This window comes from Mucilaginibacter sp. P4_A11, from assembly GCF_056402535.1.
Map to the genome: position 1 here is coordinate 1 of NZ_JBFUHE010000007.1, position 57,671 is coordinate 57,671.

Annotated in this window: 55 protein-coding genes and 2 tRNA genes (1 of these 57 running past the window's edge); 30 read left to right on the forward strand and 27 right to left on the reverse strand. The window is 41.7% G+C overall.

The genetic code is table 11. The features are described from left to right. Positions 1–464: 464 nt before the first annotated feature. The gene (locus tag AC1DUD_RS14875; protein ID WP_477375620.1) at positions 465–1,835 is read left to right on the forward strand and encodes a DNA recombination protein RmuC; all 1,371 of its coding nucleotides are present in this window, start codon (positions 465–467) and stop codon (positions 1,833–1,835) included. 187 nt (positions 1,836–2,022) lie between these two features. Here AC1DUD_RS14875 and AC1DUD_RS14880 read toward each other — a convergent pair whose 3' ends face one another. The 3 genes from AC1DUD_RS14880 to nadA form a co-directional block, all read right to left on the reverse strand. Then, positions 2,023–2,463, reverse strand: coding sequence for a hypothetical protein (locus AC1DUD_RS14880; protein WP_477375622.1), 441 nt, complete (start codon positions 2,461–2,463; stop codon positions 2,023–2,025). Next, positions 2,463–3,509, reverse strand: coding sequence for a thiamine-phosphate kinase (gene thiL / locus AC1DUD_RS14885; RefSeq protein WP_477375624.1), 1,047 nt, complete (start codon positions 3,507–3,509; stop codon positions 2,463–2,465). The genes AC1DUD_RS14880 and thiL overlap by 1 nt, the downstream gene beginning before the upstream one ends. A 450-nt stretch (positions 3,510–3,959) precedes the next feature. Continuing rightward, positions 3,960–4,952: a quinolinate synthase NadA gene (gene nadA / locus AC1DUD_RS14890; RefSeq protein WP_477375626.1), complete on the reverse strand. Its 993-nt coding sequence runs from the start codon at positions 4,950–4,952 to the stop codon at positions 3,960–3,962. Between the two features lie 407 nt (positions 4,953–5,359). Here nadA and nadB point away from each other — a divergent pair, with 407 nt between their 5' ends. Then, positions 5,360–6,952: an L-aspartate oxidase gene (gene nadB, locus AC1DUD_RS14895; RefSeq protein WP_330861083.1), complete on the forward strand. Its 1,593-nt coding sequence runs from the start codon at positions 5,360–5,362 to the stop codon at positions 6,950–6,952. 128 nt (positions 6,953–7,080) lie between these two features. On the opposite strand, the gene AC1DUD_RS14900 is transcribed toward nadB, so the two are convergent. Further along, positions 7,081–7,153: transfer RNA gene (locus AC1DUD_RS14900), tRNA-Gly, on the reverse strand. A 78-nt stretch (positions 7,154–7,231) separates the two neighbouring features. Here AC1DUD_RS14900 and AC1DUD_RS14905 point away from each other — a divergent pair. Beyond that, entirely contained in the window at positions 7,232–7,744 is a 513-nt protein-coding gene (locus tag AC1DUD_RS14905) for a gamma carbonic anhydrase family protein (RefSeq protein ID WP_477375628.1), read from the forward strand. Here the strand turns inward: AC1DUD_RS14905 and AC1DUD_RS14910 are convergent. From AC1DUD_RS14910 to AC1DUD_RS14930, 5 genes are all read right to left on the reverse strand, one after another. Beyond that, positions 7,734–9,374, reverse strand: coding sequence for an Ig-like domain-containing domain (locus AC1DUD_RS14910; protein ID WP_477375630.1), 1,641 nt, complete (start codon positions 9,372–9,374; stop codon positions 7,734–7,736). The genes AC1DUD_RS14905 and AC1DUD_RS14910 overlap by 11 nt on opposite strands. 115 nt (positions 9,375–9,489) lie before the next feature. Then, positions 9,490–11,352 carry a tRNA uridine-5-carboxymethylaminomethyl(34) synthesis enzyme MnmG gene (gene mnmG, locus AC1DUD_RS14915; protein WP_477375632.1) on the reverse strand — a complete coding sequence of 621 codons (1,863 nt, stop codon included), beginning with the start codon at positions 11,350–11,352 and terminating at the stop codon, positions 9,490–9,492. Positions 11,353–11,646: 294 nt separating this feature from the next. Next, positions 11,647–11,892: a CBU_0592 family membrane protein gene (locus AC1DUD_RS14920; RefSeq protein ID WP_477375634.1), complete on the reverse strand. Its 246-nt coding sequence runs from the start codon at positions 11,890–11,892 to the stop codon at positions 11,647–11,649. Beyond that, positions 11,892–13,757 (reverse strand): ABC-F family ATP-binding cassette domain-containing protein, encoded by a 1,866-nt coding sequence (locus AC1DUD_RS14925; protein WP_477375636.1) that lies wholly within the window; start codon positions 13,755–13,757, stop codon positions 11,892–11,894. The genes AC1DUD_RS14920 and AC1DUD_RS14925 overlap by 1 nt, the downstream gene beginning before the upstream one ends. Continuing rightward, on the reverse strand, positions 13,754–14,410 hold the full coding sequence (locus AC1DUD_RS14930) for an oxidoreductase (protein ID WP_477375638.1): 657 nt from the start codon (positions 14,408–14,410) through the stop codon (positions 13,754–13,756). Before AC1DUD_RS14930 ends, AC1DUD_RS14925 begins: the two co-directional genes overlap by 4 nt. 84 nt (positions 14,411–14,494) lie before the next feature. Between AC1DUD_RS14930 and AC1DUD_RS14935 the strand changes: the two genes are divergently transcribed. The 5 genes from AC1DUD_RS14935 (at position 14,495) to AC1DUD_RS14955 (ending at position 19,780) form a co-directional block, all read left to right on the forward strand. After that, a complete protein-coding gene (locus AC1DUD_RS14935; RefSeq protein WP_477375640.1) occupies positions 14,495–15,205 on the forward strand; it encodes a pirin family protein in 711 nt (236 codons plus the stop codon). 98 nt (positions 15,206–15,303) lie between these two features. After that, positions 15,304–16,083 (forward strand): MlaE family ABC transporter permease, encoded by a 780-nt coding sequence (locus tag AC1DUD_RS14940; protein WP_477375642.1) that lies wholly within the window; start codon positions 15,304–15,306, stop codon positions 16,081–16,083. A gap of 1 nt (position 16,084) precedes the next feature. Next, on the forward strand, positions 16,085–16,876 hold the full coding sequence (locus AC1DUD_RS14945; protein ID WP_477375644.1) for an ABC transporter ATP-binding protein: 792 nt from the start codon (positions 16,085–16,087) through the stop codon (positions 16,874–16,876). Continuing rightward, positions 16,873–17,703 carry an MlaD family protein gene (locus AC1DUD_RS14950; RefSeq protein WP_477375647.1) on the forward strand — a complete coding sequence of 277 codons (831 nt, stop codon included), beginning with the start codon at positions 16,873–16,875 and terminating at the stop codon, positions 17,701–17,703. The genes AC1DUD_RS14945 and AC1DUD_RS14950 overlap by 4 nt, the downstream gene beginning before the upstream one ends. 151 nt (positions 17,704–17,854) lie before the next feature. Then, positions 17,855–19,780: an ArnT family glycosyltransferase gene (locus tag AC1DUD_RS14955; RefSeq protein WP_477375649.1), complete on the forward strand. Its 1,926-nt coding sequence runs from the start codon at positions 17,855–17,857 to the stop codon at positions 19,778–19,780. Between the two features lie 94 nt (positions 19,781–19,874). Here the strand turns inward: AC1DUD_RS14955 and AC1DUD_RS14960 are convergent, their stop codons facing one another. From AC1DUD_RS14960 to AC1DUD_RS14980, 5 genes are all read right to left on the reverse strand, one after another. Further along, entirely contained in the window at positions 19,875–20,762 is an 888-nt protein-coding gene (locus AC1DUD_RS14960) for a hypothetical protein (protein ID WP_477375651.1), read from the reverse strand. Between the two features lie 65 nt (positions 20,763–20,827). Further along, entirely contained in the window at positions 20,828–22,057 is a 1,230-nt protein-coding gene (locus tag AC1DUD_RS14965) for a family 16 glycosylhydrolase (RefSeq protein WP_477375653.1), read from the reverse strand. A 41-nt stretch (positions 22,058–22,098) separates the two neighbouring features. Next, positions 22,099–23,982 (reverse strand): glycoside hydrolase family 30 beta sandwich domain-containing protein, encoded by a 1,884-nt coding sequence (locus tag AC1DUD_RS14970; protein WP_477375655.1) that lies wholly within the window; start codon positions 23,980–23,982, stop codon positions 22,099–22,101. Positions 23,983–24,667: 685 nt separating this feature from the next. Further along, positions 24,668–26,578 carry a 7TM diverse intracellular signaling domain-containing protein gene (locus AC1DUD_RS14975; protein ID WP_477375657.1) on the reverse strand — a complete coding sequence of 637 codons (1,911 nt, stop codon included), beginning with the start codon at positions 26,576–26,578 and terminating at the stop codon, positions 24,668–24,670. A gap of 189 nt (positions 26,579–26,767) precedes the next feature. Continuing rightward, a complete protein-coding gene (locus tag AC1DUD_RS14980; protein ID WP_477375659.1) occupies positions 26,768–28,252 on the reverse strand; it encodes a glycoside hydrolase family 30 protein in 1,485 nt (494 codons plus the stop codon). Between the two features lie 101 nt (positions 28,253–28,353). Here AC1DUD_RS14980 and modA point away from each other — a divergent pair, with 101 nt between their 5' ends. From modA to AC1DUD_RS15000, 4 genes are all read left to right on the forward strand, one after another. Next, on the forward strand, positions 28,354–29,250 hold the full coding sequence (gene modA, locus AC1DUD_RS14985; protein WP_477375661.1) for a molybdate ABC transporter substrate-binding protein: 897 nt from the start codon (positions 28,354–28,356) through the stop codon (positions 29,248–29,250). A gap of 16 nt (positions 29,251–29,266) precedes the next feature. After that, the gene (modB, locus tag AC1DUD_RS14990) at positions 29,267–29,938 is read left to right on the forward strand and encodes a molybdate ABC transporter permease subunit (protein WP_477375663.1); all 672 of its coding nucleotides are present in this window, start codon (positions 29,267–29,269) and stop codon (positions 29,936–29,938) included. Continuing rightward, positions 29,935–30,558, forward strand: a complete 624-nt coding sequence (locus AC1DUD_RS14995; RefSeq protein WP_477375665.1) for a sulfate/molybdate ABC transporter ATP-binding protein — start codon at positions 29,935–29,937, stop codon at positions 30,556–30,558. The genes modB and AC1DUD_RS14995 overlap by 4 nt, the downstream gene beginning before the upstream one ends. Before the next feature lie 293 nt (positions 30,559–30,851). Next, positions 30,852–31,346 carry a hypothetical protein gene (locus AC1DUD_RS15000; protein WP_477375667.1) on the forward strand — a complete coding sequence of 165 codons (495 nt, stop codon included), beginning with the start codon at positions 30,852–30,854 and terminating at the stop codon, positions 31,344–31,346. A gap of 185 nt (positions 31,347–31,531) precedes the next feature. Here AC1DUD_RS15000 and AC1DUD_RS15005 read toward each other — a convergent pair whose 3' ends face one another. From AC1DUD_RS15005 to AC1DUD_RS15015, 3 genes are all read right to left on the reverse strand, one after another. Continuing rightward, positions 31,532–32,161, reverse strand: a complete 630-nt coding sequence (locus tag AC1DUD_RS15005) for a hypothetical protein (RefSeq protein WP_477375669.1) — start codon at positions 32,159–32,161, stop codon at positions 31,532–31,534. Between the two features lie 119 nt (positions 32,162–32,280). Next, on the reverse strand, positions 32,281–32,559 hold the full coding sequence (locus AC1DUD_RS15010) for a NifU family protein (protein WP_112568188.1): 279 nt from the start codon (positions 32,557–32,559) through the stop codon (positions 32,281–32,283). 31 nt (positions 32,560–32,590) lie between these two features. Then, a complete protein-coding gene (locus tag AC1DUD_RS15015) occupies positions 32,591–33,679 on the reverse strand; it encodes an Mrp/NBP35 family ATP-binding protein (RefSeq protein ID WP_477375671.1) in 1,089 nt (362 codons plus the stop codon). 115 nt (positions 33,680–33,794) lie between these two features. On the opposite strand from AC1DUD_RS15015, the gene AC1DUD_RS15020 reads away from it, so the two are divergent. Both AC1DUD_RS15020 and AC1DUD_RS15025 read left to right on the forward strand, forming a co-directional pair. Further along, complete coding sequence (locus AC1DUD_RS15020) at positions 33,795–36,050, forward strand: transglycosylase domain-containing protein (protein ID WP_477375673.1); 2,256 nt, start codon at positions 33,795–33,797, stop codon at positions 36,048–36,050. Between the two features lie 424 nt (positions 36,051–36,474). Then, positions 36,475–37,104, forward strand: coding sequence for an NAD(P)H-dependent oxidoreductase (locus AC1DUD_RS15025; protein ID WP_477375675.1), 630 nt, complete (start codon positions 36,475–36,477; stop codon positions 37,102–37,104). An 82-nt stretch (positions 37,105–37,186) separates the two neighbouring features. On the opposite strand, the gene AC1DUD_RS15030 is transcribed toward AC1DUD_RS15025, so the two are convergent. Then, entirely contained in the window at positions 37,187–38,197 is a 1,011-nt protein-coding gene (locus AC1DUD_RS15030) for a LacI family DNA-binding transcriptional regulator (RefSeq protein ID WP_477375677.1), read from the reverse strand. 207 nt (positions 38,198–38,404) lie between these two features. Between AC1DUD_RS15030 and AC1DUD_RS15035 the strand changes: the two genes are divergently transcribed. Both AC1DUD_RS15035 and AC1DUD_RS15040 read left to right on the forward strand, forming a co-directional pair. Next, positions 38,405–38,770, forward strand: a complete 366-nt coding sequence (locus AC1DUD_RS15035) for a response regulator (protein WP_477375679.1) — start codon at positions 38,405–38,407, stop codon at positions 38,768–38,770. Between the two features lie 119 nt (positions 38,771–38,889). Next, the gene (locus tag AC1DUD_RS15040) at positions 38,890–39,120 is read left to right on the forward strand and encodes a hypothetical protein (RefSeq protein WP_330859712.1); all 231 of its coding nucleotides are present in this window, start codon (positions 38,890–38,892) and stop codon (positions 39,118–39,120) included. Positions 39,121–39,125: 5 nt separating this feature from the next. On the opposite strand, the gene AC1DUD_RS15045 is transcribed toward AC1DUD_RS15040, so the two are convergent. From AC1DUD_RS15045 to AC1DUD_RS15055, 3 genes are all read right to left on the reverse strand, one after another. Further along, complete coding sequence (locus AC1DUD_RS15045; protein ID WP_477375681.1) at positions 39,126–39,410, reverse strand: hypothetical protein; 285 nt, start codon at positions 39,408–39,410, stop codon at positions 39,126–39,128. Between the two features lie 312 nt (positions 39,411–39,722). After that, positions 39,723–40,454 (reverse strand): heavy-metal-associated domain-containing protein, encoded by a 732-nt coding sequence (locus tag AC1DUD_RS15050; protein WP_477375683.1) that lies wholly within the window; start codon positions 40,452–40,454, stop codon positions 39,723–39,725. Between the two features lie 178 nt (positions 40,455–40,632). Next, positions 40,633–41,193 carry an AraC family transcriptional regulator gene (locus AC1DUD_RS15055; protein WP_477375685.1) on the reverse strand — a complete coding sequence of 187 codons (561 nt, stop codon included), beginning with the start codon at positions 41,191–41,193 and terminating at the stop codon, positions 40,633–40,635. 192 nt (positions 41,194–41,385) lie between these two features. Here AC1DUD_RS15055 and AC1DUD_RS15060 point away from each other — a divergent pair, with 192 nt between their 5' ends. Both AC1DUD_RS15060 and AC1DUD_RS15065 read left to right on the forward strand, forming a co-directional pair. Continuing rightward, entirely contained in the window at positions 41,386–42,348 is a 963-nt protein-coding gene (locus tag AC1DUD_RS15060) for a heme-binding domain-containing protein (protein WP_477375687.1), read from the forward strand. A 4-nt stretch (positions 42,349–42,352) separates the two neighbouring features. Continuing rightward, the gene (locus tag AC1DUD_RS15065) at positions 42,353–42,829 is read left to right on the forward strand and encodes a hypothetical protein (protein WP_477375689.1); all 477 of its coding nucleotides are present in this window, start codon (positions 42,353–42,355) and stop codon (positions 42,827–42,829) included. Positions 42,830–42,970: 141 nt separating this feature from the next. On the opposite strand, the gene AC1DUD_RS15070 is transcribed toward AC1DUD_RS15065, so the two are convergent. After that, positions 42,971–44,464 carry a TonB-dependent receptor gene (locus AC1DUD_RS15070; RefSeq protein ID WP_477375691.1) on the reverse strand — a complete coding sequence of 498 codons (1,494 nt, stop codon included), beginning with the start codon at positions 44,462–44,464 and terminating at the stop codon, positions 42,971–42,973. Positions 44,465–44,787: 323 nt separating this feature from the next. On the opposite strand from AC1DUD_RS15070, the gene AC1DUD_RS15075 reads away from it, so the two are divergent. The 7 genes from AC1DUD_RS15075 to AC1DUD_RS15105 all read left to right on the forward strand — a co-directional run bounded on the left by AC1DUD_RS15075 (position 44,788) and on the right by AC1DUD_RS15105 (position 48,554). Then, the gene (locus AC1DUD_RS15075) at positions 44,788–45,066 is read left to right on the forward strand and encodes a hypothetical protein (protein ID WP_477375693.1); all 279 of its coding nucleotides are present in this window, start codon (positions 44,788–44,790) and stop codon (positions 45,064–45,066) included. A gap of 102 nt (positions 45,067–45,168) precedes the next feature. Beyond that, positions 45,169–45,489, forward strand: a complete 321-nt coding sequence (locus tag AC1DUD_RS15080; protein ID WP_121232792.1) for an ArsR/SmtB family transcription factor — start codon at positions 45,169–45,171, stop codon at positions 45,487–45,489. A 1-nt stretch (position 45,490) separates the two neighbouring features. Further along, complete coding sequence (locus tag AC1DUD_RS15085) at positions 45,491–45,958, forward strand: SRPBCC family protein (RefSeq protein ID WP_477375695.1); 468 nt, start codon at positions 45,491–45,493, stop codon at positions 45,956–45,958. Between the two features lie 7 nt (positions 45,959–45,965). Next, positions 45,966–46,358 (forward strand): DoxX family protein, encoded by a 393-nt coding sequence (locus AC1DUD_RS15090; protein WP_477375697.1) that lies wholly within the window; start codon positions 45,966–45,968, stop codon positions 46,356–46,358. A gap of 5 nt (positions 46,359–46,363) precedes the next feature. Further along, the gene (locus AC1DUD_RS15095; RefSeq protein ID WP_477375699.1) at positions 46,364–46,942 is read left to right on the forward strand and encodes a YdeI/OmpD-associated family protein; all 579 of its coding nucleotides are present in this window, start codon (positions 46,364–46,366) and stop codon (positions 46,940–46,942) included. A 328-nt stretch (positions 46,943–47,270) separates the two neighbouring features. After that, entirely contained in the window at positions 47,271–47,822 is a 552-nt protein-coding gene (locus AC1DUD_RS15100) for a DUF4256 domain-containing protein (protein WP_477375701.1), read from the forward strand. A 126-nt stretch (positions 47,823–47,948) separates the two neighbouring features. Beyond that, complete coding sequence (locus AC1DUD_RS15105) at positions 47,949–48,554, forward strand: hypothetical protein (RefSeq protein ID WP_477375703.1); 606 nt, start codon at positions 47,949–47,951, stop codon at positions 48,552–48,554. A gap of 2 nt (positions 48,555–48,556) precedes the next feature. Here AC1DUD_RS15105 and AC1DUD_RS15110 read toward each other — a convergent pair whose 3' ends face one another. Next, positions 48,557–48,760 carry a hypothetical protein gene (locus AC1DUD_RS15110; RefSeq protein WP_477375705.1) on the reverse strand — a complete coding sequence of 68 codons (204 nt, stop codon included), beginning with the start codon at positions 48,758–48,760 and terminating at the stop codon, positions 48,557–48,559. A gap of 280 nt (positions 48,761–49,040) precedes the next feature. On the opposite strand from AC1DUD_RS15110, the gene AC1DUD_RS15115 reads away from it, so the two are divergent. Further along, on the forward strand, positions 49,041–49,334 hold the full coding sequence (locus AC1DUD_RS15115) for a hypothetical protein (protein WP_477375707.1): 294 nt from the start codon (positions 49,041–49,043) through the stop codon (positions 49,332–49,334). Between the two features lie 386 nt (positions 49,335–49,720). Here AC1DUD_RS15115 and AC1DUD_RS15120 read toward each other — a convergent pair whose 3' ends face one another. The 3 genes from AC1DUD_RS15120 to AC1DUD_RS15130 all read right to left on the reverse strand — a co-directional run bounded on the left by AC1DUD_RS15120 (position 49,721) and on the right by AC1DUD_RS15130 (position 52,137). Next, positions 49,721–50,200 carry an OmpA family protein gene (locus AC1DUD_RS15120; RefSeq protein ID WP_477375709.1) on the reverse strand — a complete coding sequence of 160 codons (480 nt, stop codon included), beginning with the start codon at positions 50,198–50,200 and terminating at the stop codon, positions 49,721–49,723. A 54-nt stretch (positions 50,201–50,254) separates the two neighbouring features. Then, positions 50,255–51,667: a hypothetical protein gene (locus AC1DUD_RS15125; RefSeq protein ID WP_477375711.1), complete on the reverse strand. Its 1,413-nt coding sequence runs from the start codon at positions 51,665–51,667 to the stop codon at positions 50,255–50,257. 396 nt (positions 51,668–52,063) lie between these two features. Continuing rightward, positions 52,064–52,137: transfer RNA gene (locus tag AC1DUD_RS15130), tRNA-Pro, on the reverse strand. Between the two features lie 377 nt (positions 52,138–52,514). On the opposite strand from AC1DUD_RS15130, the gene AC1DUD_RS15135 reads away from it, so the two are divergent. After that, entirely contained in the window at positions 52,515–53,072 is a 558-nt protein-coding gene (locus AC1DUD_RS15135) for a hypothetical protein (RefSeq protein ID WP_477375713.1), read from the forward strand. A gap of 61 nt (positions 53,073–53,133) precedes the next feature. After that, positions 53,134–53,601, forward strand: coding sequence for a lipocalin-like domain-containing protein (locus AC1DUD_RS15140; RefSeq protein ID WP_477375715.1), 468 nt, complete (start codon positions 53,134–53,136; stop codon positions 53,599–53,601). 759 nt (positions 53,602–54,360) lie between these two features. Here the strand turns inward: AC1DUD_RS15140 and AC1DUD_RS15145 are convergent. After that, positions 54,361–55,083 (reverse strand): hypothetical protein, encoded by a 723-nt coding sequence (locus tag AC1DUD_RS15145; RefSeq protein WP_477375717.1) that lies wholly within the window; start codon positions 55,081–55,083, stop codon positions 54,361–54,363. Between the two features lie 375 nt (positions 55,084–55,458). Here AC1DUD_RS15145 and AC1DUD_RS15150 point away from each other — a divergent pair, with 375 nt between their 5' ends. Both AC1DUD_RS15150 and AC1DUD_RS15155 read left to right on the forward strand, forming a co-directional pair. Beyond that, the gene (locus tag AC1DUD_RS15150) at positions 55,459–55,899 is read left to right on the forward strand and encodes a hypothetical protein (protein ID WP_477375719.1); all 441 of its coding nucleotides are present in this window, start codon (positions 55,459–55,461) and stop codon (positions 55,897–55,899) included. A 207-nt stretch (positions 55,900–56,106) separates the two neighbouring features. Then, positions 56,107–57,671: the 5' end (the start) of a DUF4175 family protein gene (locus AC1DUD_RS15155; RefSeq protein WP_477375721.1), read on the forward strand. The gene runs 1,765 nt beyond the window's last position; the window shows 1,565 of its 3,330 coding nt (coding positions 1–1,565); the start codon lies at positions 56,107–56,109; the stop codon falls past the right edge of the window.

A 57,671-nucleotide genomic window follows, 5' to 3' on the forward strand; every position in this document is an offset into this window, starting at 1 on the left:
GGAAGGGGCATAGCAAGTTTTTGCAGAAGCATAGGGAGCGCAGCGGGGCAAAATAATTGCAGCCCGTGGTTCTGTCCGGTTTGCAGGGCAAAGGCCTTGTGCGCAAAGAAGCCTACCTGCTGACTTGACTTTTTGGATACTTTTGTGTCAAGACAAAAGTATCTGGCCCCGCGCGGCCAAGAGCTCGACGATGTAAGTCCATAGAACAAAGATCGTTACCTGCCTGTCGGGGATTGCTTCGTACCTCGCCATGACGTTGTGGAGATGTCATTGCACCTTCAGAGTCCATCGGATTTAAACACTCAGCATGACAAAGGGACAAATATCATTTCTCCTTCAAATTCCATGGGATTTACCCACCCAGCATGACACCCCTTTTTAGAAAGGTTACACTTTCTACTAATTAATTTTATTAGCATTTGTTGTTTTTAATACTTTACTTTGCTAATATTTTTATCAAATAAATGACTGGTATTATATTAGTATTTGTATCACTTATTATCCTGCTGATAGCCGTTTTTTTGTTTCTGAAAAAGCCAAAAGCGGTTGAACTGATCTCGGCTGATGAGTTGAATAAACTCCGCTTTGAGCATGATCAGCTCAAAATTTCATTGGCGAAAGCTGAAGAAAAAGTTAATGGGTTAACCGCTGAAAAAGAAAGTATTACCAACTTTTTAAAGGAGGAAAAGAACCGCCTTATCGATGAGCTTTTATACGAGCGAACCCAGTTGGCGCAAGCCAATCAATCATTGGAAAGCGCCCGGGCCTATTATAAATCACAACAGGAAAAACTACAGGAGCAAAAAGTTGAAATTGAGCAGATCCGCACGCAATTTCAGCGTGAATTTGAAAATGTGGCCGAAAAACTGCTTAAAGAAAAATCGAAGGAGTTTACCGATATCAACCGTAGCAATTTGGATGTTATCCTTAATCCGTTAAAGGAAAACCTGAAGGCCTTTGAGGATAAGGTAGAGAAGGTTTATAACATGGAGGCTGCGGAACGAAATACCCTGAAAGGGGTGATCACCCAGCTCATGGACCTTAACAAACAGATCAGCGATGAGGCCCAAAATTTGACCAAGGCCCTCAAAGGAGATAACAAAAAACAGGGCAACTGGGGCGAGGTGATCCTGGAGCGGGTACTGGAACGTTCAGGTCTTATTAGAGACCAGGAATACCGCATCCAAGCCGCAATGCAGGCTTCGGATGGTACAAGATATCAACCCGATGTGATCATCGATCTGCCGGATGATAAGCACCTTATCATCGACTCCAAGGTATCACTGATAGCCTACGAAAAACTGGTAAATACCGATACAGAAGATGACCGTAAACTCTTCGCCAAAGCCCATGTCGAATCTATCCGCGGACATGTTGCAGGCCTGTCGGCCAAAAAATATCATGACTTGTATAAGATCAATTCGCCCGATTTTGTATTACTTTTTGTGCCGATAGAGTCCTCGTTCAGTATAGCTGTGCAACTGGATGGCGAGCTGTTCAATTATGCCTGGGACAGGAAAGTGGTAATTGTTAGTCCCTCTACACTGCTGGCTACCCTGCGCACTATTGCCAGCATGTGGAAACAGGAACGCCAAAACCGCAACGTATTGGAAATAGCCCGTTTAAGCGGTGATATGTATGATAAATTTGTTGGCTTTTTAGGCGATATGGACAGCATTGGCAAAAACATCAATCAAACACAATCAGCCTATAATAATGCTATCAATAAACTATCGGAGGGTAGGGGCAACCTTACTATTACTGCCGAAAAGATCAAAAAATTAGGTGCCAAAGCTGATAAGCAAATAGATCAGAAGTTTATTGGTGATGAGTAAGTACTGTCTTTTCCATTAAATTTAAACTTCCCGTCATTGCGAGGTACGAAGCAATCCCAAATGAGCAGAGCAGCTATGCAAGTCTCTCTGTAAAGCCGGGGATTGCTTCGTGCAACGACGCGTTCGAGAACAGGGAGCGCGGTATAGCATGAGGTTAGATTGCCACGCTATCGCTCGCGATGAAATTTTAGTTCTTCTTCCTTTCAAACCACCAATCTGCCTGTTTGGTAAACATCAGTGCCCATCCCCACAGCTCAATAATGATCTCTGCAATGGTTAAAATGATGAGATAAACAGGCATTTCAATGCTCTTTTTTGGAGCGGAAGTATCATGCAAAATTCCAAAACTATACAGCAACGATGACCCCAGGAAAAATACATTCAACAGGATCAAAACCGATAGGATGATCCTTGCCCATTTTTTCCCTTCGCCTGTAACAAAGATCAAAAAGCCAACGGCAAATAATATAAACAGGATGGCAGAAAAATTAAAACCATCCAGGTAATTATTGAGCGTTTGAATCAACAAGCCTAAATAAAGCAGTAAAATTCCTTTCACAAAAATCTCCGGTGGTTTACCATCGGGATGATTGTTCAGGTAAAATTTATCAAACGCTCCCTTCAACATTATTCAGCTTTTTTAAACGCGTTCCAGCCCTGGGCTTTCAGTTCGTGTACAGTACCACTTTTGGTAACCAGGTTACAGCCGGCCGATGCTTCGGTGATATAACCGATGATAGTGATATCCATTTTAAATTTGATCTTATCGTAATCAGCCTGCTTAACCGTGAACAATAATTCGTAATCTTCACCCCCGCTTAAAGCGCAAATAGTTGGGTCGAGGTTAAACGCGCGGGCAGTTTCAAACGTCATCGGGTCAAGCGGGATTTTCTCCTCGTAAAGGTTACAACCCTTGTTGCTTTGCTTGCAGATGTGTAATAATTCTGATGCCAAACCATCAGATACATCGATCATAGCGGTTGGTTTTACCTCGATACTTTTCAGCAGTTCCACCACATCCCGGCGGGCTTCGGGTTTCAGCTGGCGCTCAACAATGTAATCTTTCCCTTCCAGGTCAGGTTGGATATTCGGATTTTCCAGGTAAATCAATTTCTCCCGTTCCAACAACTGCAAACCGGTATAAGCACCACCCAAATCGCCGGATACACAAATCAAATCACCTTCTTCGGCACCATTGCGGTATACAATATCCGCTTCATCGGCATAACCGATAGAAGTTACGCTGATCACCAACCCTTGTTTTGACGAGGTAGTATCACCACCAATCAAATCCACGTTATATTTTTCACAGGCGATATAGATCCCCTGGTAAAGCTCCTCTATGGCTTCCAACGGAAATTTGCTCGACACCCCGATAGAAACCGTAACCTGCGACGCTATACCATTCATGGCATAAATATCACTCAGGTTTACCTGTATAGCCTTGTAACCCAAATGTTTAAGCGGCGTATATGCCAAATCAAAATGAATCCCCTCCAAAAGCATATCAGTACTTACCAGCACCTGCTTGCCGGCGAAATCAAGTACGGCCGCATCATCGCCAACACCCTTTTTCGAGCTTTCGTTGGTGAGCTTGATATTCTTGGTTAAATGACCGATAAGGCCAAATTCGCCAAGCTCCTCTAAATTCGTTCTATCCTGATTTTCAAACATAATTTCACCTCTAAATCTCCCCTAAAGGGGCGACTTTCTAATTATTTTTATAAATTTCTCGGGCCGCAACCCGGTTTTACATATTCCGCCAAAGGCGGGAAATTTTTTTTACAATTTTGGTTCACATACCCACCAAAATTTGTTCACCTCCAAAAACGGACGACAAATATATATACTCGAATTTCCGTTTAGCTTTTATACTTCTTAACAACAATGTGGATAACTCCATTTCCCGGGCCGCAGCCTTTATACATTATATCCGCCTTTGGCGGAAAAATTTTTAAGATTTTTGGCTATTTTAGCGCCTCAGAGGCATTTTTTCTTAAAAATACCTTCAATCCAAGCCCGTTCGGTTTTCCACATTTACCAGGTTTATAAGTTTCAAATCAAGGCCATTTTACCAATCAAAAAATCGATGAAATCGTCTTCGTCTCGGTGAAATCCCAAAAACTATAATCCCAGCTGCGCTGAAATCTCCAGCATTCGCTCAATTGGTTTTACCGCTTTTTCAATGATATGCTCAGGTACTGTAATCTCGGGCATTTCATTTTTTAAACACAAATACAACTTTTCCAGTGTATTACGTTTCATGTGCGGGCAGTCGTTGCAAGCACAATTGTTGTTTGGCGGCGCCGGGATAAACATTTTATCCGGGTTTTCCTTTTGCATCTGGTGTAAAATGCCAGCTTCAGTTGCCACGATAAATTCCTTATCTGGCCTGGCGCCTGCATATTTCAAAATCCCGGTTGTTGAACCAACATAATCGGCCATTTCCAGTATAACATCCTCACATTCAGGGTGCGCAAGTAATTTTGCTCCCGGGTACCTTTCCTTCAACTTAGTGATCTTTTCTCTCGAAAATATCTCGTGAACCATGCACGCACCATTCCACAATACCAGGTCGCGACCAGTCTTTTTGGCAACATACGCACCAAGGTTTTTATCCGGCCCAAAGATGATCTTCTGATCCTTTGGCAAACTTTCTACGATCTGTACCGCATTGCTCGATGTGCAAACAATGTCACTTAAAGCTTTCAGTTCGGCTGTGCAGTTTACATAAGTGATCACCAGGTGATCAGGATAGTTTTCCTTAAACTTTTTAAACAAGTGAGGCGGGCAACTATCTGCTAATGAACAACCTGCCTTTGCATCTGGCAGTAAAACCTTCTTTGTTGGCGACAGTATCTTGGCTGTTTCGGCCATGAAATGTACACCCGCAAAAACAATAATGTCGGCATCCGTCTTGGCAGCTTGTTGGGATAATCCCAAACTATCGCCAATGTAATCGGCAATATCCTGGATGTCGCCATCCTGGTAATAGTGCGCCAGGATCACCGCATTTTTTTGCTTTTTTAATTTTTCAATTTCCGCGAAAAGATCAAGCGTCGGATCAATCTTTTCATCTACGTATCCTTTCAGATTTATTTCTTCGAAGGTATTCATTTCCACAATTCAAATAATAACAACTACTTTTTAATTAAAATAAAACTATTGTTTATTAGGGTGTTGGTAATGTGCAAAAGTCGGAGTAATTTTTGTTTTAAAAATTAGTTTTCACAATTTATTAACACTTATAAACACTTTTCCACCATTCAGCCTACTGATTTTTAGATATCTATGACAATCAATTTTTATTTCAGAAAGTTTTATGTTGATATTTTCAGGGTTGACAAAATGTTAGCTTTATGACTAAAGTGTCGTAAAAGTCGCTCAAAAAATATTGATATTCGACACGAGAAAGGGAGTTATACACATTGTAAACTATTTTTCACTTTTTGTTTACATAAACTTAACAGGTTTTACAGCTGTTATTAACATTAGTACTACTTTTACACACATTCATATAAAATATGACCCGAAATGTTGATTTCCTTGTAGTGGGTTCAGGGATAGCCGGATTAAGTTTTGCGCTCAAAGCTGCGAAGCATGGTAAGGTTCTGATAGTTACCAAGTCGAACGAAGACGAATCCAACACCAAATATGCCCAGGGAGGGGTTGCGGTGGTTGTGGATAAAAAAGAAGATTCTTTTGAAAAACATATCCAGGATACCTTAATAAGTGGTGATGGCCTTTGCGACCGCGAAGTTGTTGAAGCCGTTGTTAAAGAAGGCCCGGCCCGCATTAACGAAATAATTGATTACGGAACCAATTTCGATAAGACAAATGAAGGTGTTTATGACCTGGCAAAAGAGGGTGGACATTCCGAGTTTCGCGTATTACATTATAAAGATGTAACTGGCTGGGAGATAGAGCGTTCACTTTTAGAGGAAATTCATAAAAACCCTAATATTGAGATACTTACGCATTATTTTGCAGTTGATTTAATTACGCAGCACCATTTGGGTGAGCTGGTGGGTAAATCAAGTACTGATATCACCTGCTTTGGGATCTATGCCTTTAATACAGAAACAAAAATTGTTGAAAAGATCCTTTCGAAGGTTACGGTAATGGCAGCTGGTGGTGCCGGGCATATTTATGCGGTTACTACAAACCCAACTATTGCAACCGGTGATGGTATAGCCATGGTGTACCGTGCAAAAGGTAAAGTGCGTAATATGGAGTTTATGCAATTTCATCCAACGGCTTTGTATAACCCTGGCGAATATCCTTCGTTCTTGATATCTGAAGCTGTACGTGGCTTTGGTGGCGTGTTGAAACGTACCAATGGCGAAGAATTTATGCATGAGTATGATGAGCGTAAATCATTAGCGCCACGTGATATTACTGCAAGAGCTATTGATGCCGAGATAAAGAAATCAGGTGAGGATTTTGTTTATTTAGATGTAAGGCACCGCAGTAAAAAGGATATCCTGAACCATTTCCCTAACATTTACGCTAAATGCCTGGAAATAGGAATCGATATGACCAAGGATATGATCCCCGTTGCGCCGGCCTGTCATTATATGTGTGGCGGTATTTTGGTTGATCATGTTGGGCAGTCGTCTATATTAAGGTTATATGCCTGCGGCGAATGTTCTTCAACAGGCCTGCATGGTGCTAATCGTTTAGCTTCCAATTCATTACTGGAGGCTTTAGTTTTTGCGCATCGCATTTATGAAGATGCAATAGTTAGATTTGAAAATAACGTGATCCCTGATAATATCCCTGACTGGGATGAGAAAGGTGTACAGCTCTCAAACGAAGATATCCTGGTTACCCACAACGTGCGCGAAATGCAAAAGCTGATGAATGACTATGTGGGCATTGTCCGTTCGGATTTCAGGCTTGACAGGGCTTTACGCAGATTGAAATTATTGTATGAAGAAACAGAGGATTTCTACAAAAAAACAAAGCTTTCTGTTAAATTATGCGAGCTGCGTAATTTGATCCAGGTATCATTTATCGTAGTAAAATCAGCCATGTTGCGTAAAGAGAGCAGGGGGCTGCATTATACTACGGATTATCCCGAACATGCTGAACAGATACAGGATACGGTGTTTTAGTGTGTGGTAATAAATTATAAACCGTCATTGCGAGGTACGAAGCAATCCCCAATTTGCAGGTCCGTCTTGCATAGTTCGCGATTGCTTCGTACCTCGCAATGACGGTTGTTTAAGAAAAGTTATGAATGAGCGAAAAACGGGATTCGAACCCGCGGCCTTCAGTTTGGGAAACTGACGCTCTACCGACTGAGCTATTTTCGCTTATTTGATATCCAAACATAAAGAAAATTATTTAAATCGTTAATTCACTAAATCAATAATTCACTAACTAATTAAGCTATGCCTGTTATACTACCAGTTAAAGGTAAAAGCCCGGTTTGGGGCAATGATTGTTTTATAGCCGAAAATTGTACCATAGTAGGGGATGTGGTCATGGGCGATAATTGCTCGGTGTGGTTTAATGCGGTGATCAGGGGCGATGTACATTACATTAAAATAGGGAGCAACACCAATATCCAGGATGGTGCTGTAATCCACGCTACCTATTTAAAAGCGCCGACTAACATAGGTAACAGCGTTTCTATAGGGCATAACGCGCTTGTACACGGCTGTACTTTGCATGACCATACTTTGATTGGTATGGGCGCCATTGTGATGGATCACGCGGTTGTAAATGAGTTTGTGATCATTGCTGCAGGTGCAGTGGTACTGGAGAATACAATTTGTGAGTCGGGTTATTTATATGCCGGCATTCCTGCAAAAAAAATAAAACCCCTTACCGATGAGCAAAGGGCTATGTTGAAGCAGTTGCCTCAAAATTATATCATGTACTCCGGTTGGTTTAAGGAGTAATCCGCTCTTTGGGAATGGTGACTGGTTCTTCTGCTTCCCAATTTGGCCTTAGCGTAATAAGTTTTTCATTCAGCCAGATATTTTCGGGCTGTCGTTTTAGCCGAACGTTTCCGCTATCCCATTTACCGTTTTTATTTTCGTCGTAAATGATCCTTATATAGTATTTGGCAGCCAGTATCCCTTTGTATACCAACGAGGTATTTTTGGTAATAGGATCGCTTTGAATTAGTTTCTTGTCTTCGCCTAAAAGCTCAACTACATATGCTTTGGCAGTGTCGGGTACAGTGAGCTTTACGGTAAGCTGGCTATAATTATCCAGTTTATTGATCTGGAATTTTTTAGTTAGTCGTTTATTCTTATCACCATAAATATCGGTCAATGCACCTTCGTTGAGTATCAACTCGTATTTACTGGTTTCGCGCCAGCGGTATTTTAAATTGAGCAGTTTATAGTTGCCGGTATCTTTTTGCAGCGTATAATCACTTGTTGCTACCGAATCTTCATTCAATGTAATTTGCGACTGGTCGATATTTTCGATAGGGATGCTTGCGGTAATTACCAGGTTGCTACCTGGTTTTAGCTTGCTGTCGTTGCCAATATTATAACTTGTTGTTACAGTACGTGTAAAGCTTTCATTTTTACGTTTTAACTGATAGATGGTATCAATTGCTTTGCCTTTATCAAATATGGCTACACGTAAAGAATCAAAATTCATATTGCGCAAATAAACAGAGGCCGTATCTTTTGTGCGCGAAAATGATACCTGTTTCTTGTTATCAATATCGGTAGGGTAGATGACTTTGATAGCCGGCTGAGTCAAGCCTTTATTAAATACCAATAATAATTTTCCATCACTGTCAAAACGTTTTTCGGATACCCTGAATTTTTCAGGATCCTGTTTGAAAAGGTTAAGTTGAATGTTCGAGGTATCCGACCGGAGGTGGATTGGTTTTTTAAGGAATGCGATCAGTTCTTCATCGCGGTTGAAAATTTTATCCGGGCTGGCTTCTTTCAACGCATAAATGCGGTAGTCGTCTTCACGCAAATTATTTAATGCGAAATTTCCTGATGAATCGGTTAGGGCAAAGATGGAAGGTTTCTTTTTTCCGAAGAGGGTGTCCTGCTTTACCGGGAAGAGGAAGACCAGCACATCCTTCTCTTTTTCCTGGGTGAGGGTGTTGGTTACTGAACCGGTAATGCTGAGCGAGTCGATATGGTTACCGGTGGAAAAAACATACGTGAAATTTTTAAGGACGTTGCTTTCATTTACGTCTTGTATTGATTTTCCGAAGTTGATAACATAAGTAGTATTTTTTAGAAGGGTATCCTTAAACTCAACTTTTAATTTTCTTTTGTTTGATGAATACTCAGGTTGCTTCTCCATGGCCGGGCTCATGCTGATTTCCTGGTAAGCGTTATTGAGTTTGATGAACTCGTCAAATTCCAGGTCAATTTGTTTGGCGGCAAAATTCCGGGTTTTATTTCCGGGAATTGCCTTCACCAATTTGGGCGGAGTCTGGTCGCGCGGCCCTCCTTGCGGTGGTTGCTGGGCCGCGCAGCCAAAAATGAATAAAACGATAAAAATCAGTAACGAGTTCTTGTAAAAAATAGCCGATTTTGTGTTTAACATGGTTTTTAGGCGATATAAGCGATTTTTATGTTTTTATAACAAGTACTATTAAAAATTAAAAATAATCGATTTTAAAGGGTATTTTATAATTACTTAATTATCAGTTGTTTATATATTATCTTGATACATGAACCATTAAAACAGAGATATCGGACGGTGAAACACCAGAAATTCGTGATGCCTGGCCTAAAGTGCGTGGTTTTATCCTCATTAATTTTTCACGCGCTTCTTTTGAAAGTGATACCAAAGTATGATAATCAAAATTTGGATTGATCTCGCGGTCTTCCATTTTTTTCATCCGGTCTACGATTTCCATCTCCTTGATGAAATAACTCTCATATTTGATTTTTATTTCAGCCTGCTCAATAGTTTCTTTATCATAAGCTGAAAGCAACTCTGCCAGTGCGGTGTCGGCAGTTTTCAGATCATTGAAGGTTACCTGGGGGCGACTCAATAGATTGAACAGTTTGGTACTTTGTGCCAGCGGACTGGTACCCAATTCTTCCATCAGGCTATTTACTGTTGACGGATCGATAGACTTGCTTTTGGTATAGGCTACAATATCGTCAGAGTTTTTTACCTTTTGATTTACTTTTTCCAAACGCTCATCGCTGATCAATCCTAACTCATGGCCCATAGGGGAGAGCCTGATATCGGCGTTATCCTGGCGTAATAACAGGCGGTGCTCGGCCCTTGAAGTGAACATCCGGTATGGCTCTTCGGTACCTTTAGTCACCAGGTCATCTATCAAAACACCTATATATGATTCTGATCTTTTCAGGATCAGCTCATGTTTATCGTTAATTTTTTGGTGCGCATTGATCCCTGCTATGAAGCCTTGTGACGCTGCTTCTTCATAACCGGTAGTACCATTGATCTGCCCTGCGAAGTAAAGGTTGCTGATCTGTTTGGTCTCTAAGGTTAAGCCTAATTGTGTAGGAGGGAAGAAATCATACTCGATAGCATAACCTGGCCTGAACATTTTGGCATTCTCAAATCCTGGTATTTTGGTGAGTGCTTTGTATTGTACATCTTCAGGCAGAGAGGTAGAGAAACCATTTACATAGATTTCTACGGTGTTCAATCCTTCCGGTTCAACGAAGATCTGATGGCGGTCACGCTCTGCAAAACGGTTGATTTTGTCTTCAATTGAAGGGCAGTAACGTGGACCTAAACCTTTAATTCTACCAGTAAACATTGGTGATTTTTCAAAACCTTCCTTCAATGTTTCGTGTACATCGGTATTGGTATAGGTGATCCAGCAGCAGCGTTGTTCTTCTATAAAAGGTACGTCCGTAAAAGAGAATTTGCCTCTTACAGGGTCTCCCCATTGTTCTTCCATCAGGCTATAGTTAAGACTGCGGCCATCCACGCGGGGTGGGGTACCGGTCTTCATACGGCCTGCTTCAAAGCCTAATTCAACCAATTGCTCGGTTAATCCTGTAGCTGCTTTCTCGCCTGTACGACCTCCTCCAAACTTTTTTTCACCTATATGGATCACTCCGTTTAAGAAAGTACCGTTGGTTAATACTACCGCATCTGCTTCAATCTCGATACCTATAGAGGTACGTACACCTGCTATAGTATTGTTTTTTACCAATAGGGAGGTAACAGTATCCTGCCAAAAGTCAACATTAGGAGTTGCTTCTAACGCTAAACGCCACTCTTCAGCAAACCTCATGCGGTCGCTTTGCGCACGTGGGCTCCACATAGCAGGACCTTTTGACTGATTAAGCATCCTGAATTGGATAGATGTTTTATCAGTTATAATGCCCGAATATCCACCCAAAGCATCTACCTCACGCACTATTTGTCCCTTGGCAACACCACCCATTGCGGGATTACAACTCATCTGTGCAATGGTACCCATATTCATGGTTATCAGTAAAACTGAAGAACCTAAGTTAGCAGCAGCAGCAGCAGCTTCACAGCCTGCATGCCCGGCACCTACTACTATTACATTATATTTCTTAAACATTTTATCCTCCTTGTTCCACTTTTGGAAGTCTTAAGCCGGAAGTTTTCAGGACTAAGCCTGCTTGATTTCGACTCGAAACTTTATACTTCCGACTTGTTTGTTCCACGTGGAACGTTTATTTAAAGTACTAAGGCGGGTTCTAAGTTTGATTATGCTGACTTAAAACCCTACCTTTTTTGAGATGTTCTACGTGGAACATCTATATTAAATGTAATTCTGAAGCTTATTGAATTTTAGCTTTCAATCTATAATTTATCGCTCCAGACTTATTAATAAACCACAAAATTACCTCAATTAAGCAGATGTTCCACGTGGAACCCTGAATAATGATATTAAAGCTACAAATGCCCAGATGCTCTCTAATACTACAAAAGGGTAGAAGCTTATCATGTATGAGGCATAGCCGCATGTTCCTGCTCCTATAAAATTCATCAAGCTGTAAAGCTTATTCTGTGCCGATAGTTTACCTGTTAAATTCAATAAAAAGGCTATCAAAAGAATGATAACACCTGTTGTTGCTATAATATCTGATATTTTCATTATCCTTCGTTTAACTCGGTTAATTCCATCCAACGGGCGCTTTTATCGTCCAATTGTTTATTCAGAACCTCAATTTGCTTCAGTATTTCATCCAGCTTTTTAGGGTCGATGCCTACTGTATCTAATTGTGCGGTTTTATCTTTTATACTTACTTCGATGGTGTTTATTTCACCTTCTATATTTTCCAGTTCCTTGGTTTCTTTAAAGCTTAACTTGCTTTTTTTAGCTGCAGGGGCTTGTGCCTGTACCACAGGAGCAGGTTTCTTAGCTTGCTGTTTGGCTTCTTCCAGTTCGAGCCTGTATGACGAATAATTGCCATTAAAGATGCGTACATGACCTTTTTCTTCCATGATGAAGAGCTGGTCGGTAAGTTTATCCAACAAATACCTGTCGTGTGATACCATCATCAATACACCACCGTAGTTGGTTAAAAACTCTTCCAGTACATTCAATGTGTCAATATCCAGATCATTGGTAGGCTCATCCAGGATCAGGAAGTTGGGGTTCTTCATCAGGATGCTCATCAATTGCAGGCGTTTCTTTTCGCCACCGCTCAGTTTTGATATAAAACCATATTGCTTGGCAGGAGGGAAGAGAAACAAAGTAAGCAGCGCAGAAGCCGAAATAGTTTTTCCATCGGCCATGGTAATAAACTCTGCAACGTTCTTTACGATATCAATTACGCGTTCATCTTCTTTAAAAGTGATACCCGACTGGTGAAAATAGCCTATTACAGTAGTTTCTCCTTTTATTACGGTTCCTTTGTCAGGTTGTAAAGCGCCGGTGATGACATTTAACAGGGTTGATTTACCGCTGCCGTTTTTACCGGCTAAACCAATCCTGTCGCCTTTTTTAAATATATAGCTGAAGTTATTGATGTAGGTATTGTCGTTAAATGATTTATAGAGATGATCCATCTCCATGATCTTGTTGCCTTGGCGTGCTGTTTTAACGCTCAGTTCAACTTTATCACGGATACCGCCATTCTTGGTTTTCTCTTCCAGGTCATAGTAGGCATCAATACGCGCTTTTGATTTGGTACCACGGGCCTGAGGCTGGCGGCGCATCCATTCCAGTTCTTTCCTTAATAGGTTTGAGTTTTTTTGGAAAGAAGCTTCATCAGCTGCTTCACGCTCAGCTTTCTTTTCAAGGTAATAACCATAGCTGCCATTATAAGGCTGGATCTTGCCACGGTCTATCTCTAATATCTCGTTACATACGTTATCCAGGAAATACCTGTCGTGCGTAACCATCAGTATGGTTTTGTTTCCTTCGGTCAGTAATTTCTCCAGCCATTCAATGGTATCAATATCCAGATGGTTGGTAGGCTCATCCAAAATGTAAACTTCAGGATCTTCAATAAGCAGCTTAGCTAAGGCTAAACGTTTCTTTTGCCCACCCGATAGGGTAGTGATGTGCTGATTAAGATGGTGGATATCTAAACGGCCTAAAATAGTTTTGATCTTGTACTCATATTCCCAGGCATCAACCTCACTCATCTCTTCCATGATCTTTTCGATGGCCTTGGTATTTTCAGGATCGTTCTCCATCAGTTCCTCATACCTGCGGATCAGTTGCTGTTGCACATCATCGGCATGGAAAATATAATCGCTGATGGTAACCGCGTTTTTAAAGTTAGGATCCTGCTCAAGGTATCCCATATTAAGGTCACGTGCTTGCACTACTTTACCTTCAGTAGGTTTTATAGTACCCCCCAGTATTTTTAAAAGGGTTGATTTGCCGGCACCGTTAACACCCACAAGTGCAACCTTACGGCCGCGGTTAATACCTATGGTTACATTTTTAAATAACCAGTTGTCATGAAATTGATGGCCAAGGTTCTCGGCAGAAAGATAAGTACTCACGATAGTTGTTTTATTTTATCCGACTCGTATACAAATACACCAGTCGCTTTTTTTATTGATTGTTTATACATGGCCATGGCAACTGTTGATGCCGCTATGCTTTGATATTTTTTCCAGCTGCCAAAAAGCAGGGGATTGATCACTTTCATTAAACTGTGAAGAAACTTTTCCATCGGTCTGCTTTCCTGCCTGTCGCCTACTAAGAAGGAGGGCCGATAGATATGTGCTGAAGGCAATCCTACAGCTGTAATATCAGCTTCCGTTTCTCCTTTGGTTTTGGTATAAAAATTTGCCCCGTTTATGTTCGCTCCTATAGAAGACACCAGGTGATATTGTTCAATCCCGTTTTGCTTGGCCAGTTGTGCCAGTAATAACGGATAATCATGATCTATCTTGCGATAAATGCTCAAATCAGGCGTTTTCTTTTTGGTTGATCCTAAACAACAGAACAAGGCATGGCCAGTCAGCTCTTTTTGGTATGTTTCGGGCTGATCAAAGTCAATAACAAGCTGTGTTAATTTTTTATGCTGAAGTGGTATTTTTTTTCTGACCAGGATCAATACTTCATCATAATAAGCTTGTTCTAATAAAATTTGCAGGAGGTGACTGCCAATAAGTCCGCTTGAGCCTGCAACGACAGCTTTTTTGGCCATTACTTATTGATTTTCCGCAAAAATACGCATAATTAAATTGTGGAATAAATATTGTGTGTTTAAACATATAAATTAGAAAATAACATGAAAACAATATTTTATCCCGAAGCAGAACGCGGACATAACGATATAGGCTGGTTAAAAGCAAACTTCTCGTTCAGCTTTGCCTCCTATTACAATCCCGAAAAAATGAACTTTGGTGTGCTGCGTGTATTGAATGATGATATTATAGCAGCCGGCCGTGGTTTTGGCAGTCATCCGCATGATAATATGGAAATTATCACCATCCCTTTAAATGGAGGATTGGAGCATAAAGATAGCATGGGCAATACCGGAGTAATAAATGCGGGGGAGGTGCAGGTAATGTCGGCCGGTACAGGTGTATATCATTCAGAATATAATGCATCACATAAGGAAGCTGCCAATACTTTGCAGATCTGGCTTTATCCTAAAGAAAGGAATATCCAGCCGCGTTACGATCAAATGAATTTTAAAGACCGTTTTAAATTGAACGAGCTAACCACGCTGATCTCGCCTCAAAAAAGCGAAGACACACTTTGGATCAACCAGGATGCTACGTTTTCAATGGGAGAGTTCGAAGCAGGCCAAACTATCAACTATGATATTAAAACCCAGGGCAACGGTGCTTATTTGTTTGTGCTGGATGGAGTGGTTAAAATAAACAGCCAGGTTTTAAACAAAAAAGATGCGCTGGGCGTTTATGATACGAGTTCACTTACAATTATAACCGAAGAGCCATCCCGTTTCCTGATCATTGATGTACCGATGTCATAATCAGTATTTAGCCTGAACCCAGAAAGTGAATATTATTGAAAGTTCAAAAACAATTGAGCGCTGCTTTGTTGTTGTTTACAATTATTTAAGATTCACTGATGGAAGCACAGCAGGAACTAAGCGGATGGCGAAAATGGATGGAAGGCATAGGCGACTATGTGGTATTCTTCACGCGCTTTTTCCGCAACATATTTACCGGCGGCTTTGAATGGTCGGAGTTTGTGAGGCAATGCTACGAAATAGGTTACCGATCCATGATGCTGGTGGGCGTTACCTCCTTTATCATGGGGATGGTGCTTATTTTGCAGCTCAGGCCTTCGCTCATCTCGCTTGGTGCCGAAAGTATGCTGCCTAAAACGCTTGCAGTAGCACTCATCCGCGAGATAGGGCCGGTGATCACTGCTATCATCTGTGCCGGTAAAATAGCGTCAAGCATTGGTGCAGAGCTGGGCAGCATGAAAGTGACGGAGCAAATTGATGCTATGGAGGTATCGGGTGCCAATCCCATTCAATACCTGGTGGTAACACGCGTATTGGCTACCAGTTTCATGATCCCATTGCTGGCTATTATAGGTGATGCCATTGGGTTATTCGGCGGCTTCCTGGCACTTAATTTTACCGATAGTATCAGCTTTTCCCTTTACTTCAATAAATGTATAGCCTCGCTTGATTTTTCGGATCTGCTACCTGCTGTAGCTAAAACCGTGCTTTTTGGCTTTGCTGTTGGTTTTGTGGGATGTTATAAAGGTTACCATTCTGATAAAGGAACAGAGAGCGTTGGGATAGCGGCTAACTCGGCTGTGGTGACTGCTTCCCTGTGGATCTTCATTATTGATGCGATAGCTGTTCAGATAACCAGTTTGTTATTTTATAAATAAGATGAAAAAAGCAAACGAAGGTATCGAACAAAAAAAGGAAGCTCCAGTCCAAAAGGAAGAGATTGTGATCCATGCTAAAGGGATCAAAAAATCATTTGGCAGAAAGCAGGTGCTAAAAAATATCAGTTTCGACCTGAAGAAGGGGGAGAACATCGTGGTATTAGGTAAATCTGGCCAGGGGAAATCTGTTACCATTCAATGTGTTGTAGGTATGTTACAGCCCGATGGGGGCACCCTGAAAGTTTTTGGTGAGGATGTTACCACCATGGGCGATGATGACCTTAAACAGCTCCGGATAAAGATAGGGTTCCTTTTCCAGGGCGGTGCCCTGTATGATTCCATGACAGTAAGGGATAACCTGGAATTTCCATTGACAAGGGTTTTAAAATTAAAAGATCAGCAGGAGATTAATAAAAAGGTTGAAGGGGTACTGGATGCGGTTGGTTTGCTCGACGCGATAGATAAAATGCCGTCCGACTTATCGGGTGGGATGCGGAAAAGGGTAGGGCTGGCCCGTACGCTGATCGTTAATCCCGAAATTATGTTGTACGATGAGCCAACTACCGGCCTTGACCCCATTACATCCCGTGAGATCAGTGAGCTGATCAATCGCCTGCAACGAAAATATAAGATCTCATCTATCATTATTACCCACGATATGGAATGTGCCCGCATCACTGCCGATCGGATCCTGGTAATGAATGAAGGTGAATATATAGCCGAGGGCTCATATAAAGAGCTCGAAAAATCGCAGAACGAAATGGTCAGATCATTTTTTAACGAACCAGCATGAAAACCACATCATCTCAAAAAATAAAAATAGGCCTGTTTACCTTTTTAGGGTTGGCAGTGCTGTTGGTAGCTATATTTTTAATAGGCAATCAAAAAAGTCTGTTCAACTCAACCTTTCATGTATATGGCAGGTTTAAAAATGTGAGCGGTTTGCAGGTAGGCAACAACGTACGTTTTGCGGGGATTAATGTAGGGGTAGTACAATCTATCAATATCGTGACGGATAGCTCTGTACGGGTTGACCTTACACTGAATAAAAGCGTTAAAAAATTTATTAAAAAAGATTCAAAGCTGAGCATTGGTAGTGATGGCTTGATGGGGGATAAGCTGGTGGTGATAGCCCCCGGAGGCATTGTGAGCCACAAAGAAATAGAAGATGGCGGAAAGTTAGGTTCGATAAACCCGGTTGATGTAGACAGGATTATCAATAAACTCACCCGTGTTGCCGATAACGCTGAATCATTAACCGAAAATTTGACCGGAATAGTAGCGAAGATCAACAACGGGCAGGGAAGTATAGGCCGGCTGCTTAACAGCGATAAAATGGCCCGTGACCTGGAAGGCACCGTGAAACAGGCGCAAACCACCATTAAAACCGTTCATACCACAACCAAAACCCTCAATGAGGACTTAACCGCAGCCCAGCATAACTTTTTGTTAAGAGGTTTCTTCAATAAGAAAAAGAAACGCGAGCAACAACGGCAGGATAGCATCCGCAAAGCCCAGGAAAAGGTTCAGGAGGACAAAGAGAAAGCAGCCAAAGAAGCTGAAAAGCAAAAGGAGAAAGCGGCTAAGGAAGCAGCTGATAAGCAGAAGGAGAATAACTGATCTTATAGTTATGCTATAAGTAGAAGTTCTTTACAAAATAAAGAACAGCTTTAGAGCTTAGCTTTTTAACAGGCATTGATTAAATTAAAAACCTATTATTGTTGCAGAAATAATAAGCCGGTAATTACCCGGCGGTTAATATTATAATGCTATGCCTGTGTTATTACTTTTTGCCTGTTTTATATTGATATTTTTTAGCCTGGGTATTTATTATAAACCGGATAACAGCAGAAAAGAAATTTTACTGATCAGTATGATTCTATTTTCTGTGGTAATGGTATTCATCACCGAATTGTTAAGTGGCCTGCATCAGTTAAACTTTTCAGGCATAGTAATTTCGTGGAGCGTGTTTGGAGTTATTAATGCCGCGTACCTGTATTTAAATAAAAGCAGGTGGTTTAGTTTCGTCAATGATTTGGTGTGTGGTGCGGGTAAAACGCTCAAAGCCTTAACTAAAGTTCAACTTACGCTGATAACGGCTATCGCGATTATTCTGACCCTGGTTTTCATCCAGGGCATCTTGTACCCTCCCAACAATTGGGACTCCATGACCTATCACTTGGCCAGGATTACGAGTTGGGTATGTCACCAATCTGTTGACCATTATGCAACTGATATTACACGGCAACTATATCAGCCTCCTTTTGCCGAATATGTGGTAATGCACGTTAACGTGTTAACCGGAGGTGATTATTTGTCTAATTCAGTACAATTCTTTTATTTTTTGTTTGTAGTGTTAGCTATAGTGCTGATCATTGAAAAGCTTGGCCTTAGCGTGGAATATAAAATAGCCGGGATATTATTAACCTGTACCATTCCTGAAGTTATTTTACAAGCCTCAAGCACACAAAATGACGTAGTAATATCGCTATTTGTAATATCGGCCTTTTACTTTGCTATGCAGGCGGCAAAAAGCTGCAAGCTTAAATACTTTATCTTTTTTGGTTTTTCTATAGGCTTAAGTGTTTTTACTAAAGGCACGGGATACTTATATCTTACGCCGATCATCCTTTTCGCATTTGTTACTGTAGTAATCGGTTTTAGTAAAGCATTTAATTACAATTATTTATGGTTTTCGCTTATTGCTGTAGTGGCTTTTTTATCGATAAATGCAGGTCATTACAGCCGCAACTATAAGTTATGGGGTAATGTATTAGGTCTTGATAAGCAGGAATCCAAAGAATATTCGAATCAAAAAATGAATGCGGGCTTCTTTTTATCAAATTGTATAAAAAATGCCGGGTTACACTTATGCCTCATGTATGTTGGTGATGTTGCACAGGCATCAGATAGCGTCATTTATAAATTCCATCGTGTGGCAGGTATCGATATTAATGACCCGGCTGTTAATTATCGTCATAATAAGTTTAGCACAAAAAGCCCGGTTACTAATGAAGATACAGCGCCAAATATGCTCCACTTCATGTTTACGGTTGCTGCCTTTGTAATGCTGGTAGCTTATGGATTTTCACGCAAGGGTAAGAAGATGGATCAGCATGTTATATGGCTCATTGTTATCATATTGCTCCAGGTTTCATTGTTTTGCTTGTATTTAAAATGGCAGCCATGGCATTCAAGGCTACATATTCCGTTTTTCCTGCTCTCGATACCTTTAATTTGTTATGCGCTGAATTTATTCAGGACGTTTAAGAAAGTGTTTTACGTTGCAGTCCCCGTATTTTTAGTATATATATTACTGGTTGTTCTTCATAACAGCCTCAGGCCTTATACAAGTATTATAAATACCCCCCGCTATCAGAAATACTTTGTAAACAAACCCGAAGCATACCAGGAATATAATGCTGTATATGAAGCTATTAAAAAATCAAACTATAGCGATATCGGTATTAGTCTTGGAATAGATGACTGGCAATATCCTTTATTTAAAGATTGCTTTAGCCGGCCAATGAACCCTACCTATATCCGGGTGACCAATTTGTCGAACAAACTTTTTATAACCCCATCAAAGCTTGATTGTATAGTTACTACTATCATTAACAAACCTTATATAGATTTTAATGGAAAGCGTTTCTATAATCAATCGAAAAAAAATAAGATTATTTATATAAATAGTTAAAAATCAATTAATTATGTTTTATTTATAGAGATTGATATTTAATAAACGCCCATCCCAATTGGCAATAGCTCCAATAATGTGCCACGTGGAACAATTATAAATTCAAAGTTATCCCCGCAAATACCCTAAACCCATCCCTGAACGCCCCGTTCATTTGCGTTTTATCAATTTCACCACCATTGAGGTAAAGTTCGTCGGTACCATTACCAGTTTGCCAATGCAGATAGCCCGCCCCGGCTTGTATGCCTATATGATTGGTAATAGCGTAAACCAGTGTCCCATTCATATTTAAGCCATACCCGTTAGCGTGATGCCGATAGCTAACCGGGTGCTGAAAAGTAGTGATCAAATTCCAGTTGCCCTGGGCATTATAGCTTACCTGGTTATAGGTGATATCGGTATTAAATTTCAGTTTTTTAATAAGGTTTATTGATGCTATAGCTTTGATAAACAGGCCTTCCCATTGGGTTTGGTAGCTGCTGTTTAAACCCGGAAAACGGTTATCATATAAATACAAATATTGCCTGTTATCACTATAACCGGCATATGGAGTGAAGCTGAACCATCCATTTTTTACAAGCTGATAACCTGCACCTAAAGCCCAGCCCTGGGTATGGCCTTTGCCTGCATCAAAAGTTTCATTATAAGTATTGCCGCTGCGGTTATCGTTGCTGTAATCCGAATCATTTACCATGCCGGATGTAATGAATTGCCTGGTATAATCTGCATAAACGCTAAATCTTTGATATACATTTAATTGCAAGGAAGCGGCAATGCTTTGGCCGCCAATTTTTGTCCATTTCAGTTCTGAAAAAACATTGGGATTTTGTCCGTTACTGTTACCGGCTATCGACCAGTGAAAATTTTCGCGCTGGTAGCCATCGGTAATATCAAACTGCAGTTTGTTTCCGCCAGATTGAGCATATGAGGAATGAGTGCCTAACATCAGCCACAAAAAGCAAAAGCCGGTAAATTTTTTCATGAGTAGGTTTATAAAAGAGAAGCCTGCCCTCATTTAAAAAGGCAGGCTAAATATATCATTTTAAATTATTGGTTTACACCAAAAGCCTCCCAGCCCGATGCGGTTGCACGGGTACAGGTCATGGCTTGTGTGCCGTTTTCGCTCGAGATAAATTTGCCGTTATTGCCCCTGAAGGTAACTTTTCCATCGGTGGTAGGTGCCCAGTCAAACTTTTCCCAGTCGCCAACGGTAGTACGGTTACAGGTGATGGCTTGTGTGCCGTTTTCAGATGATACATATTTACCCATAGCCTGAAGGGCAACTTTGCCACCACCGGCATCAACTACAGTAAACTGCTCCCAGGCTGATGCCGTTGGGCGGTTACAGTTCATAGCCTGCGTACCGTTTTCACTGCTAACATATTGATTGTTAAATCCTTTTAAGGTAATAGTTTGACCGATTGGAGGCGTTGTGCTGCTACCCGACAGGTCATAAACCCTTACATAATCAACCACCATGTTACAAGGCAACGCACCGTCATTAATGGTATTACCGGGTAAATCGCCGCCGATGGCCAGGTTAAGGATGATAAAGAATGGATTATGGAACGCGCCTGTATTGTTAATGTTACCAGCGATATTACCGGTTACATACAGGGTATTGTCTACATACCAGCGGATAGAGTTGGCGTCCCACTCAACAGCATAGGTATGGAAACCGGTTGGCGTTGTAGTTGTGCTGCCTCCATATTGTACATGGCCGCCGTTGTTGTACCAGTGCATGGTGCCCAAAATGGTATTGGAGGTATTTACCTGCTCCATGATATCAATCTCCCCGCATTGTGGCCAGCCTACGGTGCCGATATTTGCACCCAGCATCCAGAATGCCGGCCAGGTACCCTGCACCCCGGGAAGTTTGATACTTGCCTCAATACGACCGGATGTAGGCTGATATTTACCCGCGGTAGTTAACTTAGCCGATGTATATGGCTGACCGCCAACCGTTTGCTTGCGCGCAGTAATGGTAAGGAAGCCGCCTGATACCGTGGCGTTTGCCGATTGGTAGTACTCCTTTTCATTATTAACGCCCGGGTTACCATTGTCGATATTCCAGTTGTTAGTGTTAACACTGGTGCCGTTAAACTCATCGCTCCAGAGCAGGGTACCAGCCCTTGGTGTGGTGGTTGATCCTGTAGTTTCATCGGCCGTTTTAATGGCAGGCGATGGCTTGTTCAGGTCCTTGCTGCAGGATGAAATTAAAAGCATTAATGCCGATGCGGTAGCGGCACTCTTCGTAAAATTTAAAAGTTGTTTCATAATGATGGTATTAGTGAATAATTAATTGGTTTTGTATTAGATTATTGGTTTACCCCGAACGCTTCCCAGCCTGATGCTGTTGCCCGGGTACAGGTCATGGCTTGTGTACCGTTCTCGCTCGAGATGAATTTGCCGTTGCTTCCCCTGATGGTGACTTTGCCGTCGGTAGTAGGGATCCAGTCAAATTTTTCCCAGTCGCCAAAGGTTGTGCGTTTACAGGTTATGGCCTGTGTGCCGTTTTCTGATGATACATATTTGCCCATAGATTGCAGGGCTATTTTGCCAGCACCGGCGTCGACCACGGTAAATTGTTCCCATGCTGATGGTGTAGCACGGTTACAATTCATGGCCTGTGTGCCGTTTTCGCTGCTTACATACTGGTTATTAAAGCCTTTAAGGGTAATGGTTGAGCCGATAGGTGCACCTGTTGAGGTTCCGTTTGATTGTGTACCTGTCCATTTAAAAGTTGCCACGGCACCCGCAGCTAAAGTGTAAGTAAATGATTCAGCGCCCCATTTAACCTTAAAGTTGCTGCTTGATGAACCGTTGTTAAGGGCAATAAGCACCTTACTGCCATCCGGGTTTTTGAAGGCCACGTTTTGGATACTGCCCGACAGGTTTGAGGAAATGCGAACAGCACCCGGCCTTACAAATTTTGAAGCATGGCCGATAATGTAATAGCCCACGTTGCGGGTAATGGAAGTACCACTAACTGTGATACCACCTAAACAGGTGCTGCAGCCACCCGGCGTATGCGGGTTGTTGTTAGGATCAGCAGCAAGGTTCCACTCTAAAACATTGCGGCTCCAGTTGCGGGTAGCGCCAATAATGAGTGTGTTTACATGCCATGAAAGATCGCCGCCAAAATTGCTTGGTGCACCAACCCATTGCTCCGTGAAGTAAACATTTTTGTTAGGATAGGCATTGTGTACATCGGTTAAAGCAGCTATGCCGCCTGCATACAGGTGAAACGCCGAACCGTCAACATATGGGTTAGCCCCGCCATCGGCCAGTACAGTTTCTGGGTAATCAATCCTATCGGTATTGTGGTCATAAGCGATGATCTTGGTTTGAAAACCAGCAGCCCTGATCTGCGGACCGAGGTTGTTTTTAATAAAATTGGCCTGTTCATTTGGCTGCATCACCATACTGGGGTTATTGTATGGGTTAAGCGGTTCATTTTGCGGGGTAATGGCATCAATGGTAATCCCCTGAGCCTGCATAGCCTGCAGGTATTTTACAAAGTAGCGGGCATAGGCATCATAATAACCTGCTGCGGTGTTCAGGCTGCCGCCGGTATAACCATTATTACCTGTAGTGTTCACCTTCATCCAAGTAGGGGCTGTCCATGGGGCGGCGATGATTTTGATAGATGGATTTATGGCGATGATCTTTTTCAGTATAGGCAGCAGGTCCTGGTTTTCAGCGCTGATGCTGAAATTATTCATATTAAAATCGCCGGCGGTCTGGTTATAGGTAAAATCGCTGGAGCTAAGGTCAGAAGCACCAATGCTGATCCGGATATAGCTGATCCCGATTTGCCCGTTGGCTGTGCCGAAAAGTTCGTTAAGTACATTCGTTTGATTACTGCCGAGGCCATTTAGTAAGCCCGCGCTGCCACCTGTTAAAGTAAAGCCGAAGCCATCGATCCCCTGGTAGGTTTGGTTTTCGTCTACGGTAACTGTTGTGGCATTTGTACCTGCATCCGCAGCGAAATTAAAGCTGGTTTGTGCCTGTAAAAGCTTTGATTGATCGGCAGTAGTAAGCCAGGCGTTTACAACCTCATTGGCTGCACGGGCTACGGTGCCTTTTGCTTGTTGATCAGGCGCATCGGGTGTGTTTACATTTTTTTTACACGAGTAAAAAGTAGCGGCAGAAAGCAGGGTGAGGACTGCAAGCCGCATCAATTTGTAATTGATTTTCATTTAGTTATTATTTAGTTGATTGATTTGATATTCAAAAAAACATCACATAAACTGCTATACAACAGGTCAATATGTATAACAATATTTAACTGTTGCTTAAGAATATCAAAGCATTATTCAAGGCAAAAGCGCATGGACAATACTGTTTTCCATGAAGCAGGGCTATGTGTAGCTTAAAATTGGTTGTAGCAAATCTACAGTAATTTAAACGGATTAATCAAGTAAAATGTTCGTAAATAATTGATTTATAGTATATTATGTAAGTTTTAATACGCTTGCATCACAGTGTTTGAAACGGTAAAAACTACTTTAAATGGACTGTGCAACGTTTTTGTTGCGATGAAATTTTTTTTATGATACGCTTGCTTCACAGTTAATTTTAAAGAAAATAATAGGGCTGTATAGCTATGAGCTATAAGTGTAAATACAGAAGAAATACGAAAAAGATTAAAAGGCGTCATTGCAAGGTACGAAGCAATCCCCAACAGGCAGAGGAGCTATACAGGTTCGCCCTGTAAAGTTGGGGATTATTAATATTTATAATCTGTTTTTTAAAGGTATTAATGAGCTCCCTTCGGTCGGTTGTCTTCGTACCTCGCAACGACGTGAGGGAAGAGGAATCCTGTTTTTATCTTCCGAGCGAGGACCTAATTCGTGAAATTCGTTTAAATTGTTATCCGCATGCTCAGGCATTCGTGCTATTATCAATCACCAACTTACTCCAACCTTTATCACCGGCATTTTTGATCTCTTTTTTACGCAGCTCCATTACTTTTTTAATGCGCGAACTATAAGCCCAGCAAGTGCTTTGGCGGATGGAAAGGATTTCGGATAGTTTATGTGACGAGATCTTGCCTTTGGTTGAGTACATCAGAAAGATCATGTAGAATGCTTTGTTGATAGGGATCCGGGTGTTTTGCAGTATGGTATAGGCTATCACCGATTCTTCATACCCGCATTTTGAACACCGGCGACTGTAGGGGAGGTGCCCGCTACCGTAATGCGTATTGCTGCATTTGCGGCAGGCATAGCCATGCTCCCATTTCAGATCAGACAAAAACTTGAAGCAGGTTTCCCTGTCGGGATAAATACGGCTAAACTCTTCAAAATCTACCTCCGTAAGCATGACCCTGTCGTGGGTTACTTTTTCGATATCGTTATGCAGGATGATATTATCTTTTTCGAGCAGTACGTTCATGCGCGAGATCTCTTCGGCCTGTTGTTGCAGCAATTCATTAACCGATTTAAGTTCTTCGTTTTGCTCGGCTATCATCGATGATTTTTCAACCAGTTCGCGGGTGCGTTCCTGTACCTGGGCTTCCAGGCTGCGGTTCAGCGTGTCTTTTAACTCCTCATTTTGCTTCATCTGGGTTATGATGTTTTGCTGGGCAATGTCTTTTTCCTTTTTCAGGATGCGTACCTTATCACCAATGGCAAAAGAGATGAACAGCATCTCCATAATAAAACAAACGCTGAGGCTGTAATAATCAAATTCGGTAACAGGCAGCCACCAGATGTTTAACGCGATACAGGTTTTTATCACGAAGCCTGTAAGCAGGAAAGTATACCCTATAACAAAGAAACGCGCAGGTTTATAGCCTTTAATCAGCACATAACAACCCGCATAAAAAGAGATACTTAGCGGTAAAAATTCAATGATCTTGTAGTTGAACCATGCCATGTTTATGGTGATACAGGCAAGGAAATAAATACACCTGAAAACGATAACCCCTTTGATCACTTTGTTTAAGCGGGGGGCGTTAACTTTTAAGTTGAGCAGGCTTTGCGCAAAAAGAATAGCAAAAATACTGGCCGAAAACAGGGCTATTCCGTAGGCGTAAGTGTTCCAGCCGGGATAGTTTGGCCATATGTATTGGTAGGCAATGCCATCAACACACATTTCGTAAAGGCCGATGCTTAAGTTATAAATGATGTAGTACAGATATTGCACCTGGCGCATGGCTATGAACATCATGAAATTGTACAGGCCAAAAACCAGGATCATGCCGTAAAAAACGCCGAAGAAAAAATATTCGTCGAGCGCATAGCCTATAAACCGGCTTACCGTGCGCAAAACCATGATCACATTAACCGAGTGGCCCGAACGGATACGGATGTAATAAACATCATCGGGACCGGAGTTGCTGTTTATGTTAACGCTAAAGTTTTTGTGCTTGTAAAAACGGGCAGCAAAAGGGTGGCTGCTGCCAAGTGATGTTACCCGGTAAGTATCTGTAGCCGGCGAATAAACGGTAATACTATCAATAGTTTGATCAAAAAATTCCAGGATCCAATTGTTGTTGGTAGCGTTGGTCCTGCCAATTTTTATGCGGTACCAGTAAGCTGAGTTGTTGTGATGGGTAACGGGAGTGGGCTCTTGGTTTTGGGCGAACTTACCAGCCAGATAAGCAGCATGAATACCATCGAGACCGAGTTTTCCGGTTGTATCCTCAAAATAAATTATCTGCTTATATTCAAAAATGTGCTGGTTTACGCTGTCGTTTATTTGTACGGTAGTTTGAGCTTTTATGCCTGTAGAAAAGCATAAGCAAAACATCATTATACCGAAAAAAGAGCTCAGTAACAGTTTAAACATATGCTCGGCAGATGGATGTTTTTCGCACCTGTAGTGTTGGATTCACTACAGGCGCGAATGAAATGGTTGTTTGGTTAGCGTCAGGCCGGATACAATTATAATATTTTTATTTTTCTAATCCTATTAAAAGTATGTTATACAGTTATTTAAAATGTTAATTTTTAGCTATTTGTTGTTAAAATAGGGGGTTTACCATACATAAGTGGCCACCGAACCATTGGCTAAAGTGCTTGAAGCGGTTTTTCCATCTATCTTAATATTAAAGCTTTGCTGGCTGCCGCTTGAGTTTAGCACGATCAGCACCGTGCTTCCGTCGGTATTTTTGAAAGCTACGTTTGGCAATCCGGCTACGTTATCAGATGAGATCCTGACAGCGCCCGGTCTTACAAATTTTGAAGCGTGAGCAATAATATAATATGATACATTTTTTGTTACTGCCGATGACGAAGTAACAGTTAACGCACCGCGGCAGGTACTGCAACCACCATCGGTATGCGGTCCGTAGTCGGTATCAGTAGCGAGGTTCCACTCCAGCACATTGCGGCACCAGTTGCGGGTTGCGCCAATGATAAGGTTACTTACATGCCATGACAGATCGCCTCCAAAGCCTCCGTTTGAGGGGGTGTATTGTTCTGTAAAATACAGGTTTTTGTTTGGGAAAGCATCATGCAGCGGCCCAAGGGCGTTAATATCGCCGTTATATAAATGGAAAGCGGATCCATCAACAAATGGGTTAGCTGCGGCATCACTGAAAATATCTACAGGGTAACTGGTGTTGTCGGCATTGTGGTCATAAACAATGATTTTGGTGGTGATACCGGCAGTTTTAAATTGCGGGCCAAGGTTGTTCTTGATAAAATTAGCTTGTTCGTTCGACGGCATATACATTGCCGGGTTATTGTATGCATTTAACGGCTCGTTTTGTGGGGTTACGGCATCAATGGTTATACCCTCGGCTTTCATAGCCAGGATGTACTTTACAAAATAGCGTGCATAGGCATCATAGTAAGCGGTATTCAAACTGCCGCCTTTAAAACCATTATTGCCAAGGGTGTTAACCTTCATCCAGGTAGGGGCTGTCCAGGGGCTGCCTAATATTTTGATGTTCGGGTTTATGGCAAGGATCTTTTTCAGTACAGGGATGAGATCGGCTTTTTCAGCATCGATAGAAAAACTTTTTAAATCAACATCTGTAAGACCGGGCGTTACCTCGTCATAAGTATAATCGGTAGCACTCATATCAGATGCGCCAATACTGATGCGCAAATAGCTTACGCCTATGTGGGTATCATCAGTTGAAAACAGATCTTTCAATACTTCGTCCTGCTTCTGGGCGGTTAGTTTATTGAGCACCATGGCGCTGCCGCCGGTAAGGCAATAGCCAAAACCATCAATAGTTTGGTAGGTAGTGGAAGCATTGATATTAATGGTTGAACCGCTGCCCGCCGTTGTTCCGAAATTGATCGTCACATTTTGTTTGGCGAAGGTGGTAGCCTGGTCGGCAGTAGTGAGCCACATAGCAACGTCGCTTTTGGTTGGTGTTACTACCGGTGGGGTAACAACAGGGGGAGTTGGCGTTGGTGTTGCGGTTGTTTTTTTTCCGCAGGCTTCCCCGCTAAAAACACCGATAGTAACGAATGAGGCTAACAGAACGCTTGTAAAATTATTTTTCATCAGGGGACACATTTAAAGCCGGATTGCATAAAGCTCAACAGCTTTTTTTGTTAAAAATTGGTTTATTTGATAGCTTAACATTACTAATATATGAAGCGCTAATGGCTATAACAAGCGTATATTTGTGGTGTTATGGTATCAAAAGACCGTTTTCGGAAAATTATGATACGCTTCAATACCAAACGAAACAATTGCCGGCAAGGCAAAAAACTGTAAAACCGATGCAAAGTGAACAATACAATACCAAGCCAAAAAAAATTATATTTTTTTTATTTGCCCTGCTGTTTACGGTAGGTTTAACAGCAAATGCACAAAACCTGCGGGTTGCGGCGGCCGCCAACCTGCAGCCGGTAATGGAGGTTTTACAAAAAGATTTTAAGCAAAAAACAGGGATCACTATTGACGCTGTTATTGGATCGTCGGGCAAATTGGTAGCGCAGATCAGTAACGGTGCCCCGTTTGATGTTTTTTTATCGGCCGATATGAGCTTTCCTGAAACTTTGTTTAAAAATGGCTTTGCTAAAGAAAAGCCGGTAGTATATGCTTCCGGCAGCCTGGTCATTTGCAGCACGCAAAACATCGGTTTTGAAAATTGGGAGCGACTGCTGCTTACGGCAAGGGTAAAGAAGATAGCCATTGCTAACCCGGCCATCGCCCCTTACGGTAAAGCCGCAGAACAATCGTTACAGGATAAAGGAATTTTGGATGATGTAAAGCCGAAAACAGTTTATGGCGAAAGCATATCGCAGGTAAACACTTATATAACTACCGGGGTGGCCGATGTGGGTTTCACCACGCAATCGCTGGTTAAAGAACTGGGAGATAAAACACCCTTGTATTATAAAGTTATCGATCCTAAAACATACGATCCGATATTACAGGGCATCGTGATCCTCAAGCATGGCGCGGATAACCCTTCGGCCGAAAAATTTTATCGCTACATTTTAAGCCCCGCTGTTAAAAGTATTTTTAAGACATACGGTTACCGGGTTCAATAATTTGTATTTTTAACCAATGGACCTATCGCCCATATGGCTCACATTAAAGTTATCGGGGATCACCACCCTGTTGCTGCTGCTTGTCGGGCTGCCATTTGCCTGGTGGCTTTCAAGAGGAAGGTCATTTATCAAAATCATTATTGAAGCAATTATTACCATGCCTTTGGTGTTACCGCCATCGGTATTGGGCTTTTATTTGCTGCTGGCTTTTAGTCCGCAGCATGGCTTGGGGAAATGGCTGCATGATACTTTTGATGTGCAATTGGTTTTTTCCTTTCCGGGGCTGATCCTGGCTTCGGTAATTTATAGTATGCCATTTATGGTTGGACCTGTAAAATCGGCTTTGCAGCAGTTACCGGGCTCCTTAGCCGAAGCATCGTACACGCTGGGTAAAACCGAGTGGCAAACTTTCAGGTATGTATTACTGCCCAATATTAAACCGTCATTATTGACCGCAGCTGTTTTGACCTTTGCCCATACGCTGGGCGAGTTTGGTGTGGTGCTGATGATAGGAGGGAATATCCCCGGTGTTACAAGGGTAGCGTCTATTGCTGTGTATGATTCGGTAGAAAAAATGGATTATGCATCGGCCAATAACTATTCGCTGATCTTATTTTCTATAACGTTTGCTTTGGTGATAGCCGTTTTTGTGTTCAATAAATACCAGGCGAAAGGTCCCTTAGCATGATCAGCGTAGATATTGAAATAAAGCTAAAGGCCTACAATGGCGGACAATTGCTCCCGATCAAGAAGCAGTTTAATAAAGGAAGCATTACCAAAATTTTAGGGCCTTCGGGATCAGGGAAAACCACGCTGCTGAAAATGATTGCCGGGTTGTCATCGCCGGAAAGCGGTAAGATCATTACCAATGGCGTTACCTGGTTTGATTCAGGATCGAAAATCAATCTATCACCACAAAAAAGGAATGCAGGCTTCGTATTTCAAAACTATGCCCTGTTCCCGAATATGACGGTACAGCAACATTTGGAATATGCCACGAATGATGCCGGCTGGATAAAGCAGCTACTACAGCTGGGCCAGCTTGATAAGTTTACCAATCACAAACCCGATCATCTTTCGGGAGGACAACAACAACGGCTGGCCATATTAAGAGCGTTGGCTATTAAACCCAAACTGCTTTTGATGGATGAACCATTTTCGGCTTTAGATAGTAAGATGAAAACTTTGCTGATAGAGGAGCTTAAACCCTTAGTTAAGCAATTAGATATCACAACTATTATAGTAAGCCATAATTTGCAGGAGCTGGAAATGTTTGATGGTGAGGTGATAGATTTTGAGGAGTTGTGATTGTATCTGAGTAGATTATCAGAGATGCTGAAAAATGTCATTGCGAGCGCAGCGCGGCAATCGCATGCTATAGAGAGTCGCCATGTTTCCTTGCAATTGCTTCGTCGTTCCTCTTCACAATGACATTTTTGCTCTCCCGGCAACGGCAGTAAAACTGATGAATACAAATGAACTTTTTTATTGCAGCAAAACTCAAAACCATTTAAATTACGAGGGTACTGTAACAAAAGCCATTTCAAACTATCCTATATTGCAGAAGGAGTAAATCCTTTTACTTAAACCATATCTACAATATGAAATCCCGTAAAAAAACACTTTTTATAGCAATTGGATTGCTTTTGATCATCGTCGTATTCAAGAATACAGCGCTTAGTTATAATAAAACAGAATCAAGTTACGGTACTATTGCAAGCTGGCCGGAAGAGGTTAAAAAAGATTCGGCAGCGACAACAAAAGATGAAAAAGGGACCCGCGGTGATTTATCTGTGATTGTGTTATTTGAAAAGGATACACTTTACAAAGAAATTAGTAAAACTAAACCAATTGTCATCACCGTAAAATCGTTAGAAACAGGGGCTTTATGGGTGCCATTTTATAAGTCAATTGATTATACCGCGGTGGGGACCCTTAGTGGTTTACAATCAAAAGCTCCGGTGCAGTTTACCACCAAGGGGCATGTTTCTATGACCGGGAATTATTCAAGCAAACAGGCAAAGGCAATGATTGATAAAGCGGTGGCCGAAAGTTTCGTAAATGAAGTAAAGAACCATTTTTATCCGGTTCAATAAAAAAGCCGTGATGGCGTATAAAGTATAATTTAGCGATGGTGCGCGAGGCGCGTTAGTGATAGTAGCGAATACCGGCCTTGTGGCTAATGCCTGTGCAGTATGAGCGGATAGCACGGGCCGCAGGCAACGCCTATATTTATAAATAGATCAATAAATATACTTGATAATCAACAATAAAAGCTTAATTATTTACTACTCTTATCCCCGTCAGATATCGACTTGATAAGGCTGCCCCATGCAAGTGGATTTAGCAGCGGATTGGGGGTAAGTGAATGCGAGTTCAGGATAGTGGTATGCATATTTTGTGCATTGGCCGATTGTATTTCCTGGGCATCGCGGGGTAGGGTATTGTACAAAGCCGAAAGAGTGGCTTTGCTGATATTTTTACGGGCTATCTCCAAATCATCATCGGCAAGTTTTATAGCCAGGAAATCTTTTTTAAACTCATCGGTAGTTGCCCAGGGAAACACGTGGAATGTTGGCAGGTTAATGATCTGCGCCTTGAGAGATACCTGGGTAGTGTAACTTTCATTTGGCAGGTTTGAAGGGATAACTACGATAACCGGCGCATAGCCAACACAGGTAAAGCGAAGGGTATCGCGTTCGTGCACTACAAATGAGAAGTAACCCTTGTAGTTAGATACGTTGATGATGTTATGTGCCGAGGTATTGGTGATGGTAACATAAGGAATAGTGATCTTTAAACTATCGGCATTATGTGTGATACCTGTAAACTGCACAACGGGGCGGTCTTTGCTTTGTGCAAAAGCGCCCATTGAAACAAATAATAGCAGTAAACCAAATAAATACTTCATAAAACATTAACTACTTAGCTCAACATATATTACGCTGCCTCGGCCAAAATAGTTTTTAAACTTCATCAAAAGTAAGTCATATCCCCAAATTGAACAGGGGATTTAACATTACTTAACAACTACCTTAAATTTTCGGGAAGCACGGCGTTGGGATCATCAATGTCTGTAAGGTTTATGGCCTCGATGGCGGTAACTTCGGGTACGGCTTTTTTGATAGCCTGCTCAATACCGGCTTTAAGGGTCATGATGCTCATTGGGCATGATCCGCATGAACCCAGCAGCTTTAATTTAACAACACCTTCAGGAGTTATCTCCTCAACAGAAACATTCCCCCCATCAGCCTCCAAATACGGACGGATAGTATCTAAAGCTGCTTCAACCTGATTTAATAAACTCATTTTTATTAATTTATAACGTTATGTAAAGTTATTAATTATTTACAATATTTTCTGCACTCATTGCTTTGGCATTCGATATAGCCACTTGCTGGGCAACCCGCTCGGCCATCTTCACAAAAGCTGCCGTCATCGGGCCATCTTCTTCAAGCACCGTTGGCTTGCCTGCATCGCCCGAATCACTGATCCCTTTGATCAGCGGGATCTCGCCCAAAAACGGAACATTAAGCTGCGCGGCCAGTTTCTGACCTCCGCCTTTACCAAATATATAATATTTGTTATCCGGCAGTTCGGCTGGTGTAAAGTACGACATATTTTCAACCACACCCAGTATAGGCACATTGATAGCCGGCATCATGAACATGCCAATCCCTTTTTTAGCATCGGCAAGCGCCACATTTTGCGGCGTGGTAACAATTACAGCGCCCGTAACCGGGAAGCTTTGCGTTACCGTGATGTGGATATCGCCTGTACCCGGAGGCAGGTCGATCACCAAATAATCAAGCTCGCCCCAGTCGGCATCATTGAACAATTGTTTTACAGCTGTTGATACCATCGGTCCGCGCCATGGCACCGGCTGATTTGGATCTGTAAAGAAACCTATCGACAGTAATTTGATGCCATATTTTTCGATAGGTTCAATACGGGTTTTACCGTCAACCTGGCTGGCCATAGGGCGTGCGCCTTCCAGTCCAAACATAATAGGTACCGACGGGCCATAAATATCGGCATCAATCATACCTACTTTAGCACCCGATTTTGCCAGGCCTAAAGCAAGGTTTGCCGCAACGGTTGATTTGCCAACGCCACCTTTGCCCGAAGCAACGGCTATGATATTTTTTACACCCGGAACTCCGGTGTTTTTTTGCGAGGTAACACGCGAGGTCATGTTGATATTGATAACGGCCTCTTTGCTCACAAAGTGCAGGATCGCGTTACGGCAGGCATTTTCGATCATGGCCTTCAGCGGGCATGCCGGAGTAGTCAGGATCACCGAGAAGCTAACATTGTTGCCATCAATATGAATATCCTGGATCATGTTGAGTGTAACCAGGTCTTTTTTCAGATCCGGCTCTTCAACATTGCCCAGTGCTTGTAATACTTGTTCTTTAGTAATTGTCATAATATGAGGCAAATTTATGAAAACAGGCCGTTGATTGAGTTTATAAGGAAACAATTTGCAAAAACAACCGTTTGCAGGGGATAAGATTTAGTTTAGTTTTGGATAAAATTAACAAATGAAGCGCCTTAATCCTAAATACATACGCATAGCCGCATATATTCTTGTTCCCTTAATTCTTATTCTGCTTATCGGTGGATATGTTGCCTACTCAAAACGCGGCGCCCTGCTCGAAAAAGCCATTGACAAAGCTAAATTAAAAGCAAAGAGGGATTATAATTTAGATGTAAAAATAGGATCGGCCCAATTTACGGGTTTCAGTACGGTTTCGTTCTCAGATATCAGCATCGTACCTGAAGGGCGCGATAGCTTGCTGAATATCAAAAACTTCGTAGTGAGTGTAAGGGTAATGCCTTTGTTGCTGGGCGAGGTAAAGCTTTCAGACGTAGTATTACAGGATGGTTTTATCAGTCTTGTGAATAAAAACGGGGTTAAAAATTTCGACTTCCTCTTTAAAAAGAAAAAAGACTCGACAGCCACCGACACCAAAGCCGATTTGAGCAATATAGCCCATAACCTGATCAACGAAGTGCTTTATAAGATCCCCGATAACCTGGCGCTCAATAATTTCAGGATCAGTTTTAAGAGTGACAGCGACCAGCTGAAGCTTTTGGCTCAAACGGCGCTGATCAAAGACGGACAGATGAGCTCGACAATAAAAGTTAACGATGGGGAAGCTACCTGGCATTTTGCCGGTAAAATGCACCCCTCGGATAAGGATATCGACGTGATGTTGTATGCCGATAATCACAAAAAAGTGGAGCTGCCTATCATCGAAAAGAAATTTAACCTGAAGCTTAATTTTGATACGCTGCAAACCAAATTAACCAAGGAGGATCATAGCAGCGGCGAAACAACCATTTCGGGTTCGTGGTCGGTTAAAAACCTGCTGATCCATCATCCGGGTATTTCATCTACCGATATTGTATTCCCCGCGGCCGCTATTGATGCCGATGTTAAGGTAGGAACCAATTACGTATCTATCGATAGTACTTCTCTTATCCATGTCAGAAAATTAACGGCGCATCCGTATATTAAATACACGCTTAACCCGGTTAAAATTTATGAGTTGAAGTTTAATACGGGCTGGCTTAATGCTGCTGATATTTTTGATTCGTTCCCTACGGGGATGTTTGACGCGCTTGACGGTATCCAGGTAGCCGGTAAGCTAAATTATCATATGAATTTTTATATGGATTCATCAAAGCCTGACGATCTGATATTTGATTCGGGCATGGATAAGGACAACTTCAGGATCCTGAAATTTGGACGCACCGATTTAACCAAGCTTAACAGCCCCTTTGTATATACACCATATGAAAAGGGCAAGCCAATGGCGCCGCACCTGATAGGGCCCGAAAATCCGGAGTTTACCCCGCTGCAGCAAATTTCGCCAAATTTAAGAAACGCGGTAATGACAGCCGAAGATCCATCGTTTTACACCAATCACGGGTTTGTGATGGAGGCTATCCGCAAATCAATCGCTACCGATTTTAAAACAAAGAAGTACAAACGCGGAGGCAGCGGGATCTCACAACAGCTGGTGAAAAATGCCTACCTGAGCCGGGAAAAAACGCTTTCGCGTAAGATAGAAGAGATCCTGATTGTGTGGCTTATTGAAAATAACCGCATCATGACCAAAGACAGGATGCTGGAAGTTTACTTTAACATTATTGAATGGGGCCGCAATATTTACGGAATAGGCGAGGCTTCGCATTATTACTTTGGTAAAGAGCCGTCGCAACTTAGCATTGGTGAAAGTATTTACCTGGCCAGTATTGTGCCTTATCCTAAAGGGGGCTTGTACGCGTTTCAACCTGATGGTTCCTTACGACCGGGGCTGCACGGCTACTTTAACCTCATCGGTAAGCTGATGGCCATGAAAGGATATACCGCACGTGATACAAACGCTTACGGGTTTTATGAAGTAAGGTTAAGGGAAAGCCTGCGCCGGCAGATTGCTCCTGTTGATACTGCCACTGCCGATAGCCTCATGAAACAAGGTGGGGCTGATGACGACAGCATTTTACCTGTTGTGGACGAACCGGTAAAAAGACCAAACTTCTTCCAGCGTCTTTTCGGTAAAAAAGATACCACCGAAGAAAAGGCCGAAGAAAAACTAAAGCAAAAGGAACAAACAATAAAAGATCAGATCAAAGCCCAAATTGAAGCACTTAAAGCCGAGTACAAGGCCAAGATTGATGCTGTAGATACCACAGGCGGCAAAACACGAAAAGAGGTGCGGCAGGAAAAACGGCGGTTAAGGAATGAAGAGGACGAAAAGGAAAAGGAATTGAAGGATAAGATGCCGTAAAGCGATAGTAATATCTCCACCCGTCATTATAAGGTACGAAGCAATCCCTTATTGGCAGAGCGGCTATGTATATCCCCCTGTAAAGTCGGGGATTGCTTCGTACCTCGCAATAACGAAAGGTTGAAAACGGACATTCTGCCAAGCAGAATGTCCGTTTTGTTTTTATACCCACTACCGCGAGTTTAGCGCAGCGTAACTCATGGTTAGCCTCTTTTAAGCGTTCAACTTACTTAGGTTCGGCTGAAAGCTGAAACCGTGATTAACCACGGGTTGAAAACCCGCGGCAGCTTGAACATTTCAATGAAAATTCGTGTAATTCGATCAAATTGTGAACACCATAATGGTTCGTGTTTATCTCTTTACAATTGCATGGCTAAACTTACATGTTTAAACATCTATATTTGTTTCAGCAATTGAGATAATCATGTCATTAGTAGAAAAATTACAATGGAGATCGGCTGTTAAGAAATTCGATCCCAGCAAAAAAATAAGTGCAGAACAATTAGAGGCTTTAAAAACAGCTATCCAGTTGGCTCCATCATCATTAGGCCTGCAATCATATAAAGTGATTGTTGTACAGGATGCAGAAATCAAACAAAAACTGCGTGCTGTTGGGTACGACCAGGCACAGATCACCGATTCATCGGCTTTGTTTGTATTTGCTTCATTAACCAACCTTGATGAGGATTTTGGTAAAAAATTCATCGATCTTGTTGCATCAACCCGCAGTATCGCCCGCGAAAACCTTGCCGGTTACGAGCAAATGGTATTAGGTACCCTGGCCAGCCGTACAGATGAGCAAAAGGTTGAATGGTCGCACAAGCAGGCTTATATTGCTTTAGGTGTTTTATTGGCCGAAGCTGCTGAGCTTGGTGTTGATGCCGCCCCGATGGAAGGTTTCGATGCTGCAAAATTTGATGAGATCCTTGGCCTAAAGGAAAAAGGATTGACTACAACTGTAATTGCCGCAGTAGGCTTCCGTGCCGAAGACGATGCTTACAGCAAAATGGTAAAAGTACGCAGGCCGCAAAGCGAGCTTTTTATTGAAGCATAATTTAGGTTGATTGGGTGAGTGGTTGATTGGGTTAAGTGGCTTTAGGAATTGAAATTAAACCATTCTCTTAATCAACCATTCACTATTCACCAGAAGAAGACTTCCTGATAAACAGCTTTGATTTTAATACATGCTCTTTTTTAGGGGATGAGCCGTTATTTTCGAGCACATCAAATAATAACGTTGCGGCCTTTACGCCCATTTCATAAGCGGGTTGTGTTATGGTTGAAAGGGGAGGAGAAAGCAAAGGGGCCACCCTGAGGCTTGAAAAGCTGATCACTTTCAGATCGTTTGGTATTGAAATGCCGAGATCATTACAAACATAGTACGTGGCAAAAGCCAGGCGTTCAACCGAACTGAATATGCCATCGGGCTTAATTTCCTGTAAAGCTTTTTTAAGAATTTTATAATTTATTTTTTCATCGTTGCTACAGTCAATCACCAGGTTGTCGTCAAACGCGACCTTATGTTTGGCAAGCGCATCCATATAACCCTGCATCCGCACCTTACCTATCGAAATACTTTTGTTAACCACCAGGTAAGCTATCTTTTTGCAACCGGTTTTAATTAAATGCTCGGTTGCGGCAAAGCTGCTGTCATAATCGTTTGTAGTCACTTTGGCGGCCTCTATGTCCTCATAAACACGGTCGAAGAACACAACAGGCACATGTTTTTTTTCAAGCTGGCCCAGGTAGTTGTGGTCATTAGCCTCGCCGGATACCGACATGATAATCCCGTCGGCTTTGCCGTTGTTAAGGTAATTTACAAACGAAACTTCTTTCTCAAAAACATCATCGGTGCGGTAAAGTAAAATGTAAAACCCTTTTTTACGTGCAACCTCTTCAATGCCATTTATGGCCTGCGAAAAAAAGTCGTTAGCTATTTCGGGAACAATAACGGCCAGCGTGTTGGTTTTTTTATCGCGAAGATTGCTGGCATAATGGTTAGGCAGGTAATTATGCTGTTTGGCGTAAGCCAGAATCCGCTCTTTGGTATCTTTGTTAATATCAGTATTTCCGTTAAAGGCCCTCGATATGGTTGATGTGGATATGTTGAGCTCCTTTGCCAGTTTCTTGATATTAATATTATCCATTTTGCCCGCTAAATCTATTTACTATGAGCCAAATGTAGTAAAACAGATCTATTGTGTTTACTAATCAAGGCCATAATTGTTAAAATAGCATCAGAAAAACAGCAATATCAGGACACTGTTTCGGCGCAGGCCGTAAGGGCTTAACTGTAAGTTAATCAATGGCATGCGCTTTGCATAAACATTAGTACAGAAAGCAGGACATGGTTTATGGCAAAACGAATTTTGATACTTGATGATAACGAGCTGATGATAGAAGTAATGACTTACATTTTGCTTGCCAACGGTTACGAAGTGGCCTCATCAACCCGTGTCCATGAAATTTTCAGGATCATAAAAGCAAGCCATCCTGACCTGGTGATCCTGGATATTGTTAATGATAGTATGGATGGCCGCGAGCTGTGCCGGCTTATTAAAATGAACCGGGCAACTAAGGATCTGCGCGTAATTGTTTGCTCCGAAAATGAAGAAACCGAAGCAGGTGAACCGCAAAAAGGAGCTCCAGATGACGTTTTGCAGAAGCCCTTTGGTATGAATAGCCTGATCCGCAAGGTTCAGTTACAGCTGGCGGCATAATTAGATTTGTAAAATAATTTGCTGTGAATTAGACTATTATGTTGTAATTTTGCATTGCTTACCAACCGTTGTTGCTTTTATAACATGGGATGTGTATGTTTACCGGAGAGAAGATAAAGATGGGATTGCCACTAAGAATAACTTTTAACGATACCGATCACGTGTATCAAATTAATACCTCGCCAATTACCCCAACCACCAGCGAACTTGAAATCCTGTTAAATGGCGAGAAAATAATCCTTCAAAAAGACGACCGCCGCGTATGGATCCAAAAAGGAGAAGGCCCGGTAATAGACCCCGAATTAGCACAAGCTTTAGGACGGTCGGTTGCTTTGCGGTTTAGGATGTAAGCGATTTAATTTACTGTTGTTGCTGTTAATACCAATAAACTTTTCCCCTTTAACTTGTTGAGGGATGGTAATACATCGCTTTGATCTTTTATTCCCAGGATTAGACCAATAAAGAAATCATTAGGTCTTTTGTCGCCGATTTCTACGCTTTTTATTTTGATGGGTTCATCATTTAAACAAACAAAATCCCCGCTTGCAATTTGCCCCCGAATAATCTGACCTGTGATCACCAATCCGCGACCGGTAAGATTAAACCAATCCTGAAGTAAAAATTGCGCAATGTTTTGCATGGAGAGGTAAAGTAACAAAAAGTTGACATTTCAACTAACAGGAGGTAGGAAAACCGGGAAAATTGCGTTTTTAATAATTCGATCTGATTTAACGAATCTTATACTGAAAAATTTCTACACGAATGCTTTGCTGGCTTTCCACAATTAATCGAATTACACGAATCTCAAATTGATTCAAATTTGTGTAACTCGATTAATACGCAAAAATTCGTTTGAAAAATTTTCACTTATTGTTTTTCAATCAGGCTGTGGTTCGATTCACCTAATAGAGAAATCCAGCATCACAGTATTGAAATAACACTAAGGGAAATCTTACATCAATCCCAGCATTACCGCACCCATTAAAATCATCAATCCATCCTCAATAATAGTGACCGTGCTCATCGGTAGGTTAAATACTGCACCAAGACAGGCACAGCGGATCTTCCTTTTGTTAAATACACTCTGCAGTACCCCGATAAGGCTTATTGTCATTACCGCAACCATTGTAATGTTAACTATAAATGGGAAAATGTTAAGTGCAAAGGCAAGCCCTAAGCCCAGCTCAACAAAAACATAAACGTAACCCCATCCACGCCAGCGTTTGGCTATCACATCATACATGCTGTAACTATCGGCAAAGCCACCAAGATCCAGCAGTTTAAAAAAGGAGAATACCAGGAAAAATCCGCTCATGAAAATGCGCATCATGGTCATAATGTTAAAAGCGGTGTTATAACCCGCAATTAATGAAGCCGCCAGCAGATAACCGAATATGAGTAGGATGGGCTTATAAGTTTGGAGCCAGGTGCGGTTTTCAGTGTCATCGGCCAGGCTCATGCTATGTTGATGGGTTTCCGCTTCGGAAAGCTGATATTTTGGGTAAGCGATAAGGGCTTGTTGAAGATCGGCCGTTGATACATGCTTTTTCATGGTAATATCGGCAGTGCCTTCTGCCAATGAAATATCAACTTTTTCAACGTTAGGAACTTGTTGTAATAAGCTTTGAACTTTAGTAAGACAACCGGTGCAGGTCATGCCGGTAACGTTATATGTATGTGTCATGATAATTTGTATTTGCTGATACAAAATTACCATGGGCAGATAGGAGAGCTGTTACAGTATTATGGTTATGATTTATAAGATTTACAGTTTGGCGCTAATGCTCAGCCAAGCCAGCCGAAATTTGATCGAATTACATGATTCATGTAATTCGCTTCAATTCGAAAAAATAGTGCCTTAATTATATATCCTCCAGATTCCTGCGCTTACTCCCCTGTAAGGCTTTAAATGCGGATGGTGTCATCCCGGTTACCTGTTTAAACTGGCTGGATAGATGGGCAACGCTGCTGTAACCTAATTGAAAAGCTATCTCTGAGAGATTAAGTTCATTATAAACCAGCAGCTCTTTTACTTTTTCGATCCGCTGGGCTATGTAATATTTTTCGATGGTAGAACCCTCAACAGCCGAAAACAGGTTACTCAGGTGACCGTAATCATAGTGAAGTTTTGATGTAAGCAAGGCTGAAAGTTTTAAAGGAGATTGCGTTTCGGTATGGTGTACAAGGTCGATAATAATTGTTTTGATCTGTTCTATAAGACGGCTTTTTTGATCATCGATGAGTTCAAACCCCAGATCTTTTAATGAACTTTCTACTTGTTTAAGCTGCTCCGGGGTAGGGAGCTCCTTAACTTCTACCTCTCCAAGATCAACAGAAACAGTCGGCATCCCGGCTTTTTCCAGCTCGGCCTTCACCATCATTTTGCAGCGGCTGCAAACCATATTTTTTATGTACAGCTTCATGGCAGTAAATCTACTGTTTACTTGTTATTAAAGGTAATGTATAGTATGAGGAAGTAACGCGCAGAAAACAGCGTGGTTTGTAAATCCAACTTCCTTTTTTACCTGTTTAACGATTGTTTTGCACCGCTCAACTAATTGCGGTGTGCATTATTGAGGATTGTACTTTTCTTTGTATAGTAAAACCGAAAGGCTATGAAAACCAACAGAAAACCTTTTTATCAACGAAAAGCATTTATCATTATCCTGATCTTATTCGCAGGCTTTGTGAGTATCCAGTTTGTGCGGCCTGATGTGCCCAATCCGGCGGTAACCGGCGACCTGGAAGCTCCAGCTGATGTTAAGGCGATTATTCAACGCGCTTGTTATGATTGCCATTCCAATAATACCAATTTACGCTGGTACGATAAAATTGTTCCAGTTTACTGGGGGGTAGCATCGCATATCAAAGAAGGCAGGGCCGACCTTAATTTTTCGGAATGGAACAAACTTGCCCCGGCCGATCAGAAGGGAAAACTTTGGGAATCTATAAATCAGATCATAGCAGGCGCTATGCCGCTGCCAAGCTATACAGCTGTTCATACTGAAGCGAAAGTATCAGCGGCCGATCTGGCGGTATTGAAAAACTATCTTGCCGGCATGGTTCACAGCAAGCCTGCTGATACCGCGGTTATCAATGCGGCAGACAGGCAATACCAGCACTGGCAAAAAAATGAAACGGCTATCAGCAAATTGCCAACCGCAGCCAACGGCATCTCTTATATCCCCGATTATAAAAACTGGCAGCCTATCAGCACTACAGAGCGTTTTGACAACAATACCCTGCGTGTGATTTTTGGTAATGACATCGCCGTAAAAGCCATCAAAGAAAACAATATCCACCCATGGCCAAATGGCGCCATATTTGCCAAAGTGGCCTGGGCGCAGCTACAGGATAAAGACGGAACCACCCATACAGGCGAATTTAAACAGGTAGAATACATGATAAAAGATGATACAAAATATGCATCAACCTACGGCTGGGGATGGGCGAGGTTTAAAACACCTAAAATGGTTCCTTATGGCGGCGCTAACGTATTATTCACAACGGAATGTATGAATTGCCATAAGCCAATGGCTGCCGAAGATTTTGTATTTACCCAACCTATTAAACACTAAACCTATGAAAGCATTATATAGTTTAATGACTGGCTGTATGCTACTATTGGCAGCTTGTACTGACAATAAACCAGCTGAATTATACAACACCAAAGCCGCGCTACCGTCATCTTCAAAATATAACCTCGACGGCCTTAAAGTGATCACTTCGTTTGTTAACAAAACCAAGGGAACAGCTTCAACGCTTTACGGGAATGACCAGGCTTTGAAATCAGCAATTGATGGAAACAAGACATTGGCTGCCAATGAAGTATTTACATTAGTAACCTGGAAGCAACAGGAGGACGATCATTGGTTTGGCGCTAAAATCCCCTCGGATGTTGAATCGGTTGAGGTGATCAAAACAGCATCATGCGGTAATAACGTCGCCGTTAATTACGAACAACTTCAGGGAAAACAACTTGCCTTAAAAACAGATACAATAGGGCAGGCCGAAAGGGTCAAATATATCCTTGGGCAAAAACCTTCGGTTTTACCGTAGTAAAAGAAGGCTTTTTTAACGCTCCTGTCCCGATAGGGGCTGTAACAAAAAAGGGGATGACGAAATCAATTCATCATCCCCTTTTTCATTATTATAAAGTATCCAATCTTCGCTTTAAGCCTTAAGCATTCTGCTTTAAGCTTACGCTATATCAATTTCGGTTCGGTCCCCGTCTGTTGGCGGTGCATCAAGCGCTTTCTCCGGATCAAGGCCGGTGGCATACCCAAACAGGCGGCGCTCTTTTATTATCGTGGCAACTTCGGCAGGTACAAATTCCTCCCAGCCATCGGCCCCTTTTTTTATCAGGTCAAGCACATTGTCTGTTTCAACGTTAAGGTTATTTTCATTGTAATGCCTGATATCTTCTATCTTATTATTAGCTATCAGGTAACGGTACAAATCAATAAGGTGAGGCGGCAGATAAAAACGCAGGCAATTCCAGATCACGCCATCACGCAGGGTAGGGTATATAAACAATTTTACCTTACGGCTGAACAGTGTAGCGAATGATTCCAAAATACCACCCGGCAGGTCTTTATAGTGTTCTTCCGAGAAGATATACTCCAGGTTGGGAAAACCAAGCACCACGCCCATTTTAAGTTTGGTGATCTTTGATAGATAAGCCACCAGCTTATAATACTCGTGAAAGTTGGAGATCATTACCGTTTGGCCCAACGAGCCAAGGATATCCACCCGGTCAAGAAAGTCTTTCTCGTCAATATCGGCATTGATATCTGCGTTTCGCTCTTTAAGGGCCTGTAGGGTGAGCTCGGTAACAACAACAACATTTTCCTTATCCACGTCCGACTCCTGCAGGAACTGTTTAACACCGGTGTGCAACATATCCATATGCACGTTGATAACCGGGCGGAAACGTCCGCGTACCATTACGATATGCTTTTTGTATAAAACCTCAGATGGCTGCAGGTTTTCACCGTCGGGCCCGAACAGCGCGGCATCCGAAAAACCGTATTTCACCAGGTGAAGGCTCATCAGGCGGTTATCTACCTTGGTAAAGCTTGGCCCTTCAAAACGGATCATGTCAATCTGGATCCTGTCGCGCGACAGGTTATCCATCAGCGAAAGCAGGAATACCGGCGGGATCTCATTGTAGTAGAAGCAGGCATACATCAGGTTTACACCCAATATACCTACGGCCTGCTGCTGCAGGTTGTTATCATTATCCAGTAGCTTAACGTGGATCACCACATCATTATACTGCCCGTTCGGTTCCTGTTGAAAGCGTACGCCCATCCAGCCGTGCCCTTCGTTGGTTTTATTGTAATTGAGGGCCGATATGGTATCCGCGAAAGCAAAAAATGTTGAAGTATCGCCGCGCTGCGCGCCAAGACGCTCAATGATGAGGCCATATTCATGGCTAAGCATGGCCATCAGCCGCGGTTCACTTACATAGCGGCGGCTTTGCTGTACCCCATAAATGGCATCTGAAAAAAGCATGTCATAAGCCGACATGGTTTTGGCTATGGTGCCGGACGATGCGCCGGCTTTAAAAAAGTTTGCTGCTACGTCCTGTCCTGCACCTATTTCGGCAAATGAGCCATAAATTTCGGGGTTAAGATTAATGGCCAGCGCTTTTTGTTTGGTCCCAATATCTTTATTGTGAATGGCATTCATACCCATTAAATTATTATAGTTTACTGTTACCAGTAGTATAACCTTGCTAAGAAGACCTAAAATTACACTTTTTTAAGCGAATGCGATGTTAAGAATGTATTACAAAATGCACGGAGCCCCGTTTTATTACTTTCAGAAAATAAATTAATGTGTTTTTGACAGGTTATCGGCTCGTAATAATGTGTTGATAGTCTGGGTAATTCATTCTGTTGCTGGCCTGATGAACAGGCAGCGGTCTGCAAAAATAAAAATGAACAATCTGAACGGCTCTTTTTTGTAGTTCCTCTGTTTAAATTTATATAAAAGCAAAAACCTTAAACCATATGTTATTTAAATCCCTTTCAGAAATGGATCTAAAAAGCGGACAAGTTGACGTTTCTTTTATGTCGATGTCGGGCAGGTACGGTTCGGCTGTATTTGAGAATAAGGTAACGAAGCAGGTATATCATTGCAAATTCGTTGCTATTGATTCTAAATACCGGATAACTGCTGTAATGACAAAAGGAAAGTCATGGTTCGGTTCCGAAGGTCACCTGATGGCCGCAAGGATGCTCAATTGCCCCACTGGCGATGTTGCCATACTGAGGCTGGTTAGCAATTAAAACGCCCATTCCCCTATAACAAAAAACCATCTCAAAAAAATAACTAAAAACACTTGCGTAGTTAAATGGCTACATTTATATTTGTAGTCAAATAGCTACATGATGAATTTACGACGAGATGTATTCCAGGCCATAGCCGACCCTACCCGAAGGGCTATTCTTTTATTGGTTGCCACGCAATCTATGACCGCCGGTGTGATCGCTTCAAATTTCGACACCGCCCGCCCCACAGTTTCCAAACACCTGCAAATACTTACCGAGTGCGAACTGCTTAAACAGGAGCAAAACGGCAGGGAGATCTATTATCATATTAATGCAGAAAGAATGAAAGACGTAGCCGACTTTATCGAACCCTTCCGCGCAATGTGGGAGGATCGTTTCAACAAATTAGAAACCATTATGAAAAACTATAAAGGCAAATAACATGGAGAAGAAAACAAAAATTGATGCCGAAAACGGTAAACAGGACCTAACCATAACACGGGTATTTGAGCTGCCGGTCGAGCTGCTTTTTAAAGCCTATATAGAGCCCGAAATTGTGGAGCAATGGATGGGAACAAAAGTGCTGAAGCTTGAAAATAAAAAACACGGCAGTTGGCAATTTGAAACAAAGGACCCGCAAGGCAATGTAGTTTTCAAGGCCAACGGAACCATCCATGAGTTTATTCCTGATCAAAAGATCACCCGCACGTTTGAAATGGATAATGCACCTTTTGATGTGCAGCTGGAGTTCCTGGAGTTTGAAAAACTTAGCGACGATACCAGTAAGCTCAATATGCATGTGGTTTACAGAACGGCCGAACTCAGGGATCAGATGCTGAAGCTGCCATTTGCCTATGGCATAAACATGGCGCACAACCGGTTACAGGAAGTATTAAACAAATTGAAATAACATCAATATGAAGCGGAATAAAATTATCTACTGGATAGCCACCATTTGGCTTGCTTTAGGAATGATATCAACCGGAATGGTGCAGCTATTAAAAGCGAAAGCCGGGGCAGGAGGGGCCGATAGCCTTGCCCATTTAGGCTATCCGGACTATTTTCTGACCATATTAGGTGTTTGGAAAGTTTTGGGCGTGATTGCGGTGCTTATTCCTAAATTTCCTGTGGTAAAGGAATGGGCATATGCGGGCTTTTTCTTTGCCATGTCGGGAGCGATATTTTCGCATATGGCATCGGGTAATCCGGTGACCGAAATATTTCCGGCCTTGCTGTTGCTGGTACTGACAATCATATCATGGTATTTCAGACCTGCCGAAAGAAAAGTAACTTCGGGTAACCAATTATAAACAACATGAACCCCAGGGTTGATTTTTATTTTAATAAAGCCGAAAAGTGGCAGGAGGAGATAGAGCAATTGAGATTGATTGCCCTTGATTGCGGTTTGACCGAAGAATTGAAATGGGGTAGCCCCTGTTACACATATCAGGAAAGTAATATTGTTTTGATCCATGTGTTTAAGGAATACTGCGCATTTTTATTTTTTAAAGGAGCGCTGTTGAGCGATACACATAAGATCCTGATTCAGCAGTCGGAGAATGTACAGGCTGCCCGCCAGATTAGGTTCACCCATGTGGAGGAGATAACAGAACAAAGGAATATCTTGAAAACCTATATTTATGAAGCCGTTGAAGTAGAAAAAGCCGGGTTAAAAGTAAATTTAAAAAAGACCGAAGATTTTATCGTTGTCCAGGAGTTTCAACATAAATTAGATACGATCCCCGCGCTGAAAACGGCTTTTGAAGCATTAACCCCGGGACGGCAAAAAGCCTACCTGCTTCACTTTGCTCAACCAAAACAATCCTCAACCCGCGAAGCAAGAGTTGAAAAATGGATACCGCAGATTCTTAATGGCAAAGGGTTGAATGATTAAAAAAGGGGGAGAAGTGCGATTCCCCTTTTGAGAGACTACTGTGTGCACACGTCTTTTAACTAAAAGAAAATGTCATTTCGATAGAGCGGGGGAGGGCTGAGTGGTGGAGCGAAAGAGAAATCTTATGCGCCTTGTAGAGCTGTATGGAAGATTTAGAGTATGATGTATAAGATTTCTCCGCACCCCGGCAGCGCAACCTCCGCTGGTTCGTTCGAAATGACATTCGATTTTATTGATTCATATTTATTGACAAGGTGTGTACATACAGTAGCCCCCATCGGGAAGGAATTTGAAAACCATACACCAGTTAAACCATAACCACCTAAAAATGAAATTATCACCAGAACAGCAGAATGAACTCCTCGGTATATTAAAAACACGTTTTGAAAAAAACATGAACCGGCACGCCGGCCTTGAATGGGCCAAAGTACAGGCAAAGTTGGAAGCCAATGCCGAAAAGCTATGGCCGCTCAACGAAATGGAAATAACCGGCGGCGAACCGGATGTTGTTGCTTATGATAAAAGCACGGACGAATACATCTTTTACGACTGTGCCGCAGAAAGCCCTAAAGGCCGCAGAAGTGTTTGCTATGATCACGAAGCGCTGGAAGCAAGGAAAGAACATAAGCCAGGAAATAGTGCCGTTGAAATGGCGCGGGATATGGGCATCGAACTTTTAAATGAAGAACAATACCGCGAACTACAAAAACTGGGAAAGTTTGATACCAAAACATCAAGCTGGATAAAAACGCCTGCGGATATCAGGAAACTTGGCGGCGCCATCTTTGCCGATTATCGTTACAGCACCATCTTTATTTACCACAACGGCGCGGAGTCATACTATGCCGCCAGGGGATTCAGAGGGGCGTTGAGGGTTTGATATTTCTCTTTTGCACAATTCGTTATACAATTTTTTTATCTGCGGGTGTTTGAGTAACCTTTTGTACCATTGATTGTTATGTGTATTGTAAGCCCGGGTTAGGGTGGCACAATGATGGCATAACTTATGGCGGCAGAGAACACAACATTAATTGTAAGTGCATTTTCAGGACTTGCAGGTGCTTTGATTTCCCAGACACTGACAGGTTTGTTTGCCTATTTCGGCGACAAGCGTAAGGCGGATATAGACCTCAAAAAACGTTACAGGAGCAAGCAGGTTGAAATAGCTGAGAGCTATTACTATGTTACCGGCGAAACGATGTCTATCCTGAAAAAAAGCGTGTTGCTATGGAAAAGCCGGAACATTCCTCACAGTGAAGCCAGCTACAGATCGATGACCGAAAGTTTAAAGGAAGCCGATGCCCAGCTCAAGAAAATGAATGGCGATAACTGGAAGCACAACCTGATTGGCCTCTATTTCAATGTATCACTCTCATATGATGAATTGATTGCGGCAAATAACAGGTCGCACGAGCTGTACCTTAACGTGTTAGATATTGCTGATAAAACACGGAGCACTGATAACGAAGAAACCAGGGAAAGATATATAGGCCAGTATAGCATCGGGATTTTTGATTTGTGTAGCCAGTATGATGCTGTTTATGAGATTTTGGCTGCTGATATGGACAAGGTTAAAATGGAGTTGCTAAAGAATTTTGAGCTGGGAAAATGATGTTATCCATTCGACTTCAGTTGTCCGTCGATATTATCGCTCACATGAACCACAGTCAAGCTGCATTTTGTTAACGCTTCCCGAATCCTTTCAAGTTCTGCGGTCATGGCATCTAAATGAAAATTATATTCCAGTTCCAACTGCCGAATAGCCTCCAAAATGCGTTGTTCACCCGCTAATAATATGTCGTATTCTGTTGGCTTCATAGTTGTTCGGTTTGTGATAGTTGAATAGGTTTAATAGTTGATTGTAAGGCTAATGCGCTGATACACGTGGCTAATACGCAATGCTTACAACCACAGGTTGTTTAGCAAAAGAAAACTTTTTATAACTAATATTCAAACGAAAATCGACCAATAGTTAATATTTATCGACGAATATGATTATTGAGGATTTTAGATTTATTGTGTAAAAAAGACACAATAACGCAACCCTTGCCTCAAAATACCGTAATAGGCTTAAAATTAGTAAGAAACGAGAGGGTGAATGTTTAAATATTCAAAAGAAGAAATTGAGTTAATAAAAAAACACGTGTTGATTAATGCCGAACTATTCCCAGTTACAGAGGCGGATATATCAGTTTTAGCAGATAAGGTTAAAAAGGTGACGGGTAGAGAAATAAGCCAAATTACATTAAGCAGGCTATATGGTTTCAAAAAATCCAAGTTCGGGCCCTCTTTGTTCGCGCTTCAGGTGCTGGCAAATTTCTGCGGGTATGAAAGCTGGGGGAAGTTTTGTGAGGTAACATTGCCGGTTGAGAAAAAAGACCAGCGCAAGTAGTTAGCGCTTAACCGATTCTTTTTAGAAGAATTTTAAACTCTGTTCTTGATTGAACAGGACAGCTATATTGAGGCGATTTCCGGATGGCGAGTATTTCGGTTCCGCCGCGGGATGCTTGATTTATTGACTCAAAGTTTCGCTCCTGTTAAACTTGAGGATGAATACACTATCACGAATGCTAATATTCATTGTTGCGCTTTATTCGGATCCACGACCTTCAGCGGTAAAGACTGAATAAGGAAGGTGGGTAAGGTTGTTCAGTACAAAATGAAAACTTCGAACCCTATGAAAGGGTGGAAAATAACTTTCACCCACCCCAATAAAAGCGGAAACGGCCAATCAGGGTTTGTGATCGGCCGTTTTCCATTGTAACAAAAATTCGATGCTTAATTTGTAAAATGGATTTCAACACGCCTGTTTTTCTGACGACCGGCTATTGTTTTATTAGAAGCTACCGGGTGTGTATAACCATATTCGGTAGCCGCAATACGCGCTGAATCGGCACCGTTTTGTACAAGGTATGTTTTGACTGCTTCGGCCCGTGCTTTTGATAACATCCAGTTGTAAACGTACGCGCCTTTGTTATCAGCGTATCCGCCCAGCTTAAGTGAGGCATTATTGTCTTTCATCAGTTTAGCCACAGTTTTTAGGTTATTATGCGCATTATCCGGGATTGTTGATTTGTTGAACCCAAATTCGATGTTTTTGATCTTCATGTTGGCCAATGCTTTTGGCGAGAGCTTTTTAGGAGCATCATCTTTTTTCCTGACGGTGACATCCGGGTTGCCTGCCATCGCGACAATGGTTACAAAACAAAGCAGTACGGCTAAAGTAGCCGCGATTGATTTTAAATAATTCGTTTTCATGGTTTTCATTTTTATATTTTGATTAATATTCTTCATTTTAAGACTTTGCCTCTGTTATACCGCCATTCTTTTAGATATGAAATATTCATTGACCGCCAGAAACAAAACGGGCAATATCAAACCTGCCAACAATGCAAAAAGGTATATTAGCAATGATTTCGGAATCATTGATTCCCGGATGTCTGACTTCTCAATTATAATGAGCTTTGGCCCTGCTCTTTGTGTGCTTGTTCCGTATATCAGCTTGTTGTATTGCCGTTGCCTGTTTTTGATCACGACATTTATTTGAGCCAGGGAGTCATTTAATTGCTCTGATAAAAATGCACCTACTGATTTAGACCATTTAGGCTGACTACTGTCTCTAATCCGCTTATCCTTGAATGTTATCGTACTTAAAAGCTCTTTCTTTAATGATGCTATCTCCAAATTAAACGTGTTCGCGCTTGTACCGGCTACATCTGAATCCCGTAACAGTCGTTGCTTTTCAAGTTGAGCCCGGTTAAAATCCAGTATAAGTTTTTCGATATGTCCGTCGTCAACGTCATAGCCATCGGGTATTAAAACAAAGGAGTAGAGTGGCTTGCGGAGATAAGGCTTAATGGCGGCAAACGCATCTAAGGCGATCTGCTCCTTTTCGGATGTAACCGTTGGTATTGCTTTTTTTATGTGGTTCAGCACGTTCTGTTGGTCCCGGTATTTATCTGCTATTGCCTTATAATATGCTATACTGTCATTTAACTGAAGAAGTAAAGAATTGTTAATGGCTGGTTTGCCGGGTAAGTTTGTTTTCGCGTACCGGTTGTTTATAACTTCTATCAGCTTATTTAAAAAATCCCGGCCCTTTTGAGCATTATTTACATTTAGGCTCAATTCAAAACTATTACTGCTTAAAACTTTTGCATCCAAACTTTTACTAAAATGCTCAGTTAAGTTGGCAAAAGGGATGATCTTTAACGTTAGCGGTGATTGCATAGGTTTAAAAGCGGGGCCTTTTATGATGGTATAGTTTAAAGAACTATATACAACGGGATGATAAAATGGCACGTCGGTAAGTACGTTGTTTTGATCGATTCTGCAGATACTGCCGTTGATAAAATTGATAGTGATCTCAGCGGGGGAATTGTAGATACTTCCCTTACCAAGCATAAATTTAACAGGCAACGAATCGCCATAGATCTCTGTTGTTGTAAAAGTACCCTTGCGGTAGTAACTTACCTGAAATCCTAACGCATTGATCGCCTTTTCTATAGCGGCTTCAGAACGTAACTCGTTAATTGCAGCAGTGGGTAATTGCCAATCGCCAGAAGCGGCCACCTCTATCCGCACTTTGTATTTAGGCGACGAAAAAAGCAAGTAAACTGAAGCCGCTAACACAAAAATTGCAACTGAAGCAATAATGAAATTTTTGTTGCGGGATAGCAGGTCTGAAATATTCCTTCCCGGACCTTTGTTGTGAGCCTCGTTCATAGAATATATTGATTGTAAATTGCTGTAATTAAGTTATTTATGTTTTTTCTGAACATCTGCCCTGATGGTTTTGTTTCTTTATGGGATGTTGATATTTTTAATTTTCGTAGATTTTCACATGGTGTTATAGCTAAGCTTCTCAATTCTACCTCGAAAATTGTAAAGTGATGTATACAACATATTAGGGACATTTGATTGGCGATTTTAGTGGGATGCCTGACGGATCCTGAGGGTATTTGTGCTGGCTGCACTTCTGTAATTACCGTAGCTATAATATGGATAAGGAAGAAAGCCACTACTTACTCAACCGTAAACTTTAGGCTAACAAAATCAAAAAGAGCATATTCAATCGGCAAAACTGCCTATCAAATATGCTCTTTAATGTTTGTGTTTAAGTCGGGATGGCGGGATTCGAACCCACGACCTCCAGCACCCCATGCTGGCGCGATACCGGGCTACGCTACATCCCGATTAATGTATGGCCGGGTTACAAATATAATTGTTGTTGGTAAAATTCAAAATGAAATTATGCCTTTAAAGGCTTGTATGATGTATTTGATCGCTTGTTGATACTTTGTTGACCTATATTATCTCTACTGATTGATGCTTGGTTAAATAATGGTGTTGATACTCTGAATTGGTTTGGTAGTACACAAAGTAATACACAGATTATTCGTCGTTAGGTTGGCTTACAATCAATCAAAACAGGTAACTTTCAATAGCGGTATGAAGTAAACGACAGCTTTTTCCTTTCTAACGATAGTTTTAGCCTACTCAAAGAAAACTAATTCTCGCCGTAAATCCATCAACGTAGATTTACAGCAATAAGAATAAAATACAACATACCATGGAAATTCAACAAACACCCCAAAATGCGTTATCTCACTCAACAGTTACCGCTATTATTAATGCACCTATCGAGAAAGTAAACATAGCCGACTGGCTGTTAAACCTACCAGATGCGGAATATCAGCGCTGTTCTACCCAGCACATCGGTGCAGGCATAACCAGCACATATGACGGCCAACCGGTGTCGATTAATGTCGAAACGATTGGCGATGCCTTAATGGTACAGCACTATGTTGCTACCGTGCATCGCCCGGATTACTGCAGAATGCTTTCCATCTCCGATTCTATTACCAAAAATGGCCGTACTAAAGTGCAGGTTTTGTGGGAACTCAAAGCAACCAGGATTGATAATAATACCACTCTTTACACAAATGAAATCCATGCGACGGCAACGCCTGAAATGTTTGAATATATTAAACAACATGGCGTTAACATCGCTGCTGCTGCTGCTGCAAGACAGGCCGCTTCCGACACGCACAATCATGAAGAAACCCCGAACTTTGCTAAAAGCATTGAAAATAAAGCGTTAACCGGCAAATACAATCAACCGTTTTAATATTATCATCATTTAAAAGTATGAGCGCTCCTTAAAAGTGCTCATATATTTATAAACTAATATGAAGGAAACCTTGTTTGAAAAGCTGATAGGAACATGGTCTTTAGTAGAGCTAATTGAAGTGCCGGTCGACGGCGGAGAAATTAACTATCCCATGGGTGAAAAACCGAAAGGCCTAATTATTTATAATCATGACGGTTATATGTCGGCACAAATCATGAATCCAGAGCGTAACAATTTCAATCAGGAACATTGGACTGGCGCTACACAGGAGGAATGCAAACAAGAAGTTCCCACCTACCTTGCATATTCGGGGGCTTTCAGTACCGATGATGACAAGCAGACGCTTTATCATTCGATGTATGTTTCGCTATTTCCAAATTGGACTGGGCAAACACAAAGCCGCAGGGTTCATTTTAAAGACGAACTATTACACCTTGAAAGCGGCGAGCCATTTTTGAAAAATGGTAAGATGGTAACCCATAAACTCACTTGGGTAAGAGTTAAGCAATCTGGCAACGCCGCTTAACTGTTTATTTACAACGATTCAACAACATCTTCTAAAGACATTGGTAAGCCAATAGAAAGTATTTAGCACAGTTACTAAGGTTAAGGTGTTGCATATTACTTGTTAGCCAGGGTGATGCCTATCGTAATCTATTGTTAACTGTTGTAATAAAACGTTACACTTTGCGGGCTAACACCCAATGTCGTTTGATGCCTTTCGCTGTCGCAAGGCTGTGCCTTGTGGTAAATTTGCCAACCAAAAACATTGCAAATCCCGTAGGTATGCTTTAACCGGAACTGTTATTTCCAAAACAACTATATCATTATGAAAGGCGCTTTAGTATCCAATCCGCTTAGTTAGCATTACTGTAACTTAACGGGCTGTATCCTTCCAATGAACTGACAGTATTTTGTCAGTGTTCAGTTTTTAAAAACCGGGTGTTCAGCTTCTCGAAATGAAAATTTACAACTCGTTGATTACCAGTCTTTATTTGTTCAGGTTGGCTTTTGATGCATTTTAGCCAAAATGTAAGTGTTTGACTATCAGCGATGTGTTTTTAAGAAAAAAGAACAAGTGTTCATACTTTTAAAATTGAACACTTGTAAATCCCCTGGGTGTTTAACAACCTGAAGCGCTTAATACATGCAAGTGATTTCGCTGCCGCGAGGTATTCCTTGTGGTAATGAGCATGCAAATCCCGGTTGTTTAGTTCATCCGGGATTTTTTTATAAACGAGTAAGCCGGTATTTTTAAATAAGCAAAGAAACACCACCAATAAGCTTATTTCTTTATCAACGGCTCTACATAAGTAAGCGCAAATTTTCCAGATAACTTTATAGGCGCTCCGTGCTCGTTATAAAGCACTTTACCTGTCGCTTTTATCTCCTTGGGCCGGCTRCCGTCTAATGGGTTGATGAGGTAGGTCATTGAAAAATCGGCCCCGGTTTGAAATGATTTTTCAATGGCCTCCAGAACCGCCTGGCGGTGCCGTGGATCAACAACCGTAATCGCCTCATCTATTGTCGGTTTTGTTTTTTCAGGAAAACCACGGAGCCGCAATCCGTAATCAGAAAACGTAAACTCCTTGCTGTTAAAATCCAACGACCAATCCCACAGGGTATGGTCATAAGCTACCGTTAATTCAAGACAATCCAGTATTTCGGATAATTGATCATTAAGCCGGTCGGATTTTATATAAGAAAGTTCTAATTCTTCGCCTAATGCCAGCAGCTCATTTTTCAGAATAGCTATTTCTGCTTTTGACGCTGCGTTTGTTTTGAGAAATGTTTCGTCGGTAATGTCTGCAACAGGTTGAATAAGCGTCTCCTGTTCGACATGTATATTAGTGGAGGGCTGAAGCTTTTGATTTTTCTTTCGCCTGATTAAAAAGAGATTAAGATATAAAAGGTAACATATCGTTCCATAAAAGAAAAAATTTTGCCAAACGCCGCCAACGCTGAAATAGTTCAATATGGGGGTATTGAGGTGGATCGGAATGGACATGATAGGGCAACGGTTAAATTAATGCAAGGTAATAATTAACTATACGCTTAACAACCTGTAGAAACACCTATTTTATGTTAATTTATAATGTGACAATTAACTTACGATTAACTTTTGGCCAAAACGAAAAGAGATAACACCACTCGTTGTTAATGAAGCTTTTGACAAAGAAATTTCTATAGAGACAGATATAATTTTTATCTAAAAAACCAGTTCTATATTTTACTTGTAAACCTTTAAAATTTAAATAGGCGCGGTGTTTCATATCGGTGATGTAGCAGCGCTAAGTTGTTGCAGTATACTGTTTATGTACAGTGTTTGTACTATTGTTAATTTATTGACTGCTGTGTATCTTGTTGGTTTCTTTAATAAATTATGAACAGGTCATTTACATATAGTTTAAAGGTTTGGCTGATGCTTGTTATTGTGGCGCCGCTACTTCAGCTGGTGTTATCCTGGTTTATTATTGAGAACCCGGAAATAAGCCTTATTGATGAGATCAGGAAAGATTATATCATTTTTGCAGATATGATCTTGCTGGTTACTATCCCTTTTGCTTTTGTGTTTTGGATGGCTATAAATTATTTATCAAAAAAAAGAGCCCCATTCTACATAAAGCAGATTTTAACTACGGCCATTCTTATTATTACCGTGCTATCGTTCTGCGAATTGCTTTTCGAAAAAAAGGTTTCGGCAATATCTTCTGTAGCCGTGATTATAATCCCGTATTCAGTTACGGGGATTGCCGGCATCTGGCTGCATAAGCTCGAACCCGAAGAAGCTGAGGAAGAAGAGAGGGTTGAGGAGCGCGAATAGCATAACTCTTCGGTTTCTCTCCATTATTCGTGTTAAAAACCGCATATTGCTCAATAAAGCGGGGTAATCAATTTTTGTTGTCATAAAACAATTAACATTTTATTATTATTGCTTTAATTTTTAGCTTAAACCAGCACGTGTTATATATAATACATGGCTTTTGCGTTTTAATAAAGCGTGTGTATTTAATGTTTTTCCACCTGTAGTATGGCCTCGACAGAAAATTATGAACTTTTGCTTGGCAAAATCAATACTTTCACCCGGAAGTATTATTTCAATAATTTTCTGCGCGGATTAATATTTTTAGGTGCCGGTCTTTTCACTGCTTATGTGGTGATTACCCTGAGCGAATATTTCGGAAATTTCAGCATTCTGCTGCGCACCATTCTTTTTTACTTTTTTATCCTCCTCAATACGATATTGGTTTGCTGGCTGGTTTTGCCATCATTGCTGGCCTGGCTTAAATTGGGCAAAACTTTAACGCATGATGAAGCAGCCGAAATTATAGGGAAGCATTTTAACGATGTTCATGATAAGCTGCTCAATACCCTGCAGCTTAAAAAGCTGGCTGCCGAAGATGAAAGCCATCGTGCGCTTATCGAAGCCAGTATCGATCAAAAAATAGAGGCGCTTAAGCCGGTAAGTTTTCCGTCGGCCATCAATCTTAAAGAAAATACCAAATATTTAAAATGGGCGCTTGGTCCGCTGGGGGTTATTATCATTATTGCCTTAGCCGCGCCGTCTGTATTAACCGAGAGCACCAAAAGGCTCATCAGGCATAACGAATATTTTGTGCCTGCGGCCCCGTTTAAATTTGTTGTGCTGAACAAAACCCTTTCGGTGGTTCAGGGGAATGATTTAAAACTCGACCTTAAGTTGGAGGGTGATAGACTGCCTGCCGATGTTTATGTTGAAATGGGTGAGAACTCCTTTAAACTGGATAAGGATAATATCAGCCGTTTTCATTACCAGTTTAGCAACCTGCAGCAAAACACCCGTTTTAAATTATCGGGAAATGGGTTCAGTTCGGCAATCTATGAAATCAGGGTGAACCAGAAACCGGCGCTGCTCCATTTTGACGTTGAACTAAACTATCCGGCCTATCTGCATAAAAAAAATGAAAAGCTGCTTAACGCCGGCGATTTGACAGTCCCCGCCGGAACAACGGTGAACTGGCAATTGCATACCCAGTATGCCAGTGCACTTATGTTTGATATGAACGGCCAAAGCCATCCCGCCGTGCAAAATGGAGCGGATCTGTTTGAACACCGCGAACGGGTGCTGAAAAATTCGGTCTATAAACTTTTGCCGGTTAACGCGCAGGTAAATTATAGCGACTCGGCCACCTACCGCATCAGTGTTGTTACCGATGAAGCGCCTTCTATTTCTGTTGATGAAAAGCCGGATTCGGTAAGCATGAAGGCGTTTTATTTTAATGGGAAAATCCAGGATGATCATGGCTTTTCGTCGCTCACGTTTCATTACAATATTGAAGCCGCCGGTAACAGCAAAGCCAAAGAGTTTACCAAAAAAGTTAATGCCGACCTGGCTCAAACGCAGGCCGATTTCTTTTACTACTGGAACCTGAAGGAAATGGGCATCAACCCCGGCGACCATGTAAGCTACTATTTTGAGGTAGCCGATAACGACGAAGTGACCGGCCACAAAACAGCCCGTACTGCAAAACATACACTAAATGTCCCTGACAGCAAGGAGGTTAACCAACAGTTAAATGCGGGGTCAAAAGCAATAAAAGAAAAAATGGAGTCGGC

Excerpts from the sequence above, each read along its gene's own strand:
- AC1DUD_RS14875 (WP_477375620.1), top strand. The coding sequence starts at position 465 with ATGACTGGTATTATATTAGTATTTGTATCACTTATTATCCTGCTGATA.
- AC1DUD_RS14880 (WP_477375622.1), bottom strand. The coding sequence starts at position 2,463 with ATGTTGAAGGGAGCGTTTGATAAATTTTACCTGAACAATCATCCCGAT.
- thiL (WP_477375624.1), bottom strand. The coding sequence starts at position 3,509 with ATGTTTGAAAATCAGGATAGAACGAATTTAGAGGAGCTTGGCGAATTT.
- nadA (WP_477375626.1), bottom strand. The coding sequence starts at position 4,952 with ATGAATACCTTCGAAGAAATAAATCTGAAAGGATACGTAGATGAAAAG.
- nadB (WP_330861083.1), top strand. The coding sequence starts at position 5,360 with ATGACCCGAAATGTTGATTTCCTTGTAGTGGGTTCAGGGATAGCCGGA.
- AC1DUD_RS14905 (WP_477375628.1), top strand. The coding sequence starts at position 7,232 with ATGCCTGTTATACTACCAGTTAAAGGTAAAAGCCCGGTTTGGGGCAAT.
- AC1DUD_RS14910 (WP_477375630.1), bottom strand. The coding sequence starts at position 9,374 with ATGTTAAACACAAAATCGGCTATTTTTTACAAGAACTCGTTACTGATT.
- mnmG (WP_477375632.1), bottom strand. The coding sequence starts at position 11,352 with ATGTTTAAGAAATATAATGTAATAGTAGTAGGTGCCGGGCATGCAGGC.
- AC1DUD_RS14920 (WP_477375634.1), bottom strand. The coding sequence starts at position 11,892 with ATGAAAATATCAGATATTATAGCAACAACAGGTGTTATCATTCTTTTG.
- AC1DUD_RS14930 (WP_477375638.1), bottom strand. The coding sequence starts at position 14,410 with ATGGCCAAAAAAGCTGTCGTTGCAGGCTCAAGCGGACTTATTGGCAGT.
- AC1DUD_RS14935 (WP_477375640.1), top strand. The coding sequence starts at position 14,495 with ATGAAAACAATATTTTATCCCGAAGCAGAACGCGGACATAACGATATA.
- AC1DUD_RS14940 (WP_477375642.1), top strand. The coding sequence starts at position 15,304 with ATGGAAGCACAGCAGGAACTAAGCGGATGGCGAAAATGGATGGAAGGC.
- AC1DUD_RS14945 (WP_477375644.1), top strand. The coding sequence starts at position 16,085 with ATGAAAAAAGCAAACGAAGGTATCGAACAAAAAAAGGAAGCTCCAGTC.
- AC1DUD_RS14950 (WP_477375647.1), top strand. The coding sequence starts at position 16,873 with ATGAAAACCACATCATCTCAAAAAATAAAAATAGGCCTGTTTACCTTT.
- AC1DUD_RS14955 (WP_477375649.1), top strand. The coding sequence starts at position 17,855 with ATGCCTGTGTTATTACTTTTTGCCTGTTTTATATTGATATTTTTTAGC.
- AC1DUD_RS14960 (WP_477375651.1), bottom strand. The coding sequence starts at position 20,762 with ATGAAAAAATTTACCGGCTTTTGCTTTTTGTGGCTGATGTTAGGCACT.
- AC1DUD_RS14965 (WP_477375653.1), bottom strand. The coding sequence starts at position 22,057 with ATGAAACAACTTTTAAATTTTACGAAGAGTGCCGCTACCGCATCGGCA.
- AC1DUD_RS14970 (WP_477375655.1), bottom strand. The coding sequence starts at position 23,982 with ATGAAAATCAATTACAAATTGATGCGGCTTGCAGTCCTCACCCTGCTT.
- AC1DUD_RS14975 (WP_477375657.1), bottom strand. The coding sequence starts at position 26,578 with ATGTTTAAACTGTTACTGAGCTCTTTTTTCGGTATAATGATGTTTTGC.
- AC1DUD_RS14980 (WP_477375659.1), bottom strand. The coding sequence starts at position 28,252 with ATGAAAAATAATTTTACAAGCGTTCTGTTAGCCTCATTCGTTACTATC.
- modA (WP_477375661.1), top strand. The coding sequence starts at position 28,354 with ATGGCTATAACAAGCGTATATTTGTGGTGTTATGGTATCAAAAGACCG.
- modB (WP_477375663.1), top strand. The coding sequence starts at position 29,267 with ATGGACCTATCGCCCATATGGCTCACATTAAAGTTATCGGGGATCACC.
- AC1DUD_RS14995 (WP_477375665.1), top strand. The coding sequence starts at position 29,935 with ATGATCAGCGTAGATATTGAAATAAAGCTAAAGGCCTACAATGGCGGA.
- AC1DUD_RS15000 (WP_477375667.1), top strand. The coding sequence starts at position 30,852 with ATGAAATCCCGTAAAAAAACACTTTTTATAGCAATTGGATTGCTTTTG.
- AC1DUD_RS15005 (WP_477375669.1), bottom strand. The coding sequence starts at position 32,161 with ATGAAGTATTTATTTGGTTTACTGCTATTATTTGTTTCAATGGGCGCT.
- AC1DUD_RS15010 (WP_112568188.1), bottom strand. The coding sequence starts at position 32,559 with ATGAGTTTATTAAATCAGGTTGAAGCAGCTTTAGATACTATCCGTCCG.
- AC1DUD_RS15015 (WP_477375671.1), bottom strand. The coding sequence starts at position 33,679 with ATGACAATTACTAAAGAACAAGTATTACAAGCACTGGGCAATGTTGAA.
- AC1DUD_RS15020 (WP_477375673.1), top strand. The coding sequence starts at position 33,795 with ATGAAGCGCCTTAATCCTAAATACATACGCATAGCCGCATATATTCTT.
- AC1DUD_RS15025 (WP_477375675.1), top strand. The coding sequence starts at position 36,475 with ATGTCATTAGTAGAAAAATTACAATGGAGATCGGCTGTTAAGAAATTC.
- AC1DUD_RS15030 (WP_477375677.1), bottom strand. The coding sequence starts at position 38,197 with ATGGATAATATTAATATCAAGAAACTGGCAAAGGAGCTCAACATATCC.
- AC1DUD_RS15035 (WP_477375679.1), top strand. The coding sequence starts at position 38,405 with ATGGCAAAACGAATTTTGATACTTGATGATAACGAGCTGATGATAGAA.
- AC1DUD_RS15040 (WP_330859712.1), top strand. The coding sequence starts at position 38,890 with ATGGGATTGCCACTAAGAATAACTTTTAACGATACCGATCACGTGTAT.
- AC1DUD_RS15045 (WP_477375681.1), bottom strand. The coding sequence starts at position 39,410 with ATGCAAAACATTGCGCAATTTTTACTTCAGGATTGGTTTAATCTTACC.
- AC1DUD_RS15050 (WP_477375683.1), bottom strand. The coding sequence starts at position 40,454 with ATGACACATACATATAACGTTACCGGCATGACCTGCACCGGTTGTCTT.
- AC1DUD_RS15055 (WP_477375685.1), bottom strand. The coding sequence starts at position 41,193 with ATGAAGCTGTACATAAAAAATATGGTTTGCAGCCGCTGCAAAATGATG.
- AC1DUD_RS15060 (WP_477375687.1), top strand. The coding sequence starts at position 41,386 with ATGAAAACCAACAGAAAACCTTTTTATCAACGAAAAGCATTTATCATT.
- AC1DUD_RS15065 (WP_477375689.1), top strand. The coding sequence starts at position 42,353 with ATGAAAGCATTATATAGTTTAATGACTGGCTGTATGCTACTATTGGCA.
- AC1DUD_RS15070 (WP_477375691.1), bottom strand. The coding sequence starts at position 44,464 with ATGAATGCCATTCACAATAAAGATATTGGGACCAAACAAAAAGCGCTG.
- AC1DUD_RS15075 (WP_477375693.1), top strand. The coding sequence starts at position 44,788 with ATGTTATTTAAATCCCTTTCAGAAATGGATCTAAAAAGCGGACAAGTT.
- AC1DUD_RS15080 (WP_121232792.1), top strand. The coding sequence starts at position 45,169 with ATGAATTTACGACGAGATGTATTCCAGGCCATAGCCGACCCTACCCGA.
- AC1DUD_RS15085 (WP_477375695.1), top strand. The coding sequence starts at position 45,491 with ATGGAGAAGAAAACAAAAATTGATGCCGAAAACGGTAAACAGGACCTA.
- AC1DUD_RS15090 (WP_477375697.1), top strand. The coding sequence starts at position 45,966 with ATGAAGCGGAATAAAATTATCTACTGGATAGCCACCATTTGGCTTGCT.
- AC1DUD_RS15095 (WP_477375699.1), top strand. The coding sequence starts at position 46,364 with ATGAACCCCAGGGTTGATTTTTATTTTAATAAAGCCGAAAAGTGGCAG.
- AC1DUD_RS15100 (WP_477375701.1), top strand. The coding sequence starts at position 47,271 with ATGAAATTATCACCAGAACAGCAGAATGAACTCCTCGGTATATTAAAA.
- AC1DUD_RS15105 (WP_477375703.1), top strand. The coding sequence starts at position 47,949 with ATGGCGGCAGAGAACACAACATTAATTGTAAGTGCATTTTCAGGACTT.
- AC1DUD_RS15110 (WP_477375705.1), bottom strand. The coding sequence starts at position 48,760 with ATGAAGCCAACAGAATACGACATATTATTAGCGGGTGAACAACGCATT.
- AC1DUD_RS15115 (WP_477375707.1), top strand. The coding sequence starts at position 49,041 with ATGTTTAAATATTCAAAAGAAGAAATTGAGTTAATAAAAAAACACGTG.
- AC1DUD_RS15120 (WP_477375709.1), bottom strand. The coding sequence starts at position 50,200 with ATGAAAACGAATTATTTAAAATCAATCGCGGCTACTTTAGCCGTACTG.
- AC1DUD_RS15125 (WP_477375711.1), bottom strand. The coding sequence starts at position 51,667 with ATGAACGAGGCTCACAACAAAGGTCCGGGAAGGAATATTTCAGACCTG.
- AC1DUD_RS15135 (WP_477375713.1), top strand. The coding sequence starts at position 52,515 with ATGGAAATTCAACAAACACCCCAAAATGCGTTATCTCACTCAACAGTT.
- AC1DUD_RS15140 (WP_477375715.1), top strand. The coding sequence starts at position 53,134 with ATGAAGGAAACCTTGTTTGAAAAGCTGATAGGAACATGGTCTTTAGTA.
- AC1DUD_RS15150 (WP_477375719.1), top strand. The coding sequence starts at position 55,459 with ATGAACAGGTCATTTACATATAGTTTAAAGGTTTGGCTGATGCTTGTT.